This window comes from Pseudomonas sp. GW821-FHT10C09, from assembly GCF_059415465.1.
Genome location: NZ_JBWKNG010000010.1, coordinates 171,609 through 229,279 on the forward strand (window position 1 = coordinate 171,609; position 57,671 = coordinate 229,279).

Here is a 57,671-nt window from a genome sequence, read left to right on the forward strand (position 1 = left end):
TCACTTTATCGCCAGCGTCTGCGACCATTTTGCGAGTCGAGTGAACCAGCGCATCGCCCTGGTTGCGAGCGGCTGCCAGCTCTTCGAACTGGCGGTCTGCGTCGACGTTGGCTTCAGCATCGCGAATCATCTGCTGAATTTCTTCCTCGGACAGACCGGAGTTGGCCTTGATCACGATCGACTGAGTCTTGCCGGTGGCCTTGTCTTTGGCGCCTACGTGCAGGATGCCGTTGGCGTCGATGTCGAAGGTCACTTCAATTTGTGGCACGCCACGTGGTGCTGGTGGAATCTCGGCCAGGTCGAACTTGCCCAGGGACTTGTTCTGGGCCGCTTGCTTACGCTCACCTTGCAGCACGTGAATGGTCACAGCGCCCTGGTTGTCGTCGGCAGTCGAGAACACTTGCGATTTCTTGGTAGGAATCGTGGTGTTTTTCTCGATCAGCGCGGTCATCACGCCGCCCATGGTTTCGATACCCAGGGTCAGCGGGCTAACGTCCAGCAGCAGAACGTCTTTAACGTCGCCAGCCAATACCGCGCCCTGGATAGCTGCACCCATGGCAACAGCTTCGTCCGGGTTCACGTCTTTACGAGCTTCTTTGCCGAAGAACTCGGTTACCAGCTTCTGAACCAGTGGCATACGGGTCTGACCACCGACCAGGATCACGTCGTTGATCGCGCCAACGTCGATACCGGAGTCTTTCAGAGCGATGCGGCAAGGTTCGATGGTGCGCTGAACCAGGTCTTCAACCAGTGCTTCCAACTTGGCGCGAGAAATCTTCACGTTCAAGTGCTTAGGACCGGTGGCGTCTGCAGTGATGTACGGCAGGTTCACGTCGGTCGACAGCGCGGAGGACAGCTCGATCTTGGCTTTCTCAGCGGCTTCTTTCAGGCGCTGCATCGCCAGCGGGTCACCTTTGAGGTTCATGCCGCTTTCTTTCTTGAATTCGTCGACGAGGTAGTCGATCAGACGAATGTCAAAGTCTTCACCGCCCAGGAACGTGTCGCCGTTGGTGGCCAATACTTCGAACTGGTGCTCGCCATCGACTTCAGCGATTTCGATCACGGAAACGTCGAAAGTACCGCCGCCCAAGTCGTAAACGATCACGGTGTGATCGCCCTTCGCCTTGTCCATACCGTAAGCCAGAGCAGCTGCGGTTGGTTCGTTGATGATGCGTTTTACGTCCAGACCCGCGATGCGGCCGGCGTCTTTGGTGGCTTGACGCTGGCTGTCGTTGAAGTAGGCCGGAACGGTGATCACCGCTTCAGTCACTGGCTCGCCGAGGTAGTCTTCGGCTGTCTTCTTCATTTTCTTCAGAATTTCAGCCGAGATTTGTGGCGGCGACATTTTCTGGCCGTTCACTTCTACCCACGCGTCGCCGTTGTCAGCCTTGGCGATTTTGTAAGGGACCATCTTGATGTCTTTCTGTACGACTTCTTCGTCGAACTTACGACCGATCAGACGCTTCACCGCATACAGGGTGTTATGCGGATTGGTCACAGCCTGACGCTTGGCCGATTGGCCAACCAGAATTTCGCCATCGTTGGCGTAAGCGATGATCGACGGCGTGGTACGCGCGCCTTCAGCGTTTTCAATAACTTTGGCTACGCCGTTTTCCAGCACGGAGACGCAGGAGTTGGTAGTCCCCAGGTCGATACCGATAATTTTGCCCATGTTCACTCTCCCGAAACTTTGGATTTGGTTGCCGCAGCAGTGGTGGCTAACTGCGGTAGCACTTAAACGCTTGACTTATAAATGGGGGCCTTGCGGCCAATTTCAAGCCTGCTCGTCAATCGAAGGCGAAACTGGCGCCGGGGCCTTGCTGACCACGACCATGGCCGGGCGCAGCAGGCGACCATTGAGCTGATAGCCCTTCTGGAACACCTTGAGCACGCTGTTCGGCTCCAGATCAGCGCTTTCCTGCATGGCCATTGCCTGATGCTGAACAGCGTTGAACGGTTCGCCATGCGGATCGATCGCTTCCAGCTGATAGCGCTTCAGGGTGTCCTGGAACATTTTCAGGGTCAGCTCGATGCCTTCGCGCATTGGGCGGATGCTTTCGTCGTCCGGGTTGGACAACTCCAGGCCACGCTCCAGGCTGTCGATGATTGGCAGCAAGTCGCCTGCGAATTTTTCGAGGGCGAATTTGTGCGCTTTTTCTACATCCTGCTCGGCGCGACGGCGGACGTTCTGCAGATCGGCGGCAACACGCAAAGCCTGATCCTGCGCGCCTGCCAGCTGCTCTTCGAGCACTTGTACACGAGCCGCCAGGTCTTCACCCGAAGCCGCGGAGCCCTGGTTGGCGTCTTGATTTTGCGTATCCACTGTCTGTTCGTCAGCCATAGATTTCTCCTTTCAATATCGTCCGTGAGCTCAACTCACGCTTCTGTCCCGGTATATGGGGCCGCAAAAATCAGCTTCAAGGGGTTGGTTACGATTAACCCTACAAAAAGCGCTGCATTGCGATTACCCGATGCGCAAGGCATTTCGTCAGACCGAGCAAATCGAGCCAAGCGAGGGCATTGTCAGGCACAAATAAAACACTGTATAAATAACCAGACCTAAAGCCTGGGAGCGGCCTTTATGCTGGTGCACCTGTCCGTACATAACTACGCCATCGTTGAACACCTCGATCTCGAACTCGATCGCGGGATGAGCGTGATCACCGGGGAAACCGGTGCCGGCAAGTCGATCATGCTCGACGCCCTGGGCCTGACCCTGGGTGATCGCGCCGACAGCGGCGTGGTTCGTCCCGGCGCAGACAAGGCCGACATTCTTGCGACCTTCGACCTGATCGACATCCCGGAAGCCAGCGCCTGGCTCGCCGAGCGCGACCTTGAAAGCGATGGCCCGTGCATCCTGCGCCGGGTGATCACCGCTGAAGGCCGTTCCCGTGGCTACATCAACGGCACGCCCTGCCCGCTCGGCGACCTCAAGGCCTTGGGCGAGCTGCTGATCGATATCCACAGCCAGCACGAGCACCAATCGCTGCTCAAGACCGACACCCACCGCCGGCTGCTCGATGAATATGCCGGGGCCACGGACCTTGCCCGCCAGGTACAGCTGGCCGCCCAACGCTGGCGCCAGACCCGCCAGGAACTGGAGCGCCTGTCCAATTCCGGCGACGAGCAACGCGCCCGCCATCAATTGCTCAGCTATCAACTAGAAGAGCTCGAAAACCTCGGCCTCGGCGAAAACGAGCTGGAGCAGCTGGAACAGGAACACAAGAACCTCACCAACGCCGAAACCCTGCTGGGCATCTGCCGGCAAGTGGTCGAGCAGTGCAGCGAAAGTGATTCCGGCAACGTCCTGAATGCCCTGACCGCCAGCCTCAATCGCCTATCAAGCGTTAACAATTCGATCGGTGCCTTGGGCGAGGCCAGCAGCCTGCTGACCAGCGCACAGATTCAGGTAGAAGAAGCAGTGGGCGAACTGAACCGCTTCCTCGACAACTTCGATGCCGACCCGGCGCGCTTGCAATACCTGGAAGAACGTCTCGATGCGATCTACACCATGGCGCGCAAACACCGCATCCAGCCGACCGAGGTCGCGGAGATGCAACAGCGACTACTGGATGAAATCGAAACCCTGAATGCCAACGATGAATCCATCGAACGGCTGAGCGATGAACTGGCCTCGTATGCCCGTCATTATCAGGAGAAGGCGCGCGAACTGAGCGATTTACGCCATCAAGCATCGAGCAGCCTGGCCAGCGCGGTTGAGCAGGAAATCCAGCGACTGGGCATGCCAGGTGGTCGTTTCACCATCGAATTGCGCCCCAACAGCAGTGATGAACTGCTGCCCAATGGCCTCGAACAGGTCGAATTGCTGGTGAGCGCCAACCCCGGCCAGCCATTAAAGGCCCTGGCCAAAGTGGCCTCGGGTGGCGAGCTGTCGCGGATCAGCCTGGCGATTCAGGTGATCACCGCACAGACCTCTCGTGTCCCGACGCTGGTGTTCGACGAAGTGGACGTGGGCATTGGCGGCCCGACCGCCGAGATCGTAGGTCAGTTGTTACGCCGGCTCGGAGAGCGCGGACAAGTGCTGACCGTCACTCACTTGCCGCAAGTGGCCGCTCAGGGTCACCAACATTTATTTGTGCACAAGGTGCGTGGCGAAGAGGCGACCCACACCGCCGTCTCCAAGCTGAGTAAAAATGAGCGCGTTGAAGAAGTGGCACGGATGCTGGGGGGCATCGACCTGACCAAGGAATCCCTGGCCCACGCGAAAAAGATGGTCGTTACCGCAAAGATTTAAGAACAGCAGACAGCACGAAGGCGACCCTGGGGTCGCCTTCGTTCGTTTCGCGAATATGAAATTCGCGCGACATGCTTACTTTTTCTTACGTACGTACAGCACCAGATTGTGATCAACCATCTCGAAGCCATACTTGTCGACGATGGCTTTCTGCAGGCGCTCGATTTCTTCGTCGAAGAATTCGATCACTTCGCTGGTTTCGACGTTGACCATATGGTCGTGATGCTTGCCGTCATCCAGTTCGAAGACCGCATGGCCTCCGTCGAAGTTGTGCCGCACCACAAGGCCAGCTGCCTCGAACTGAGTCAGTACACGGTAAACCGTGGCCAGACCGACGTCCTCACCAGCCTCCATCAGTGCCTTGTAAACATCTTCAGCACTCATGTGGCGCTGCTCGGCGGAATCGAGCATTTGCAGAATTTTGACCCGTGGAAGGGTCACTTTGAGGCCGGCTTTGCGTAGTTCGCTATTTTCAACCATGGTCAGCTTTCTCGCGATGCTGCTTCGCAGCTTCTCTTAATGCGGGTATGATCGGCGTTTACGTTGTCCCAGCCAAGATAGTGGAAGTCGCCCACCGATGCAAAACACCAAGCTCTTGCTAACCAGTTTCACCTTTGTGGGACTGCTCGCACTCGCCGGTTGTTCATTCCCCGGGGTTTACAAAATCGACATCCAGCAGGGCAATGTCGTCACGCAGGACATGATAGACCAGTTACGCCCGGGAATGACCCGCAAGCAAGTACGGTTTATCATGGGTAACCCTCTGCTGACCGACACGTTCCATGCCGATCGCTGGGATTATCTGTACAGCCTGCAACCGGGTGGCGGTGAACGCCAACAGGAACGCATTAGCGTTATCTTCAACCCAAATGACCAGCTTGTCAGCCTCTCTGGTGATTTCATGCCAGGCGTGAGCCGCGACGAAGCCATACTCGGCAAGGACAGCGGCACGCAAGTCGCTGCCCCAGCAGAAAACGTCGAGAAGCCAAAACCGGAAAAACCGGTCAAGCCAGGTTCGTTGCTGGACCAGATCCAGAAGGACGTCGACGGTGTAGAAACCGTTCCAGTCCCGACGCCAACACCGCTGGACACTTCGCCGCAATAATTTGCGACGCAATAAAAAACCCGGAATTTCCGGGTTTTTTATTGTCTGGCGTTTAGTAAGTCACTGATTCCGCGCTTTGGCCTCGGCCGCCTTGGCGGCACGCAAGCGACGAACCTCCTTGGGATCCGCCAGCAACGGCCGGTAAATCTCGATGCGATCACCCGCATGAACCGGACGCACCTCTGGGTCGGCAACAATCTTGCCGAATATGCCCACCGGGCAATTGCCCAGATCCAGCTCCGGAAACTGCGCATCCACCGCTGATTGGCGCAACGCCTCGCGCACCGATGTGCCCTCAGGCACAGCGACCGCCAGCAATACCTGACGATCAACCGCGGCGTACACCACTTCGACCTCAATCACCGACTCAACCATGTATCTGCTTGGCGCGCTGACAGAACGCGTCCATCAGCGTATTCGCTGCCTGATTAAACAAAGGCCCTAACGTTGCACGCACCAGCGGTCCTGAGTAGTCGAACGACAAGTCCAAACTGATCTTGCAGGCCTTCTCACCCAACGGTTTAAACACCCAGACGCCGTGCAACTGACTGAACGGACCTTCCTCAAGGTTCATTTCGATCGAATGGCCGGGCACCAATGTATTTCGAGTGACGAAATGCTGACTCAAACCACCCTTGGCCACACCCACACTGGCACGCATGTGCTCAGGTGAACTTTCCAGTACCTCGGCAGCCGAGCACCATGGCAGAAACTCGGGATAACGCGCCACATCGTTGACCAGGTCATACAGCGCCTGCGCCGGGTACGGCAGCAGGGCCGAGCGTTGAATATGCGTCGTCATGTCAGCGTCACTTCCACAGCTGGGCGGCAAACACTACGAGAATGCCGATGGGCGCCACATAGCGCATCAAGAACAGGGACAGGCCAAACAGTATCGGGCTGCGGATCGACAACTCGTCGCGCACCGCTTCACGCCCCATGATCCAGCCTGCAAACACCACGAAACACAAACCTCCGAGTGGCAACATGATCCGCGAGGTGAAGAAGTCGATCACACCAAAGAAGTCCAGACCGCCGGCCGCGCCCCATTGGTAGAGGTGGAACATCCCGCCTTCGTTCACGAAAAACTTGGCTTCCTTCCAGATATTGAAGGAAAACACGGTGCCCAGACCCACGAACCAGCAAGTAAACGCCAACCAGAACGTCACCCAGGCGCGGCTGACTTTAGTGCGTTCAACCAGGTACGCGACCATCGGTTCGAGCAACGAAATCGCCGAACTCCAGGCTGCAACCGCAACCAGCACGAAGAACACTACCCCCATCAACTGGCCAAACGCTACGTTACCAAAGGCAAAGGGCAGGCTGACGAACATCAGGCCAGGGCCTTCGCTCGGGTTCAGCCCCGCTGCGAACACAATCGGAAACAATGCCAGACCGGCCACCAGCGAAACAAACGTATCGAGCAGTGCGACGCCAACGACGGTGCCGGAAATCGACGAGTTCTTTGGCATATAAGCGCCGTAGATCATGATCGAACCAACGCCCACGCTCAGCGAGAAGAACGCATGACCCATGGCCGGCAGCAAGCCGTCGAGGACTTTCTCCGGATGGAAGTCGAACATGAAATGCACGCCCTCCATGAAATGCCCGGTGGTCATGCTGTAACCCAACAGCACGATAACCATCACAAACAGCAGCGGCATCATGATCCGCAAGCTGCGCTCAAGCCCGGCGACCACGCCTTTGGCGATCACCACGGCGGACAGCAGCATGAAAATCGTGTGCCAAAGTGTCAGGCGCCACGGGTCGGCGATCACGTTGCCGAAGTACGCACCGACCTGATCAGCCGTCACACCCTGGAAGTCACCACGGCCCATGTCGATGATGTAATCCAGCGACCAGCCGCCGACCACACTATAGAAAGACAGGATCAGCAACGCCGTGATCATCCCGGCGAAAGCGCCCCAGGACCACTTGCCCGAATGCCCCGCCTCCAGCGCCAGCACCTTCAAGGCGTTGGCCGGACTTTGCCGGGCACGACGGCCGATCAGGGTTTCGGCCAGCATGACCGGTACGCCGATCAGCGCGATACAGGCGAGGAACATCAGCACGAAAGCGCCGCCGCCGTAGACGCCAACCATGTACGGGAATTTCCAGATACTACCCAGGCCCACGGCCGAACCGGTCGCGGCGAGTATGAAGACCCAGCGGCTAGCCCAACTGCCGTGGACAGAAACCTTGTCTGTCGACATCGTTATCACGCCCAAGCGTTCAAAAAAGAGGCCGCATTGTCCGGGATTCAATCAACCTGCTCAAGCACGTAGCGATACCGTAGCCGACTCGCTTGCAACTCCCTATAATGCCGCCCCTATGGCTAAACAGAAGAAACACCCAACAGGGACCATCGCGCAAAACAAAAAGGCGCGACACGATTACTTCATCGAGCATAAGTTCGAGGCTGGTCTGGTCCTGGCCGGCTGGGAAGTAAAAAGTCTGCGGGCAAGCAAGCTGCAACTGGTCGACAGTTACGTGCTGCTCAAGGATGGCGAAGCCTGGCTGCTTGGTAGCCACATCTCGCCGCTGATGACTGCCAGCACGCACGTCATCGCTGATCCGACCCGTACCCGCAAATTGCTGCTCAACCGCCGCGAGCTGGAAAAGCTGGCGACTGCCGTGCAGCAAAAAGGCTATGCCTGCGTGTGCCTGTCCTGGTACTGGAGCAAGCACATGGTCAAGTGCGAGATCGCACTGGGCAAGGGCAAGAAGGAATACGACAAGCGTGATACCGAACGCGAACGCGACGCCGGTCGCGAACTGGCGCGCGCGGTGCGCAACAAGGGCAAGGAAGATTAATTCTCCTGCTGCTTGATACCGCCATCGCGAGCAAGCTCGCTCCCACACTGGATTTGTGAACGACACAAAACTAATGTGGGAGCGAGCCTGCTCGCGAAGACGATCGTACAAACACCGCAAAACTCACTGACTACATCCCCTTGCGCCGCTCCGCCCGAGCCATGCGCTGCACTTCCTGACGCACCTCTTCCAGCACTTCCTGCACATACAAAATATGTCGGCTGGAGACTTCCCGCGCCTGCTCCGCCCGCCCTTCGATAATCGCCATGTACAACTCCCGATGCTGTGTTATCAGCATGTCGCGGGTTTCCGTGCGTTGTTTGTACATGCCGCCAATGTTGGTCACCACGTTGCGCTTGAGCAGGTCGAACAGCCCGCGAATCGTGTGCAGCAACACCGCGTTATGACTGGCCTCAGCAATGGCCAGGTGGAAACTGGCGTCCGCCGCGCCCTCTTCGGCCCGGCTTACGTCGTCATGACGCGAATAACAGTCCTGCAACACTTCAAACGCCGCCGTCAGCCGCTCACGATCCACATCGGTGGCGCGCAAAGCTGCGTAATAAGCGCAAGAGGCTTCGAGGGTGTGACGAAACTCCAGCAGATCGCGCTGCGCCTCGGGGTTGTTTTCCAGCAGATGCAGCAATGGATCGCTGAAGGTCGACCCCAGCGAATCGACGACATAGTTGCCACCGCCCTGACGACTGACCAGCAAACCCTTGGCTGCCAGTTTCTGAATCGCCTCGCGCAACGAAGGGCGTGACACGCCGAACTGCTCGGCCAGTGCACGTTCGGCCGGCAAGCGTTCACCGGACTTCAGCGTGCCTTCAAGGATCATCCCCTCGAGCCGCTCGACAATATCGTCAGACAAACGGCGCTGACGTATCTGATCAAACCCCATAACTCACTTCTCCACGATCCCGACCGCTCGCCGGGCTCTCTATTCTGGCCTATTGGCGCGGCGCCAGCACCTGCCAGGAAGACGCTCGATCAAACCGGTCAATGGCTTCGCATACGGCGTATTCGACAAAAGTTTTAGGGCGGCAAATTGACACACCGCACAGAAGGCTTTTACCCTAGCCAACAGCGATTGTAAATTGGTATTACCAATTAACCAAGAACGCTGCCCAGTGCCTGACCAACAACAATTAGGGGCCACCCCATATGCAAACCTGGCAACAGCTCTATACCCCGCTCGGCAGTCTCGGCGTATCCGCCCTCGCGGCCGTCATCCCTATCGTATTTTTCTTCCTGGCGTTGGCGGTGTTCCGCCTCAAGGGCCATGTGGCCGGCAGCATCACCTTGGCGCTGTCCATTGCCGTGGCGATCTTTGCGTTCCAGATGCCGGTCGACATGGCGTTCGCCGCCGCCGGTTATGGCTTCGCCTACGGTCTGTGGCCCATCGCCTGGATCATCGTGGCGGCTGTGTTCCTCTACAAACTGACGGTCAAGAGTGGCCAGTTCGAAGTGATCCGCAGCTCGGTACTGTCGATCACCGACGACCAGCGCTTGCAGGTGCTGCTGATCGGGTTCTGCTTCGGTGCGTTCCTCGAAGGCGCTGCCGGTTTCGGTGCGCCGGTGGCGATTACCGCCGCCCTGCTCGTCGGCCTGGGCTTCAATCCGCTGTACGCGGCCGGCCTGTGCCTGATCGCCAACACCGCGCCCGTCGCATTCGGCGCCTTGGGGATTCCGATCATCGTAGCCGGGCAAGTGACCGGCATCGACGCGTTCAAGATCGGCGCCATGACCGGTCGCCAGCTGCCGCTGCTGTCGCTGTTCGTGCCGTTCTGGCTGGTGTACATGATGGACGGCATGCGCGGCGTGAAAGAAACCTGGCCTGCTGCGCTAGTGGCCGGTTTGAGCTTCGCCATCACCCAATATTTCACGTCCAACTTCATTGGCCCGGAACTGCCGGACATCACCTCGGCCCTGGTCAGCCTGATTTCCCTGACCCTGTTCCTGAAAATCTGGCAGCCGAAACGCGCCGCCGGCCAACACATTGCCGGCGCCGTCTCGGCGTCCGTGGTGACCGCCAGCGTCGGTGGTTTCGGTCAGAAACGCACCACCGTCGCATCGCCTTACAGCCTCCTGGAAATCTTCAAAGCCTGGTCGCCGTTCCTGATCCTCACCGTACTCGTCACCATCTGGACCCTGAAACCGTTCAAGGCGATGTTCGCGGCTGGCGGATCGATGTACAGCTGGGTGTTCAACTTCGCCATTCCGCACCTGGATCAAATGGTGATCAAGGTGGCACCGATCGTGGCGGCCCCGACGGCCATCCCGGCAGTGTTCAAGCTCGACCCGATTTCCGCGACCGGCACGGCGATTTTCTTCTCTGCGCTGATCTCGATGCTGGTGCTGAAGATCAACTTCAAAACTGGTCTGACCACTTTTAAAGAAACCTTCTACGAACTGCGCTGGCCGATCCTGTCCATCGGCATGGTGCTGGCGTTCGCTTTCGTCACCAACTACTCCGGCATGTCGTCGACCATGGCGCTGGTGTTGGCGGCAACGGGCGCCGCATTCCCGTTCTTCTCGCCGTTCCTCGGCTGGCTGGGCGTGTTCCTGACCGGTTCCGACACCTCGTCCAACGCCCTGTTCAGCTCGTTGCAAGCGACCACCGCGCACCAGATCGGTGTCAGCGATGTATTGCTGGTGGCGGCAAATACCAGCGGCGGCGTGACCGGCAAGATGATCTCGCCACAATCGATCGCCGTGGCCTGCGCCGCGACCGGTCTGGTGGGCAAGGAATCGGATCTGTTCCGCTTCACCCTCAAGCACAGCCTATTCTTTGCAACGATAGTCGGCTTGATCACCTTGGCTCAGGCCTATTGGTTCACCGGCATGCTGGTGCACTAAGTACTACAGGTTAAAACGCAAAAACCGACGCCGGACCACGATTCCGGCGTCAGCAATTCACAACCCGGTCTGCAAGGCTGCTGAAAGCTTCCCGCTCTATATTCAGCAGCCTCAGCGGACGGATAACCGGGACCACCCGGAGACACGCCTGATGAGCGAGCTTTTTTACAACGCTGTGCCGAACGCGACCCGCGTCGCCCCGCCACTGCCCGAGCCTCGGCAATACCCCAGCGAGAAACCGTCACGGGTGTACCTGTTCGGAACGTGCGTGGTGGATTTGTTCTACCCGGAAGCCGGGATGGACGCGATCCACTTGCTGGAGCGCGAAGGCATTCGTGTCGAGTACCCGCAAGGGCAAAGCTGCTGCGGACAACCGGCCTACACCTCGGGTTACACCGAGCAGGCAAGGACCGTGGCGCGCTCGCAACTGGCGCTGTTCGCCGGGGATTATCCGGTGGTGGTGCCATCGGGATCGTGTGCCGGGATGTTGCGCGAACACTACGCCGACTTGTTCAAGGACGAGCCGGACACGTTGAAGCAAGTCCAGGCGCTCGCCGCCCGGACGTATGAACTGGCCGAGTTCCTGCTGTTTGTCTGCAAGGTGCAGCTCAAGGACAGCGGCGAGCCGGTCAAAGTGGCGTTGCACACGTCGTGCTCGGCACGCCGTGAAATGAACACCCACCTGCACGGTCGCGAGTTGTTGGCGCAATTGAGCAACGTGGAACGGGTCAATCACGACCACGAAAGTGAATGTTGTGGCTTTGGCGGGACGTTCAGCGTCCGTATGCCAGACATTTCCGGTGCAATGGTGGCGGACAAGACCCGGTCGTTGAAGGAATCCGGCGCGCACAAGGTACTGAGTGCCGACTGCGGTTGCCTGATGAACATCAACGGCTCGCTGGAGAAACAGCAGCAAGCGTTGCGCGGCCAACACCTGGCCAGTTTCCTCTGGCAACGAACCGGAGGTGCCCGATGAGCACTTCCACGATTATTCCGACGGTCAGCGTCGAAGAAGATTTTCGCGCCCGGGCTCACAAGGCTTTGGACGACAAGCAATTGCGAAACAACTTTCGCACTGCGATGGATTCACTGATGACAAAACGGGCAGCGTCCTTCAGCGATGCCCACGAAAGAGAACATCTGCGATCGCTGGGCAATGCTGTCCGCGCCCGCGCGTTATCCAAGTTGCCCGACCTGCTCGAGCAACTTGAACAGAACCTGACCCGCAACGGTGTGACAGTGCACTGGGCGGAAACGGTGGACGAGGCCAATGGCATCGTCCTCTCGATCATCCGCGCTCACGAGGGGCGGCAAGTGATCAAGGGCAAATCGATGGTCAGCGAAGAGATGGAGATGAATCATTTCCTCGCTGATCAGGGCATTGAATGCCTGGAATCGGACATGGGCGAGTACATCGTCCAGCTCGACCATGAGAAGCCTTCACACATTATTATGCCGGCGATCCACAAGAATGCCGGTCAGGTCGCGTCCTTGTTCCACGACAAACTTGGCGTGGAATACACCAAGGACGTTGACCAACTCATTCAGATCGGTCGCAGAGTCTTGCGGCAGAAATTCTTCGAAGCGGACATCGGCGTCTCCGGTGTCAACTTCGCCGTGGCCGAAACCGGCACCCTGCTGCTGGTGGAAAACGAAGGCAACGGGCGCATGACCACGTCGGTGCCACCGGTGCATATCGCCGTGACCGGCATCGAAAAAGTCGTGGAAAACCTGCGCGACGTGGTGCCGCTGCTGTCACTGCTGACCCGCTCGGCGCTGGGCATTCCGATCACCACTTACGTCAACATGATCTCCGGGCCGCGCAAGGAGCATGAGCTCGACGGTCCTCAGGAAGTGCACCTGGTCTTGCTCGACAACGGTCGCAGCCAGGCGTTTGCCGACAGCGAACTGCGCCAGACCCTGAACTGCATCCGCTGCGGCGCCTGTATGAATCATTGCCCCGTCTACACAAGAATCGGCGGCCACGCCTATGGGGAGGTTTACCCTGGGCCTATCGGAAAAATCATCACGCCGCACATGGTCGGCCTGGCGAAAGTCCCGGACCACCCCAGCGCTTCATCGCTTTGCGGTGCGTGCGGCGAAGTCTGCCCGGTAAAAATTCCCATCCCTGCATTGCTGCGTCGCCTACGGGAAGAGAACGTCAAAGCCCCGGACAGCCCGAATCAAGTCATGCGCGGCCAAGGCAGCAAGTATTCGCGCAAGGAACGGTTCATCTGGAACGCCTGGGCCAGGCTCAACAGTTCGCCGACGTTGTATCGGCTGTTCGGTTTCTTCGCCACTCGCCTGCGCGCGCTCACGCCGAACAACATCGGCCCGTGGACGCAGAACCACAGCGCACCCAAACCCGCCGCCCGCTCACTGCACGACATGGCCCGCGAGCATTTGGCCAAACAGGGAGACCGTTGATGAGCGCCAAGCAAAACATCCTCGCCAAGTTACGGAAAAGTCTGACCGGCACTACGCCTGTGCCTGACGAGTTCGACGTCGAACTGGTGACAGCGCCTTACACCTACACCGCCGAACAACGCATCCCGCAGCTGCGCAAATTGATGGAAGCAGTGCACACCGAAATCCACCTGACATCGGGTGAAGGTTGGCCTTCATTACTGGCGCAGTTGTTACAGGATCGTCAGTTGCCCAGCCTGTTGATCGCGCCGACTACGCCTCACGGTCAACACATCACTCAGCACTGGGCGAAAAATCCGGGGCTGCCGACACTCAAGGCCTACGAGCGCCCGATTGAAGAATGGAAAGCCGAGTTGTTTAATGAGACTCCGGCCAGCCTCACCGGCACCCTTGGCGCAATCGCCGCCACCGGCAGCCTGATTCTCTGGCCGACGCGCGAAGAGCCGCGCCTGATGAGCCTGGTGCCACCGGTGCATTTCGCCCTGCTCAAGGCCAGTGAAATCCGCGACAACTTCTATCAGGTCCAGCAGGAATTCAACTGGGCCCAAGGCATGCCGACCAACGCCTTGCTGGTGTCCGGTCCGTCGAAAACCGCCGACATTGAACAGATCCTGGCCTACGGCGCGCACGGTCCGAAAGACCTGGTGGTGTTGATCCTGGAGGACCAATGAGTCTACCGGCGGCTTTCCTGAGAGATGCACAGCAACTGATCCCCCCAGAGCGACGTTTCGACGACCCGCTGTCGACATTGGCCTTCGGCACCGACGCCAGTTTCTATCGGCTGATTCCGCAACTGGTGATTCGCGTCGAGTCGGAAGATGAAGTGGTGGCGCTGCTCAAACTGGCGCAACGGGATCAGGTCCCGGTGACCTTCCGCGCCGCCGGCACCAGCCTGTCTGGCCAGGCCATCAGCGATTCGGTGCTGATCGTGTTGGGGGATAACTGGAACGGTCGCGAGATCCGCGGCCAAGGTACGCAAATCCGCCTGCAACCGGGCGTGATCGGCGCACAGGCCAACGCTTGGCTGGCACCGTTCGGACGCAAGATCGGCCCGGACCCGGCGTCAATCAACGCCTGCAAAATCGGCGGGATCGTCGCCAACAACGCCAGCGGCATGTGTTGCGGCACGGCGCAAAACACCTACCACACGCTGGCCGGCATTCGGCTGGTGCTGGCCGATGGCAGCCGCCTCGATACCGAAGACGCGGCCAGCGTGGCAGCGTTTCGACAAAGCCACGCCCCGCTGCTTGAACGTCTGGCCACGCTGGGCCGCGAAACGCGCACCAATGCCGAACTGGCTGCGCGAATTCGCCACAAATACCGTCTGAAAAATACCACCGGCCTGTCACTCAATGCGCTGGTGGATTTCGACGAGCCTGTGGATATCTTGAGCCACTTGCTGGTGGGCTCCGAAGGCACCCTCGGCTTTATCAGCGCGGTGACCTACGACACGGTGATTGATCACCCGAACAAAGCCTCGGCGCTGATCGTGTTTCCGGACGTGGAAACCTGCTGCAACGCCGTGACCGTGCTGAAAAGCCAACCGGTATCGGCCGTGGAACTGCTGGACCGGCGCAGCCTGCGTTCGGTGCAGGACAAACCCGGCATGCCCGCTTTCGTACAACAGCTGTCGAACAATGCCTGCGCGCTGCTGATCGAATCCCGCGCCGCATCGTCCACTTTGCTGCAAGAACAACTGGCGCAGATCATGGCCTCGTTGGCCTCGTTCCCGGTGGAAAAACAGATCGACTTCACCGAAGACCCGGTGGAAAACGCCCGTCTCTGGGCGATCCGCAAGGACACCTTCCCCGCCGTCGGCGCCGTGCGTAAAACCGGCACCACGGTGATCATCGAAGACGTGACCTTCCCGGTGGAACAACTGGCCATCGGCGTAAACCGCCTGATCGAGTTGTTCGACAAACATCACTACGACGAAGCGATCCTTTTCGGACACGCGCTGGAAGGCAATCTGCACTTCGTCTTCACCCAAGGCTTCAACAACCCGGAAGAAGTCGCACGCTATCAAGCGTTCATGGACGACGTGGCGCAGTTGGTGGCGGTGGAATTCGGCGGCTCGCTGAAGGCCGAACACGGCACCGGGCGCAACATGGCGCCCTTCGTCGAGCTGGAATGGGGCAGCGATGCCTACCAGTTGATGTGGCAGCTCAAACGCCTGCTCGACCCCAGCGGCATTCTCAACCCTGACGTGGTGCTCAGCGAAGATCCGCAGATCCATCTCAAGCATTTGAAACCATTGCCGGCCGCTGACGAGATTGTGGACAAGTGCATCGAGTGCGGTTTCTGCGAACCGGTGTGTCCCTCGAAAGGCCTGACCCTGAGCCCGCGCCAGCGCATTGTGATCTGGCGGGATATTCAGGCGAAAAAACGCGCAGGCGTCGATACCACCGAACTCGAAGCCGCTTACGAATATCAAGGCATCGACACCTGCGCCGCCACCGGCCTTTGCGCGCAACGCTGCCCTGTCGGCATCAATACCGGCGAACTGGTGAAAAAGCTCCGCAGCCGCCATGCAACCCGTACGAAAACTGCCAACTGGCTCGAAGGCAATTTCGCCACGGCGCTGCAAGGTGCACGTTTCACCCTGCACGTCGCCAATGGCGCACGGATGCTGCTGGGAGCGCCACGCCTGGCGAAGCTGTCCGCGACGTTGACCAAGTTGTCCAAAGGGCAAGTCCCGCAATGGACCAGCGCCATGCCGCAACCGGAAAAAGCCATTCGCTTCAGCCCGACTGTGTCGGACGAACGCCCTCGGGTGGTGTACCTCGCGGCGTGTGTGTCGCGGGTGATGGGCCCGGCGGCGGGTGATAAAGAGCAGATGTCGCTGTACGACAAAACCCGTGGCTTGTTGGAAAAGGCCGGTTATCAAGTGGTCTTCCCGGACAATCTGGACAACCTCTGCTGCGGCCAGCCATTCGCCTCAAAAGGCTACGCCGAACAGGCCGAACACAAACGCCAGGAACTGATCGGCGCGTTGCTGCACGCCAGTCGCGGCGGGCTCGACCCGATTTACTGCGACACCAGTCCCTGCACATTACGGCTGGTTCAGGATCTGGGCGACGTTCGACTGGACCTGTACGACCCGGTGCGTTTCATCCGTACGCATTTGATGGATCGCCTGGATTTCACACCGCAGGAAGCGCCGATTGCAGTACACGTCACCTGCAGTACCCAGCACCTTGGCGAGAGCCAGGCGTTGATTGATCTGGCGCGCAAGTGCAGCAAAACCGTGGTCATTCCTGAAGGGATTCACTGCTGCGGGTTTGCCGGCGACAAGGGTTTCACCACACCGGAACTGAACGCTCATTCGTTAAGAACGCTCAAGGACGCAGTGCAGCAGTGCAGCGAGGGGATTTCCACCAGCCGCACCTGTGAGATCGGACTGTCGCAACATGGCGGCATTGATTACCACGGGCTAGTCTATCTGGTGGACCGCGTTACCCAGGCTAGGGCGAGCTGAGCAGGACCTCAAGGAAGGCGCATTCAGGCGTCTTTTCTAGTGTTTCTTGCCAGAACCGACAGCAGTACCGCAAAAAATTTAGAACCCTGACGTGCCGCCGCAGTCCACTGATCAAGTCCCGCAAACGTGGGACCTTCCCAACACTCGGCAGCCCGTCCTGATGGTCAGAATGACTGACATCAGTTCAAGGAGATACACATGAAACGTTCTGTACTGTTTGGTCTGTTCGTTACTGCCTCACTGCTGGCTTCCCCCTCGTTTGCCGCCGTAAAAGATGAATGCGCGGAAAACCTGAAAACCATCGAAAATGCCCAGACACAGGTTCCTCAGGAAATGGCAGACCAGGTAGAGGACTCCGTCAAGCTAGCCAAAGCCGAGCACGCAAAAGGTACCAAAGAGGGTACTGACGCTTGCGTCGCCGAGACCAATGACACCATCAAGATGATCAAGGATGCGAACAAAGGCGGGAAGTAACCTGGCCGGTTCCATTCAATACGAAGCAAACCAAAACCCGCCAGTTGCGGGTTTTGGTGCATTTGGGGGTTGGTCATTCCTTTTTATTGCCATTGCTTCCATCAGTCCGTTTTTTCATTACTTTTTTTGCGCAAACCGAATTCCTGTGCCGCGCCGTAGTCTTTTAGATAAGCCCATCAATCGTGGCTGACTATCAGTTCGAGGAGATACCCATGAAACGTACCGCACTCGCTGGTCTGTTCATTTGCGCTGCAATGTTGGCCTCTCCTGTCTTTGCGGCGGACAACAACCTGTGTACGAGCAAGCTGCAGGAGCTCGAGGCCAAGGTGAATTCGCTGCCAGCGACCGCCACCAATGCGCCGGAAATCAAAAGACTGCTGGCCAGCGCAAAAGCTTCACAGGCCGCCAAAGATGACAAAAAATGCGCCACCGAGGCCAGCCAGGCATTGGCGATGGCAAATTGATCAACGAATGAGTCCATGATCAATCGAGGCCAACCTTGCGGGTGGCCTTCTGAGACGTGTTGGCGTACACTGCGCAGGCCTGTTGCTCACTTTGATTCACCGAGCATCAGGCTCGGGGCCGTTTAGGATTCGACGCCGGTTGCGAAACTTTAGGTGCATGCCGAGTTGGTAACAGAACTCGTAAATCCACTGTTGCAACTACTTATAGTTGCCAATGACGAAACCTACGGCCAGGAATTCTCTCTCGCTGCGTAAGCAGCTTTAGATCCTGAGCTTCTGGTACCTTCGGGTCCAGCAATCACCAGGGGATGTCTGTAAACCCAAAGTGATTGTCATATAGAACAGAATCGCCGTGCAGTACGTTGTGGACGAAGCGGCTAAAACTTACACAACTCGCCCAAAGCACCCTGCCCTTCGGGTCGCTGAGGGTTAACTTAATAGAAACGGCTACGCATGTAGTACCGACAGCGGAGTACTGGCGGACGGGGGTTCAAATCCCCCCGGCTCCACCAAATAGCAATTTAGACCTGTCTCAGACAGTCTACGAAACACCCAAGAAGCCCGCCATGTGCGGGCTTTCTTGTTTCTGATGGTATCTCCTGCCCCTATAAACATTGCCCGTGCGTCCTTTTGTGTGAATGTTGCTTGCGTCTGACTTGAGCGACCATTCCAGTGGCGACGGGCGACTCACCAAAATACGCTGAAGCTAGCCGGTTTCTGGCTATACGGATAAATACGTCTGTATCAAGGAGACGCTGACTCGCGAGATAGTTCCTACTTCCTGATATGCGCGTTGATGCTGCTAGCGTAGCTACTTGAGACTCCCCGCCAGGAACTGCTGCAATCTTTCGCTTCGAGGATGCACCAGAACACTGTCTGGTGCGCCCTGCTCCTCTACCCGACCTTGATGCAAAAAGATGATGTGATTTGACACCTGTCGAGCAAACGCCATTTCATGAGTGACCACCACCATTGTTCGACCCTCTTCTGCAAGCTGCTGCATGACTTTGAGCACCTCGCCAACCAGCTCGGGGTCGAGGGCCGACGTGGGCTCATCGAACAGCATCACTTCCGGTTCCATGGCCAACGCCCGCGCGATGGCTACCCGCTGCTGCTGGCCGCCGGATAAATGGACCGGGTACTGCACCTCGACCTTTTGTGACAAGCCCACTTTGGCCAGATAATGACGCGCCCGCTCCAGGGCCTCCTTCCTGCCGATACCCAGCACGCTCATCGGGCACTCGATAAGGTTTTCCAGCACCGTCATATGGCTCCACAGATTGAAGTGCTGAAACACCATCGACAATTTACTGCGCATGACCCGCAATTGCCCGGGGTCGACCACACAAAGCTCGCCCCCTGCATTCCTGCAGGTGCGTAGCTCTTCGGCATTAACGATGATGCGCCCGGACGAGGGTTTTTCCAGCTGGTTAATGCAGCGCAAAAACGTGCTTTTACCTGACCCCGAGGAGCCGATGATGCTGATCACATCGCCGGCCTTGGCCTTAAGTGAGACACCCTTCAGGACTTCATGGCTGCCGTAGCTTTTATGTACATCTTCAACAATCAATTTATACATTCGAGCAAATCCAATAGAGGTCAGTGTGTACGCAATTTGAGGTAGGCCAGCCAATGCAGTTCGCCGCGACGGAACAGCCAGATCAGGAAAAATGCGCAAGCGGCATACAACACCGCGGCGATGCCAAACGCTGTGAAAGATGCATAGGTCGCCGAATTGACATCCCGGGCAATCTTCAGCAAATCAGGCACCGTGGCGGTGAAGGCCACCGAGGTGGAGTGCAGCATCAAGATCACTTCATTGCTGAAAAGCGGCAGCGCTCGACGCAACGCCGACGGCAGAATGATCCGGCGATAGAGCGTGAATCGGCTCATCCCGTATGCGCTGGCGGCCTCGATTTCGCCGTGAGCTGTCGCTCTGATGGAGCCGGCAAAAATCTCGGTCATGTAGGCGCAGGTATTGAGCCCGAACGCCAGCACCGTGCAATTGAAGCCATCACGGAAAAACGCGTTGAGAAAATCCTGGGACCGAACCACATGCAAGCTGTACACCCCGGTGTAGAAGAACAGCAACTGGATGTACAACGGTGTGCCACGAAACACGTAGGTGTAGCACCACACCGGCAGGCGGATAAGCGGGTTGCGACTGACGCGGGCAATCGACAATGGCACCGCGAGCACAAAACCTATCACCACCGAAAGTATGAGCAGCCACAAGGTCACCGCTAACCCGGAAAAGTGTGGCCCGTCACTCCACAGGTAAGCCTGCCAGTAGTCCTGAAGAATGCCGTTCATAACGCAACCCTCCTGACACCGACCGAGTAGCGGTGCTCCAGCCACATCAACACACCATTGGAAACCGTGGTAATGGCGAGGTAGATCAGGCCGCCGACCAGCGTGAAGTAAAAGAATTGCATCGAGCCCTTGCCCGCATCCTGGGTAGCCTTGACCACATCTGTCAGGCCGATGATCGACACCAGCGCAGTCGATTTGATCAACACCTGCCAGTTGTTGCCAATGCCGGGGAGCGCATGGCGCAACATTTGCAGGAAGAGGATTTTGCGAAAGGTCTGTCCACGGGTCATGCCGTAGGCCATCGCCGCTTCGATCTGCCCCGCCGGGACTGCCTGGAAGGCGCCGCGAAAAGTCTCGGTAAAGTAGGCCCCGTAAATAAATGCCAGTGTCACGACACCGGCCAGAAACGGGTCGATATCAATCTGAGCGATGCCCAACCAATCGGTCATCCGGTTGAGCAGCATCTGCAGGCTGAAAAACATCAGCAACATGATCACCAAGTCCGGCATGCTACGGATAACGGTCGTGTAAGCCGTGGCCAGCGTGCGCAACAAACGATTGGACGATAACTTGGAACTAGCGCCCATCAGTCCGGCCACGACGGCGATCAGCAATGACCAGAGCGCCAGTTTGATGGTCGCCAGAGTGCCCAGCAAAATCTGCGGGCCGAAGCCTTCCAGAAGCATTTCACTCTCCTTGTTCTTATTAGGGTGAGGTGAAGGGGGATCCTGTAACAGAGCACTCGGACGGGCGCCCTGCTCGAAATATCGACCGTGGGTTACTTGGTGCCGTAGACGTCAAAATCGAAGTACTTGTTGTTGATCCGCGCGTAAGTGCCGTTGGCGAGAATGGTGACCAGGGCTTTGTTCAAATCTTCGCGCAACGCAACATCTTCCTTACGTAGACCGAGACCGTCGCCAACACCGAAGAAGTCCGGGTCATCCAGGGTGTCGCCGGCGAACTCATAGTCCTTGCCCGGCGCCGTCTTCAAAAACCCGTAACTGGCCTGGATGGAACCCTGCAGCGAGGCATCAAGTCGCCCGACGACCAGATCGGCATACACTTGATCCTGGTTCTGATAGGACAGCACCTCCACCCCTTTCGAACCCCACACGCGTTTGGCATAGGCTTCCTGGGTAGAGCCCTGCTCCACACCAATACGTTTGCCCTTGAGCGACTCGAAGGTCGGCAGCAAACCCGATCCACGCTTGACCACCAAGCGCGCAGGCGCATTGGACACCTTGTCGGTAAACGCAATCTGCTCCAGGCGCTTGGGCGTGATGGTCATCGAAGACGCCACCGCATCAAACTTGCGCGCCAGCAGTGCCGGGATCATCCCGTCCCAACTGCTTTCCACCCAGACGCAGCGGGCTTTCAGTTCGGTGCAAAGCGCTTCGGCAATGTCGACCCCAAAACCGGTCAGCGTGCCATCCTGATTCTTGTACTCCAGTGGTGGGTACGTCGGGTCCACACCCAGTTTCAACACTTTGCCAGACCAGTCGGCCGCGTCCGCCAGACCCGACGCAGTCAGGAACACCAAGGAAACCGCTGCAATCATCTTGTTCATTTTTTATTCCTCTTCAGGTCGCAGACTATTTTTTTTACAAACTGACGTTCGCCAAGACGGCGTCTCAACACAAAAAACGTTCGACCAGCTTGACCCAATAGCTCGCGCCAATTGGCAGGCAAACATCATTGAAGTCGTAGCCGGGGTTGTGCAGCAGGCACCCGCTGTCCCCCTCGCCATTGCCGATCACCAGATAGCTGCCGGGGCATTTTTCCAGAATGAAGGCAAAATCTTCACTCGCTGTGAAGGGGCGCAAACCGTCGATCAGATGGTCGTCGCCTAACCAGTCCCGCGCGACCTCTCGGGCAAACGCAGTGGACTCGGTGTCGTTGATCAACACGGGGTGACAATGTTGGTATTCGATGTACGCCTGGGCCCCAAAGCTGCTCGCCTGCCCCTGGACCACCTCGATGATTCTTGCTTCGAGCAACTGGCGAACCTCAGGGGTCAGTGCGCGCACGCTCAAACTCATGTCGGCACTGGCCGGGATCACATTCGAAACAGTGCCCGCATGAATGGAGCCCACTGTGATAATCGCCGTGTCTTGCGGATTGACGTTGCGCGACACGATGCTTTGCAGGGCGATCACAATCGAGGCGCACACCACCACTGGGTCGACGGCTTTGTGCGGCACTGCGCCATGCCCACCGGTGCCAATGATTTTGATGTTCACGGTGTCGGCAGACGCCATGAATGGCCCAGTGTAGAAACCCAGATGTCCGACGGGGTATCCCGGTACGTTATGCATCGCAAATATCGCGTCACAGGGGAAACGTTCGAGCAAACCGTCCTCAAGCATTTTTCGAGCACCGCCCAGCCCTTCCTCCGCGGGTTGGAAGATCAGTTGCACCGTGCCGTTGAATGCCCGGGTTTGCGCCAAATATTTAGCGGCTGCCAACAGGGTTGCGGTATGACCATCGTGGCCGCAGGCATGCATGACACCGTCAATTCGGCTGGCATAGGGCAAACCGGTGGCTTCCTGAATCGGCAATGCATCCATGTCGGCGCGCAAGCCGATGGATCGACCCTCGCCATTTTTCAAGGTGCCGACCACCCCTGTCTTGCCCACGCCCGTGTTGACTTCAAAGCCCCAACTCAGCAAACACTGGGCAACCCGTTCACTGGTAGCAAATTCCTCAAAGCCCAACTCGGGGTGCGCGTGAATACTATGGCGCAACGCGATCATTTCATCTTGTATCGCCGCAATGCCTGGCAGCACCTGGTTGGCATTCATTATTGTTTTCCTTCGATAGAGGCTGCGCGCCTGAAGAAGCGCTGCTGGAATCCATCTTAGGGAGTGGACTATGAGCTGGGGAGGCCCAGTTTGGTTATGATGACAACTTTTGGTTGTCTGACTGGTGAGCGGATGAAACTGCATCAACTACAAGCATTGATTGCCAGCGCAGAGACGGGCAGCATCCGCGCCGCCGCCCGTTCGCTGGAGATTTCCCAGGCGGCCGTGACCAAAGCGCTGCGAGAGTTGGAAACCAGTCAGCAACTGCCGCTGTTCACGCGCACCCCCAGCGGCCTGAATTTCACCGAATACGGCAAAGTACTGCTGACTCATGCCCGACTCGTGATCAAGCAACTGGAGCATGCGCAGACCGAACTCGATCACATGCGCGGCAAGGCCCAGGGACGACTCTGTATCGGGATCACGCCGTGGATCGCCCTGACCTTTCTGCCGGAAGTGGTGCTGGCTTTTCGTGAGCGAATGCCGCATATCAGACTGGAGCTATACGAAAGCCTGATGGCCGTGGCCCAACCACTGCTGCGCGACGGCAGCATGGATTTTGCCATCGGTCAGTTGCACCCGGCGCAATCAACCCAGGAATTTGCCTGTGAAACGTTGCTGGAGTACCAGACATCGGTGCTGGTCTGCGAGGGCCATGCACGACAGAATGCCCGCTCGATCCATGAACTGCTGGAGCAGAATTGGACCTTGAACTATGCACCGGATGGACACGATGGGTTAATGCAGGAGTTGTTCTGGAAACACGGCGCGCAAATCGATGAGAACCGAATCGTTCGCGCTCACTCATTAGCCATTTTGCAGATGATGGTTGAGCGGGCCGACATGTGCACCTGGGGGCCGTCCATTGTCAGTATTGCCCCTCCCTTCCTCGGTCGCGTTTTATCACTGGACTTGAACGAACAATTTGAACCCCGACAGCTGAGTATCGTGACACGCCGCAATGGTGCGCTGAGCAATCCTGCACTCTGCTTCACCGATTGCCTGTTGCAAGTCATTCGGCGCCATGCCCGATCGGCAAAAAAAGAAGACCGTGCGCTTTTTGAAACCTTACGATTACTGCAGTGATTTTTGCTCTCGCCTGAAAGCACCTTCAAGAGCTGGAGTCGAGCCGAGCGGGTCGAAAGTTACCAACCCGTTCGACCCAATCAGATTACCAGTAGCGCTGTTGTGCGAACTGGTAGCTTGGTTGCTTCCAGGCGGCCGTTGACTGATAGACCACCGGCTGATATCCGGACCAGTTAAATACCGGGTAAGTCACGACCGGTGCTTGCCACTGAACGGGAGCGAACCCGAAAGAGGGATAGGTCATCGGCGGACTTATACTGGGCACTTGATTCTGCGCAATCGTGCTGCCACTCGGCTTATCGTTTGCGATGTTCTGCTGCGGGGCTGGCACCGCACCGGAGGAGGCACTGCCGGCTACCGCCTCTGGAGTGACGTTCGGCGTAACGGACACCGGTGCACTCGGTTTGGTTGGCGGCTGCTGGAAACCACCACCCATGACACCTTGATTCATCCGACTCCCGACAACGCTGGTGAACCGACCCGCACTGGTGATCGAACCCGCCTGATCATTGCGCAGACTACCGCCCGTGAGACTCATGGTGTTATCGCTGTGTATCACCTTGTCATTGACTACTTGGCCAGCGGCGATGCTCATCGAACCGCCACTGCGAACAGTGCCATGGTTCTCCAGGTTGCCGGCGTAACTCATCGAGCCGCCACTGCGAACCTCACCGCTATTGTTGAACTCACCCGCTACAGAGAGCGAACCGCTTGCCAGCAGTGACGCCTTTTCACTTTGAACAGAGCTACCGGCAACGGACACATTCGCGCCCTTGACCATCCCCTTGTTATGCATGCCACCGGCGACGGAAAGCGCTTGTTTCGCCTCCAGTTCCCCCGTGGAGGCAATCATGACTTTGCCGTCTGACGAGACAGACAAGCTACCGGTGAGGGCCTTGACCTTTCCGTCCACATTCACACCCACACCGGCGGATTTACCGACCAGACGGATCGAGTCGGCGTGCATGCTGCCCAGTTGAGCCACATCAATGGCGATCTCGGACGGGCTATCGGCAATCCCGGTCTCGGTGACACTCGTAGGGTCGCCAGCATCCACCTCGCCTTTCAAAGCCGCGGCGTTGAGTTTTTTGGCCTGCAACTGAGCGTTGACCTGCAAGGTACGTGCTACCAGGTCGACCTCATTAGCACCGGATGCATCGAGACCAGCGCCCTCAATGCGAATCTGGCCGTTCTCCGTCCGCAAACGAGACAAATTACCGCTCTCGTCAAACACAACCTTACCGGCGACCAGTGACACACGGTTCGCATTAATGAAGCCCGCACCATTGGCCGTAATGCCGTTGGGGTTGGCGACTATCACCCGCGCACTCGGTCCCGCGACCTCAATCTTTCCATTGAGACTGGAGGCTGCCCTGCCCGTGACTTCGTTCAGAATGACACCCGCAGAATTCCCGTTCAGAAGATGGTTACCAGTGATCGCCCCCCCGAGCGTTGTCTGTGTCCCTGCACTGCTGTTGTTAAGAATCAGCCCGGCCTGCCCCACGTTGAAATCGGTGAACGTGTTGTGCGAAATGCCTGAGCCGTTCGGTGCAACGATGTTTACGACCGGAGTGCCATTGACGATAGACAACGTGGGTTGTTGTGCCGCGTTCGGATCAACCACCAGCCCCGGTTGCGCATACGCGGCCTGTTGCAGCATTGGCAATGTCGCCATGAGCGCCAGGGTCAGCGCGGTAAGCCTTGAAGGTGCTCGGCTACGTTGAATTGTGTGTTGAATATTTATTGTCATATTGACCTCAAAGTCTGGATTAGCAGAAGCGACCGGCGGGGTTGGCACGGACGCTGTTTCACGCAAGTAGGTTGGTGTGTGTCACAGCCCTCCATGGTTGGGTTGATAGGAAAATCGTCGCGCGATGACGCCGGCCTAGAAGCGGCTGGTGACCGAAAAGTCGAGCGATGGCGTGCGGCTGCGCATGAAACCGGGCGCCTTGAGTGGTACTCCGAGCGCGAGGTCGTAGCCGAAGACGTTTTGATTGCCACGCAAGCCGATCGCGCTACCGACCAGTGTTCGCCCGCCAGGCTGCTGGCTGCCGATGGGCGATACCTGACCGGCATCGATAGCCGTATAGACTTGGCTACCCCAAAAGACAGGCGTGGCGATTTCATTGCGCCAGGTCCAGCCACCAGGGCCGGCGACAGTGGTGTTGCCGTCAAAACCACGCACCGTGTAGCGGCCACCGATCTGCAGGTATTCGGTAGAAGGGGCCGGAACAGGCGCGTACTGGAAAAAAGCCGCACTCTGATAACCAAGGCGTTTGCCACCAGCGAGAAATGCCATCTCGACCGATGCCCTGGCAGTGAAGATCCGAAATCGCCCGTTCCAGTCCTGCTCTTCATAGACAGCACCTGGTGCTTTGCTCATGCCCGGCAAGCTGCCACGCAATCCGAGTTCGACACTCACCGTACTGCCTGTGAGTTGCTCACGATGAGCGAAGCTGAGTTCGTAGCTGGTGATGTCGCGATGCAGTTGGAGTAACTCGGTTGTGCTGACCCATGAGCGATCCTCTCGGCGCACCAGTCGCGAATTGAACGTGCCCTTGCTGTGGCTGGAGCGATAGGCCACGTAGCCGAACCCCGCATCAAGGCGACGGGTTCTTGCGGTGAGCGGCACACTGTTGCCGTCGACATCCTTGAGCAGCTCCTGTTTGCTGCCCCACTCGCTGGCCCCCAGAGAAAACGACGCGTACCCCATCGGAATATTCCAGGCTGCACTTTTTGAGTAGGACCCGAGCGTGTGATTGCTGAACTCGGCATCCGAGTTATAGGTGAGTAAAAGCTGATCGTAGAGGCCTGCCGGAGAGTCAATCGCGACAATCGCCCCTAGCTGATTGCGGCCAGTGGTGTCGATGCCGGCGTTATCGGCAGTCAACACACCAAACACGCGGCGTGCGATTTGTGGATGCCGTATGACGATGTCGCTCTCACCCAGGGCCGAGCCCGGTATCAGGTCGAAAGCTGTGACGGCCTGCCCCGGCAGGCGACGTACGTTTTCAAGCGCCTGATCAAGATCGCGAACATTCAACAACCCGCCTTTTGCACCCGGGAACACCGGACGTGTCCAGCCAAGACTATCGGGCTGCTCGCGCACCTCACCGATGCGACCGGGAATAATCTCGACGATCAGGCGACCACTGGACAGATCCTGCGCCGCAATGACGGCCTGGGTCGTCACATACCCCCGAGCCATGAATTGCTTCGCCACCCAACGTCTGAAAATGCCCAGCCCTTCCCCTCCCACACAACGTCCCAGGATGGACGGGGTATGAGGCAGCCATGGAAACTCCGCTGCGCCTCGCCACTCAACCGAGTGAATAACGAAGCAGGGTGTTTCCCCCGGTAACTCCAGGGTTTCGCCCGGTTCTTGAGGCGAGCTGGAAAGCACGTCCGGTCGTGTCAAGGCTTGCGATTGCAGACTTTCCAGTTGCTGATCCTGCAAGCGTCGTACGCCGGAAAGAGCGCTGACTGACTCAGCGCTTTTCACCTCTTTAGTTATCGTGAACACAAACATGCCCATCAGGCATAACTTAGTCAGTTGGGCGGTGTTTTTTTGTCGGCACACGCGAGCGTTCGGAGTGCCCGCAGGCGAGGTGAGAATTGGGCTGATCGGGAGCAGGCAAGTCGTCGATTTCATCCTCACACATTAGGCAGGCCGAAACCGCCGGAACATGAGGCGATTCTTAATTACTAATTACTAATTACTACGAGAGGAGGGATCCAAATAAAAGTTACGTTAAATATTGCCGCCAACGGTCCTATATCGAAAACATCAAATCGCCGTCAATAGCCAGGAAGTCCTCTCCAATGAAGCGTTGTCAAACGCTGGATCAACCACATCCATGCAGCGTTTGAGGGAGTCGAAATCTGGTGTTTGGGACAGGCAAACTTGTATAGCCTGACTCACTGATACCGACACTACCGAGCATTGCGTGCATTGCCCCTCATAAATAAGCGCATGACGAATTCGAGGATTCTCATGGCAGTACCTCAACAAGTTGAATTCCGTTGAGAGCACCAGAACAGCGTTAATAATCAACAGATCAAAAGGTTGACCTTGAGTACGGGTCACCGATTGAACCTCTTGAAATGAACTCAAGGGAGCAATTCGGTAATAACCCAGCTGATTGAGCATTTTTTCTATTTTGATTCGCTGAATAGGCTGACCATCCGCGATCAATATACGTAGTGCTTTGTTTGACATGCGATAAACCCGACAGGTAGCCCCGTGAGCGCTCATCAATAACTTCGACTCACTGAAGAGCGACCAAGGCTATCGTTCACCACTGAAAATGACTCTAAGACAATTCTGAAACACTGCAGCCGCTGGCCGATCGGGCGATTCGAGATTCCCTATTTGTACGTCATATCTACGACAACAGCCGCCTCGAAGGGCCCCATGACCGGGGCGGCGCGCCAGATCAGATCGGCATTGAAATCAATGGGTTCAGGCTGCCGGTGATCCAGGTCAGCGAGTTTGAACCATTTACTGAAAGGAAGCGTCTTACCGCTGTCAACTCGAGACAACCTTATCCCAACTGAATTGTTATTGGCCGGAACCAGCAGCCCACCGATGACACTTCCGGAGGCCGGGGTGAATTTGGCTTCGATTGTTAACGGCGTATCGCAGCTCTTATTCAGCCCCAGCGTGAATTTTGACGTACTGGCAACCGTGCCATTCACGGCAGTGCCTGCGTACGCTCGTGGAAAATTCACCACGCTTGGTGTGATCGTCAGATCGGGCGAGCAAGGGACGAAACGAATATTCGAAAGCCCTGTGACAACATAATTCAAGTTTCCAGCAGCAAGCCCTTGTTCGCCATCCACTTGAATTACTCGATATTGAGAAAGTGTACTGGCTTGTCCGCTTTCAGGAACACTTCCAAATTTTTCGACAAAAATTGAAAACTTTAAGTTGAAATCTCTCATTGAGCTACCCCAACAGATAGAAGGGTAGCAACTGTATTCTTCAGAATAAATTGTTGCCGCAGTTCGATATAGAGCACCTTTAAAGCGAATACCAATACGAATCCCCTTACCAATACTTGAAAGCTTGGCAGGGTCAGTCCAGAGATAGATTTTCTCTGAATAAGGTGTATTACGGTCATTGTTGCACGCAACTTTGGTTGTAATTTCATCCGACTCCCAGATGATGGTTCCATCCGGAAGGTCCGCCGGAACGGCAATGGTGGTTCCTATGGAGCTTATAATCGTACTCTCAAACTTGTCGGTGGTGCATTTCAGTGCGTAACTCGTGGCAGGACCATAAGCGACCAGCAACACCATGGCGCCAAGCGCTTTCTTGAGGAATAACATTGCGGGACGTCCCTAGAATCAACGGCGACAATTATGCGTTTTGATTTGATGAACTGAGCATCAGACGATTCTGAAATAGCCCACACACAAAGACGCCGCCGAAACGCTCCTCTCCCCTTCCGGATTTGCCCCGGAAGGGGCATGAAGTGATAAGACCTTGCCCGAAACCAAATCAGCCCGGATGCGCCACGCTCTCTACGGTGAGGTCAGCGTAATCAGATAAGCCCCCGAGCTCACGGGCTCGCCCGAAGCGTCCACTAACGCGTACCGCTGATTGTAATAACGGCCTTCTTTACCGCTGTCAGCGACAAGCCTCACCTCCACACTGGAATGATCGAGCGCGCTGACCGATCGAGCCGGATCAACACTGCGCACACCGATAGTGTTGCCTCGCGCCAGCGCCGGACATTCATCCAGCGCCAGGCCGCCCACCTGGGCAGAAGACGTGCACGACGACTCGACAATGCTGCCGTGAAAAGCAATGACACCCTGGGCAACCGACGTCGCCGCGAAACACGTTCCGGTCAGGCTGAGAAACAACCCTGCGCCGACAGAGAAAAACTTCTCGTTCATGCTGACACTCCCGAAGTGAAGGCTAAGCCTTGAGTATCGACCAGAATCCGGTTTTTTTAAGAATCGCCTGATGGTTTTTGATCTGTTTTGCCAAAGAGACTCCGAGTCAGAGTTAATGCCGCCCGACATCGAACCTGAACACGCGGTGCTTTTAAGAAACGCCTGAGAGCAGTCCCGCTCACGTAGCCTCTACCATGGGGATCTGTATCCGATCTCAAACTCTCACCGGGACACACCCATCATTAATGTTCAAAACCTATCGATTACCGACAGCTCGGACGTCCGCGACAACTCGCCTGGGCGGAGCGTTAATGCTGCTCCTGCTCTGCTTCGTCACACAGGCGCAAGCTGCACTGCAGATTGAAGGCACACGCCTGATTTACTTCGGGCAGGACAAGGGGGCCAGCATCAGCGTGACTAACCAGGCCTCCCAGGAAGCCTTGCTACAAAGCTGGCTCAGCCATGAGGACGACAGCGACACCAACACCCTGCCCTTCGCTATCGTCCAACCACTGGTGCGACTGCAAAGCCAGGAGCGCCACCTGCTGCGCATCCTCTATCTCGGCGAAGGCGTGCCCGACGATCGCGAGTCACTGGTCTGGCTCAACATCATGGAAATCCCCCTCAAGGCGAAGGACCCGGACAGCATGCAGTTTGCGATCCGCCAGCGCTTGAAAGTCTTTTATCGCCCACCCGGTCTTCAAGGCTCTGCATCCGAATCCGTGCAAAAACTGACTTGGACATACCTGGACGAGCAACACATTGAAGTCAGTAATACCAGTGCCTTCCACCTCTCCCTGATTGATATCGGGATCGACCTGGACAGCCCCACGGAGAAACTGTCCGACTACGTATTTCTGAGACCCGGAGAAACCCGGCTCATCGAAACACCCAAGGCCGCCATCAGTGCTGACACAACAATAAGCTTTACCGAAATCAATGACATTGGATTGCAGACACGCCACAGCACCAACCTTCAGTAGTGCATCTTTGCCTCAGCCAGGCGTTTAAGAATCGTCTGATGCCCCTCCGACCGGCCTCTCTTTAGAGTCCGGGGATGAGATTAAAAAGTTACCTGCTCCAGATCAGCCCGGTGTTCTCCAGCCCCGAAGCAGCCAGAAGGCTGCTTCGTCTTTTTGCCCTTGTTTTACTGATCGGCATCCTGAGCGGTGTTTACAACTTTCTGTTGTTCACCTTCAACAATGATATTTCCCGGCGGCGCGGCGACATGAGCAGCGCCATTGCCGAAGCTCACACGTTTTTCACCAATCGCGAAGCCTTGCTCGAAAGCCTGAGTCTGTCGGCCGTGCGCAATTCCAAGATGGCCAAACCGCTGGTTTACCTGCCCTCCACCGAAGAGGTCCATATCCAGTTGGGCAACACCCCCGGCAACCTGTGGAGTATCTGGCTGACCCAGCGCATGTGTGACTACATGAAAAGCAAGCAGGTCAACCTGCTCTACGTGAATACCGGCCCGAGCGCACAAGTAACTCGGCTCTATGATTCGACACCGGTGGTGCCGGTCTTTTCGTCGACCATGCTGAGCCAGTTGGAAACGCTGACCGATGACGACACATCAAGCATCGACGAACTGTGGCTGACCGACCGGACCGAGCAACGCTCTCATCTGTATATTTTCATGCGCCTGGATAGCCATGACAAAAATTCGGGTTGGCTGGGCCTGGAGATGGACAGCCGGGAAGTCTCCACGACCCTGAACGACCAAAGCGCGGGTGAGTTCATGATGCTCAACTCCCAGGGCATGCTGGTATTTACCAACAGCAGCACTACGCAACTGAGCCAAATACTGCTTAAACCCCAGGGCCACAATTTTTTTGGCTTTGTCGGCAACGGCCTGGTACCCGACCACCTGGTGATCCGCAAACAGCTGAAGTCTTCGGACTGGCAACTGGTGTATTCGATAGACCTGTTGGCCGTGATGTCCGGATTGTGGCGACAGCTGTTGGGCTCGCTGGTCTTCTGCCTGTTCAGCGCGAGCCTGATCCTGCTGCTGATGCGGCGTGTTGAATGCCGCTTCATTACGCCTGCAATGAACCGGATTCAGGCACTGATCGAGAGCGAGTCCTTCAGCCGCGACGTGATTCAGACCGCCCCCGTGGCCCTTTGCGTACTGCGCCGCACCGACGGGCAAGTGGTGCTGGAAAACACCCTGGCGCAGCAATGGCTGGGTAACGGTCTGGAACGCGAGGTGTTGTGCGCCGGCTGGATTATCCAGGCCTTCGACACCGAACAGCCCAACCGCTGCGACTATTTTGAAACCGTCGAAGGGCGGCACCTGTACCTCAGTAGCGCGCCGACCCGCTACAAGGGCGAAGACGTGCTTTTTTGTGCCTTCAGCGACATCAGCGCACACAAGCAAGTGGAAGCGGCACTGGAGGACGCCCGGCAGTCAGCAGATGCGGCAAACGAGGCAAAAACCCTGTTTCTGGCCACCATGAGCCATGAAATTCGTACGCCGCTCTATGGCGTGCTCGGCACTCTGGAGCTCTTGGCACGGACCCGGCTCGATACTCAGCAAAGAGACTATCTGCACGCCATAGAAGGTTCGTCTGCGACTCTCCTGCAACTGATTAGCGATGTGCTTGATGTATCGAAAATCGAAGCCGGACAACTGGCACTGGAACTAAGCGAGTTTTCCCCGCTGGAGCTGGCTCATGAAGTCATCCAGGGCTACGCCGCAGCGGCCTTGGGTAAAGGCTTGCAGCTTTACGCCTGCTTCGATCCGCAGCTCCCCGAGCGACTGATCGGCGACGTCACCCGGATCCGGCAGATCCTTGGCAACTTGCTCAGCAACGCGGTGAAGTTCACGGACTGCGGACGGGTGGTATTACGCGTGAAGTTGTTGAACCGCGATGGCGAACGCTCAAGCCTGACGTGGCAAGTGTCCGACACCGGGAAAGGCATCGCCCAGGAAGACCAGAGATTCATTTTCGAGCCGTTTTTTCAAACAGAAGGCAATACCAATGTGGTCGCCGGCACCGGACTGGGATTACCCATTTGCCAACGTCTGACTCAATTGATGAACGGCCATCTTCGCATGGTCAGCGACCTCGGACTGGGCAGCAGCTTCACCCTGACGCTGCCGCTCGAAGAGGCCTCGATCAGTACCGAGCCAAACACCCTGGGCAGCCTATTGCCAGAGACTGTTTATGTGATCTCCCCGATTCGCGAACTGGCGGAGTCCATCAGCGACTGGTTGCGTCGATGGGGTGCCCGCGCACAAATCGGCCGCCCGTCCCCGGCCGATGCCGCCAGCGGCCACCTGTTGCTTGAGCTTCACCCTGGCACTGTCGAGCAACCGCTCGTACCCGACTGGTCGGGACCGTTGATTATTGTCAGCGGTAACAGTTGCAGTGAACCGCAAATCGAAGCCGGCCGTTGGCAAGTCAACCTCAACCATTTGACCGCCATTCACCAGGCGGTCAGCCAGGCACAGGGACTTTGGGTCGCCAGAACCGATGAATATGCGCAAAAGCGCGAGCTGAAGCAGCTCGATCTGCACATCCTGGTGGCCGAAGACAACATCATCAATCAGTTGATTCTCAGGGATCAGCTTGAAGAACTCGGCTGCACCGTGGCAATGGCTTGCGATGGGAACGAAGCGCTGCGGCTCTGGAAAACCGAAGACTTCGACGTGGTCCTGACCGATGTGAACATGCCCAATGTCAACGGCTACGAGTTAGCCAAAGAACTGCGCCGCCAAGGCTGTTTGCTCCCGATCATTGGAGCAACAGCCAATGCCATGCGCGGAGAATCGGAACTGTGTCTTGCCGCCGGAATGACCCATTGCCTGGTCAAGCCGTTTGCGTTGCGAGCCCTGTTCAATTGCCTGGCGCCTTATGAAGGGACCGCCCATGAAGCCCTATAACATTTTGATCGTTGAGGACCATCCTTTCCAACACATGTACCTGCAGCATTTGTTCAGTGAACTGGGGGAGTTCAATCTAGAAGCCGCAGGGGATGGTAAAGAGGCACTGGAACGCTTGCAGCAGCGCGATTTCGACCTGGTACTGACGGACCTCTTGATGCCGGGTATGGATGGCGTTCAGTTTATTCAGAGCCTGGCCGATCTACGCCACAAACCAGCCCTGGCGATCATGAGTGCTGCGTCCAGGCGCATGTTGATGGCCGCCAGTCTCGTGGCGAAAAACCTCGACGTGGAAGTGATCGGACTGATTTCCAAGCCGGTCGCCTCAGCCGCACTGCGCAACCTGACAGAACAACTCGACGGCAAGAATCGCAGCACTACCAAGGTCATTCCTGCCCCATTGGAATTTGACCGGCATTCAATTATCCGGGCAATGAGCGACGGACAGTTTCAGGCTTGGTTTCAGCCCAAAAAGTCTCTGGCCAACGGACGCATCGCCGCAGCCGAAGCCTTGGTGCGCTGGATGCACCCGGAACAAGGCGTCATGCTGCCTGGTTCGTTCCTGACAACGCTCAAGTCGTTCGGACTGGAGGAGCGTTTGCTATGGCTGGTATTGAAGCAGGCCATTTATGCCCAGGCGCGATGGCGCCAGCATGGCTATGACATTCCCGTGTCGATCAACTTGCCGACGCACCTGCTCAACAGCCATGACCTGGCGGACCGTCTGCTGGAGTTTGTCCTGCATCACCAGGGCATACCGGGAAAGATCTGTTTCGAACTCATGGAGTGCTCCCTCCCGAAGGACATCAGCAACTTCTACGCGGGTGCCTGCCGCTTGCGCATCAAAGGTTTCGGCCTTTCGCAAGACGATTTCGGCAAGGGTTACAGCTCTTACATGAACCTGGTTTCCACCCCTTTCACCGAACTCAAGATCGATCGGGCGCTCGTCCAGGGTTGCCACGAAAACGAAGGAATGACCTCGGCCTTGACCAGCATTGTCGCGCTGGGACGCAAGCTGGGTCTGACAGTCGTGGCCGAAGGCGTGGAAACGCCGCAGGAGCTTGCACTACTGCGCAAAATCGACTGCACGCAAGTTCAGGGGTTCCTGATTTCCCATGCGGTCTCATCGGACCAGTTCCAACAGTTGCTGACCAATGATGGGCCGGCGACATTTTATTAATTTGCCGGTCTGGCCGACGTTCATCAAACTTCAGAGGTACTATCCATCCGGCGCCGATTCTTTACTGTCCTGCGGATATTCTTGATGAAACACGACAACGCCCTCCTGGAGAAACTTACCCGCAGCTCATTGCGGCTGAACAAAGGGTTGATGGTGTTGCTCGGGGTGGCGTTATTGTTCGTCGGAACCAGCTATTGGTTGTACAAGCGGGTGATCAAGGAGCAGTACCATGACGTGCGCTTTCACTTTTCGCGTTTGATGGAGAACATTCGTGAGCAAGAGTCCTTTTTGAGGACTTTGTCGCAACTCAGTCATCAGGACAAACTGCTCAATGACGAAAATGTCCAGATGCACCTGCAAAAAATGCAGCCGCAAGAGGGCGTTTATATAGGGCAGGAGTTTGCGTTTTCGATGCCTTTCAGCATCAAATTCAATCAACAGAAAATCGCCAGCAGCGAGCACCCAAAAGTTTTCACCCTGGGCGCGCACCTGAGCACCTTCTACAGTGCTTTCTGGTCCGTCTCGCATTACCAGTCGCCGCAGGTCTTCCTGTTCAATCATCAGGACAATTTCGATATTGCCGTTCCGGCCGCCGGACAATTGCGTGGCAACGCGACGAATTTCAACGACACCTTCACCGAGGTGATAAAGACGGTTCAGGGGCATTTGAAACAACGCAGTCAGTCCTTGGCAGATGGCGAGGTCTACTGGGAACATTACGGCCAGACCACCAGCGGTTCGGCGCCAGCCCGCTTGCTGGCTTACGTCAATATCCAGCTCACACCTGAACAACTGCACATCAATGGTGCCGATTCCCGAGTGGTGGTCGCAACGCTACTGGACATGTCCCAGGTAAACGATGTCGAGCGCACCATGGAATGGTCGATCTATGACCACTTCACCCTGGTCGCTCCGTCAGGCGAGGTGCTGACGGGCTCTATCAAGTCACAGCCGCCTCTGAGGGAAGGACTGAATCTCAAACCTGATGGCGTGGTATTCAAGATCACCAATAGCGTCGGCCCCCAGTGGACCGCCATCTATGCGATCAGTTTCAAGAGCGTTTTCCGCTATGCGCTATGGCCGCTGACCACCCTGGCAATACTGCTGACGAGCGTCATCATCATGGGTTGGGCCGCCAGCCGCTGGCACAAGAAGAACGTCATTCTCCCCGCCCGTCGTGCCCATGAAAGCATCGCGGAAAGCGAGGCATTCAGCCGGGTGGTGATCGATACCGCACCAACGGGGCTGTGCGTGGTGCGCCGCTCGGATGACAAAGTTCTGGTGGAAAACCAGCGCGCCCAGCAGTGGCAGGGAACCACCAAACTGATGACGGCGCTTGAGCAGCGCCATACCCGCACCGACGCGGGTGAATCCTACCTGGAAATTGAAGGCCGCCACCTGCAAGTCGGCTTCGTTTCGACCCGCTATCAAGGCCAGGATGTACGACTTTACGCCTTCAATGACGTCACCCGGCATATCGAAGATGCGGCCGCTCTGGAAGAAGCCCGGCGCATTGCCGACGCCGCCAATGAAGCCAAGACGCTGTTCCTGGCCACCATGAGTCATGAAATTCGCACGCCGCTGTACGGGGTTCTGGGCACCCTTGAATTACTCGGCATGACTCGCCTCGATCCGCGCCAGCAAGAGTACCTGCAGACCATCCAGCGCTCGTCGGCCACGCTGTTCCAACTGATCAGCGATGTACTGGATGTCTCGAAGATCGAATCCGGGCAAATGGCGATTGAATCCATCGAGTTCTGCCCCCTGGACATGCTCGAAGATACGTTACGCACCTATGCCGCGTTCGCCCAGATAAAGGGTTTACAACTCTATGCATGTATCGATCCTGCATTGCCGAACCGCCTGCTGGGAGACCCGATGCGGATCCGCCAGATCCTCAATAATCTGTTGAGTAACGCCATCAAGTTCACCGACACCGGGCGTGTTGTACTGCGGGCCCGAGTACTGGAGCGCGATGACGATCAGGTCAACCTGGAATGGCAGGTCACCGACTCCGGCATGGGGCTCTCTGAACCGCAACAGGCCAAGCTGTTCGAACTGTTTTATCAGGTCCGGGATGCGTCCCGCGAAGGAGGCGCAGGTTTAGGGCTGCCGATTTGCGGGTGGTTGAGCGAGATGATGGGCGGCCAGATAAAAGTGGTCAGTGAACCGGGGCTGGGTAGCAGCTTCACCCTGCAAATGAGTTTGACAGTGCTGGCCGGTGAGCTCCCGGATTGCCCGCCCATCGAACCCACCCCGTTGCCGGTGTATGTCCTGGCCCCCGTCCGCGAGTTGGCACAGACGCTGTGTGACTGGTTGAGTCGTCTGGGCGTTCATGCCACACCGACAGCGTTACCGCTGGAGCAGAAACACCCGCAAACGGTGCTGGTAGACGTTCTACCCGCTGATCCGGAGCAGCCCTGGGCTGGCCCACGCGTTCGTTGTAGGTCAGGTGGACGCAATCCACCCGAGTACACCCCGCAAGGATGGGAAGTCGATTTGCATGATGTGCGTGCGATTGCCTTGGCGGTCTCTCTGGCACAGCACGGAAAACACGAACCGCCTCGACACGCTGAACCGCAGAAATCCGGAAACCTGCATTTACACATTCTGGTGGCCGAAGACAATCCGATCAATCAGGCGATCATCAAGGAACAGCTCGAGGCGCTGGGTTGTTCCGTCGTCGTGGCCGCCAACGGCGAACAAGCCATGCACGTGTGGCGACCTGATGTCTTCGACCTGGTGCTGACTGACGTCAACATGCCACTCATGAACGGATATGAGTTGGCCCGTACACTTCGAGAGCATGATCCCCTATTGCCGATCATTGGCGTAACTGCCAACGCCATGCGCGAAGAAGGCATGCGTTGCATCGCCGTCGGGATGAATGCCTGGATCGTCAAACCCCTGAGTCTGCAAACCCTGCGAGCTCACTTGGTGAAACTCTGCAAGCCTGCCCTGCAAACGATGCAGGCTTGCGTTGCGTCTGAAAGCATCCTCCCCCTGGAACCGGCCACCGATACCGTTCAACTATCCCCGAAAATGCGACCGTTATTCATCAGCACGATGCAGCAAGACATACAACGAATCAGTGCGGCACTCGAAAAACGCGACAGCCTGATCGTCGGCGAACGGCTACACAGCATTGCTGGCGCCCTGGGTGCGGTGCAGGCCATTGACCTGGCTCAAAAGTGTGCTGAACTGGAGAGTTCGCTCGAGCACGCATCCCTCGACACTTCCCTTGCACTGAAGGTGCAGCAGATACTGGGCAGGCTTTCGGATGTTCTGGACGCTCTTGAGCAATAACCGCGACCCATTGCATGCAATCGTATGGAAACAACTCAATCACCTACACCGGCATCACGGGCAGCCCTTATGGAAAAACTCAAAGTCATCATCGCGGACGATCACCCGATTGTATTGCTCGGAGTACGAGAACTCGTGGAGCGCGACGAACGCTTTTGCATTGTTGGTGAAGCCGTTTGCTCACAGGGCTTGATCGAACTCATCGAGCAACAACCCGTGGATCTTGTCATCACCGACTACAATATGCCCGGGGATTCGCCCTACGGTGACGGGCTCAGGTTGATCGACTACCTGCAGCAACACTTTGCGCACGTGCAGATCCTGATTCTGACGATGATTTCCAACCCTCTGATTCTCACCCGCCTTCTCGAACTGGGGGTAGCCGGGGTCATTCAGAAAAGTCAGTTGCACACTGAAATCCAGCTCGCCCTTAAGGCCATTGCCCAGCAAAGCACCTATCGCAGCCTGGAACCGGAAAAAACTTCCGTCGTCGAATCCTCCACAGCCATTGATGATCGATTCACCGCCTTGTCGCCCAAGGAGTTTGAAATACTTCGTCTGTTCATCTCGGGCAAGAGTGTCAGTGATATCGCGCGCAGCCAGAACAGAAGTGCGAAAACCATCAGCGCACAAAAAATTTCGGCAATGCGAAAACTTGAAGTCAACAGCGATCAGGACTTGCTGGCCTATTGCCTGGAGCGCAGCGTCTTCAACTAAAAAAATTGTAAAACCGATCTCAAAGCCATTAGTGGATAATGGCTTTCACACACTAGCATCCCACCCGCCGCGCCCCTCTACTTACACAGCCGACCCCATTAGTAGTTATAAGAATCGTCTGATGTCCTCAATAAGCCGCGTTCACTATCGTGTGCTGGCGTTTAGACGTACTCCTTTCTAATCGATACTAATGGACATCATCATGAAGAATTTTTCCCTGGCGTTTATCGCTATGGCAGTTATCGCAGCCTCTGGCGGTGCTTTTGCCGAAGAGCCAGTCAAGCCTGCTCCTGTTAAAGGTGGTAGCGGCAAGATTTCTTTCACCGGCGTCATCAACAACGACGCCTGCTCTGTTGACGGCTCCAACGCTGATCGTGTGATCTCCGTGGACATGGGCAATGTGTCCATCAAGGACATGGGGACTTCCGAAAGCCCGACGTCGGGTCGTGTGACCGGGAAAGATATCAACCTGAACGTCAACTGCAACCTGGGCACCAAAGTGGCCATGATCTTTGACGCCGCCGGCGGTGGTTCGGGTCTGGTCACCGGCAAGAAAGTCCTGGCGCTGACCAAAGGCACCGGCACTGCGGCCAACGTTGGCATCGCCCTGATCGACAGCAATGGTGAATTAATCGACTTGAGTTCCAAGACCACCGCCAGGATCCAGAGCGACATGCACGGTACGGGCACCGCCGGTGGCGACACTACGCTGAGCTTCTCCGCCGCTTATGTCACCACCGCCGGAGCCGGCAAGTCCACCGCCGGTCGCGGTGATGCAACGCTGCCGTTCATCCTGGAATACGAATAAGTCGTAGAGCCAGATCGACCATGCGCGAGGCTTCCCGGCCTCGCCATTCATACAGAGACAACCGGTAATCACTATGTTGCGTCGCTCTATATCTGCTTGCCTGGGTCTACTGGGCTTGCTCATGGCGTGCCAAGCCATGGGCAGTATTTCACTGAGTACCACCCGTATTGTCTTTGACGGCCAATACAGGGAAGCCAATGTCACCGTACGTAATGGCAATCAAGATGTATTGATTCAATCCTGGGTCGACGGTGGCGACGCCAAGACAGGTGCCGCACCTTTTGCTGTCTCACCTCCCCTGGCCCGGATATTCGCCAAGGAGCAGCAGTTGCTGCGAGTTCTGTATGAGGGTGCAGGCATGCCAACTGACAAAGAGTCCGTGGTCTGGCTCAACGTTCAGGAAATACCGCAGACCGCCGTCGCCGTAAATACCTTGCAGTTGGCCGTGCGTCAGCGCATCAAAATATTCTTCCGCCCCGCCGGCCTGCCCGGAGATGCCCTGCTGGCGCCCTCCGAACTTCAATGGCAACTCGTCCAGCGCTCTGGAAAAACCGTTTTAAAAGTCAAAAACCCAAGCCTGTATCACGTTTCCATGGCTGACATAAAACTTCACGGTTCACAGCATGTTGAACTGGCAGCCGACTCGACAATGATTGCACCCGGCGGAGAGAAAGAGTTTGTCGTTACTAAGTTCTCAACGGACAGCAGCACACGCCTGACATTCTCCAGCATTAATGACTATGGCGCTCAAAACCAATACGCAGCAAAACTCGCCAATGGCAATTCAATCAATGCCAACAGCACTGAGGCAGCGTCTACGCCATAACTGTCTATTTAAACTCCCTGGCATGCCTTGGGTATGTTTTTACTCGCCCCGCACCGTAGCTACTCGCGGATGATATAGGTTCTTTGCATGTCTTTTTTTTTCGGCAACAGGCCCAATCATTGCGCAAAAAAATGCACGCGGACGTCACGCCATACAACAACTTTTAGTTCGCTGAAGTTAAATGCGTTATCACTGGCAGTTTTTACGGGCCTGCCTTCTTTGGCACTTGCAACACAAACACCGGAAGACGCTGCCGAACAGCAGCAGATGGAAGCATTCAACACCACGTTCCTGCAAGGTTCACCATCGTCGGTGGACCTGCAACTGTTGCTGTCTGCCAACAGCGTGCTGCCGGGCAACTACCGCGTCGATCTGTATAGCAACGAAGTCTTAGTGGGACGACGCGACATCGATTTCAATCGCAACCTGCAAACGGGTCGTGTCGAGCCATGCCTGACCTTTGACCTGCTCAAACAACTGGGTGTCGACATCGCCCGGCTGCAAACCGATGGCAAACTCGATCCGGACAACCCGCAAAGTTGCTACGACCTGCCGTCGCTGATCGATCAGGCCACCGTGCGTTATGACTCAAGCCGCCTGCGACTGGCTGCCAGCGTGCCGCAAGTGGCGATGCAACGCGGTATGCGCGGCTATGTCGATCCGACGCTGTGGGACGAGGGCGTGCCGGCTGCCTTTATCAACTATCAGTTCAACAGCAGTCGCAACGCCGACAACTACGATACGCGCATCGCCAATAACCTGGGCCTGCGCAACGGCATCAACCTGGGCGGCTGGCGCCTGCGTAACGAGTCGAATTTGAGCACTGGCACCGGCCAGCCGAACACATTTGAGAGCAACCGTAGCTATCTGCAACATGACGTGACTGCACTCAAGGGGCAATTCAGTGCCGGTGAAATTTACTCCGATAGCGATTTGTTCGACAGCGTGCGCTACCGCGGTGTGAAACTGGCTTCCGATGAGGGCATGCGCGCCGATAGCGAGCGCGGCTATGCGCCGATCATCCGTGGTGTGGCGCAAACCAGCGCCACCGTGGAGATTCGTCAGAACAACTACATCCTGTACACCACCACCGTACCGCCAGGACCGTTTGAAATCAGCGACATTTACCCCAGCGGCTCCAACGGTGATCTGGAGATCACTATCATTGAGGCCGACGGACGCCGTCGGGTTACCCAGCAGGCGTTCTCCAGCCTGCCGATCATGGTGCGTGAGGGCCAAGTGAAATACAGCGTCTCTGCCGGTCAGTACAACAGCAACAGCGACGGCATGGCGACACCGCAATTTATCAGCAGCACCCTGGCCTATGGCATTGGCAGCGACCTGACCGGCATCGTCGGCGTACAAGCCAGTGACAACTACAAGGCCCTGTCACTGGGTGCCGGCAAGAACACCTCGCTAGGTGCCTTTTCTGTCGATCTTACTCACTCATCCAGCAGCGCACGCGGGGAAACCACCCAAGGTAACAGTGTGCGAGCGTTGTATGCGAAGACCTTTACCGGCACCGACACCAACTTCACCCTGGCCGCCTATCGCTACTCGACCGAAGGCTACAGAACCCTGACCGACCATGTGGAGGAGCTGAGTGAAGGGGCACAAAAGAGCACCGGTAAATCGAAAACCCGCACCGACCTGACCATCAACCAGAGTATGGGACGCAATCGGGAGCTCGGCAGCCTCTACATCAATGCCAGCGACCAGCGCTACTGGAACCGTGGCGGCTCTCAGAGTTTCACGGCGGGCTACAGCAATAACTGGGGCGATGTCACCTACAACCTCGGAGCGACGCGCACCAAAGATCTTGGCACATGGGGGCCGGCAAACAGCGACACCCAGTTCAACTTGTCGATCTCTTTCCCGCTGGGTAGTCGACCTCGCGCGCCGCGGGCGTTCGTCACCACCAGCACGCAGAAAGGTGGCAACAATACCCAGGCCGGTATCAATGGCTATCTGTCCGACACCAGCGATACCTTCTATTCGGTACAGGGTGGCAACGACAGCACTAGCGGCAACTCTGGGTCGGCCAATATCAATAGCCGTACTTCGGTGGCGGACATCAGTCTGGGCTACAGCCAAGGGCGTGGTTATGACGCGCAGAGCCTTAACGTGGCCGGCTCCGTGGTCGCGCACGCCGGCGGAGTGAACCTGGGACAAACCGTCAGCGAAACCTTCGCATTGGCCGAGGTTCCGGGAGTCCCAGGAGCAAAAATCAGCAGCTACAGTGGCGTTGAAACCGGACGCAACGGCTATGCAGTCATCCCCAACGCCCAACCTTACCGGGTGAACTGGATCAGCCTGGATACCCGTGACTTGAGTGGCGATATCGAGATCGACAACGCAACTCAACAACTGGTACCGCGTCGAGGCGCGGTGGTGGTAGCGCGGTATACCGGTAAAACCGGGCGTCGTGTGCAATTCGAGTTGTTTGATGCACAGAACACGATGATTCCGTTCGGGGCAGTTGTGGAAGACGCCGCCGGCAAACAATTGGCGATCTCCGACCCGAGCGGCAAGGCACTCGCGCTGGTTGAAGAAGACCAGGCCACGCTCACAATCAAGTGGGATGGCAAACAGTGTAAGGCCTCCTACTCACTTCCCGAGCGTAACCAGGCGCTGAACTACGAGCGTCAGCGCCTGGTGTGCACTCCATAAACCTCGTTCCTGAAAGAGCGAGTCAGTTCGTGGAAAAGCCCATCGCAGAGCAAGACAGGAGCAAGATGCCTGACAAGACCAAAAGCGCCGAAGACATCGCCATGTAAGGCTTGGAGTCGAAAACAGAAATTAATCTTATAAGAGGATTTACAGCAACGAAGCGTGTGAGACCGATCAGACCAGGGCCTCAACGGGGGGGCAATTCATCGGCAAACTTAACCTCTGTTGGGCGCGACCAAAACTACATTATGACCGTCAGCAATCGGCCAAAAGCGGAAGTTCAGCCTTCTCACCAAAGACCGCGAACAGAGCTAACGATGAAAGTTATACGCGGCGGTTCGAATGTGGTCTTTAATGTCCATGCTTATATCCAGCCACATTAGCTTCGACTCCCTACGAAGGTGGATGCGCCTAACGGCGGGTTCAGGTTGCCATGCACTTGTCTAATCAAGGAAGAAACGACATTGAAAATAGCTTTGGGCGCCCTGTTGTTGACTTGGCTGACTACTATCGCACTCGCTGACGAGAACCCTGTCGGCTTCCACTCTTCCACACTGGCGGACTCGCACAATTACCGCGCACTGGAGATGGTTGTTTGGTACCCGAGTGCAACCACCGCGGCCACGCAAATGATTGGCGATGATGCGGTGTTTGTCGGGGCTTCTGCCGTTCGTGACGCGCCGCCCGCTGCCGGCGAACATCCATTGCTGGTGCTATCCCATGGATACAGGGGGAACTGGAGCAACCAGATTTGGCTTGCCAGTTCTTTGGCCCAAAAGGGTTACATCGTCGCCGCAATCAATCACCCTGGTACCACGACCCATGACCGCAACCCTCAAGCAGCTGCGCAGTTATGGCAGCGGCCCGTTGATCTGCGCCGAGCCATTGATAGGGTCACGACTCAACCTGAAAAATTTGGGCTGGTCGCCAATGGCCGAATTGCAGTAGCGGGCCATTCACTCGGCGGCTTGACCGCCCTGGAGATCGCCGGTGCTCGTTTCGATTCAGACCTCTTCGCCCATGACTGCAAAGCCCACCCGCAGTTAGCCGGTTGCACCGTTTACGGACAGATAAACCCCGCAAGCACCTCAGATTCAAAGGCCGCGCTGGCCGCCGATTGGCGCGATAAACGCGTCACTGCTGTGATTACATTGGACTTGGGCCTTTCCCGGGGTCTGACCGATGAAAGCCTGGCCGCACTGCCGGTACCAGCGCTGGTGATCGCTGCCGGCGTACCGTCGCGTGAGCTTCCCGCTGAGTTGGAGTCTGCCAACCTGGCCAAACGCCTGCCTCCGGCGTCAAGCCACTACGTCGAAATCAGCGACGCAAGCCATTTCAGCTTCTTGTCGGTGTGCAAACCTGGCGCGCAGGTAATGCTCGAAGAAGAAGTACCAGGCGATGGCATCATTTGCCGGGATGGCGACAGCGCTCGCACGCGTGGGGTGATCCAACAGCAGATTACATCGCTGATAGCAGAGTTTCTTCAGTCATCTATCTACAAAGAAGACAGTTTGTAAAATCGTGATACGAGATCAATCGCCGCGCATTGCTTATCGATGCCGTCCAGGTCGGTATTGACGTGACTTTTGTGCATCGACTGAGGCTCGAGATTAGCCAATAGGCTAATGGTGTCTCATTAAAACGCTGAACCCTGCGCGAGTCGCAAAGCCTTAAATGTTGAGGATGAGATAGCACAAAGATGCCACCTTTACTTCGCCAAGCCTGGCGACTTCTACGCGGTGCCAAAGTAACTACCTACATCTTTCTGATGCTCGGTCCCATGTTTGTCCGCCCGTTCGCCTTTGTCAGGCAACCACACCAATCCCAGCCGGCATACGCGAAACTGCCGGGGCTTAAAAGCGCGCCGTTACTGGTCGCAGGTATATCCGCGGCTACGGTGCAATCGGTTTACCAATGGGTGTTTTGGCTGGAAATGAGCAAACCCGCTCCTGCAAACAAACCTGCCGATTTGCTGCTGCAGCTACACAACACTGAAAGCCTGTACTTCTGGGGGGCCTTTGCTATGACAGCATTGCTGATCTATGCACTGGCTTACCTACGTTGGGGTTATCACTGCGGTGCCATCCATCTGATACGCAAATGGCGACCCGAGCTGGACAAGCCACCGTCGCTATATTTTGTGGTAACAACGGCGTCCTGGGGGCTATGGCTGAGCCTATACAGCGCGGTTGTCGTGCATGGCCTGTGGCAATGGAAAGCCCAAGGGGATATGGGCGAGCTCCTGAGTGTCTATGTTCATACACATCAGGGAAGCGCACTAGTAGTGTTGTTGATTATCGGCGCGGCCTGGAAGCTCGCTGGGCGCAATAGCGAGAATGGTATGAAAGCGATATACGGTGGCTCAAGTTGGCTATACGTTCTGGCGAATTTATTTGCTATCGCGGTGATGGCGTTGTCAGCGCTTCTGCTGTGGAGTTTATAACTGCCGCTGTGCCTTCTGAACACTTGAAGACTATGTCAAGGAGATCGGATTGAACGACCAAAGATAATTCAGTTCCCGGCACCACCACACAACGCTCTTCCTTCCTGGAAACGCACCGGGGTGCTCTGGCAGTTTGCTGGATAGACGGGTGCGAAGTCTCGCGCAAATTCGTTAGCGACACCCCGCCAAAGTTAGTTAACTGGTTAACTCGGTTGGTTAACTTGGCCTAAAGTCTTATGGATCGGAGCTTGTAGCCCGGCCAACTAAACATCTGAGCAGGCTAACCCGGCTATCCGCCAATTCGCCTGAGAGCCAAGCGAGTCGTGCCTTTCATTATAGTTAACTAATAAGTTAACAAAATAAATTACTCAGTTAACTCTTATGTCGCGTCGATCTGACTGTCTCTGTCCCTCCCAAAAAACGCTGGGGTACAAGCTCCCCCGCTCAAGCCCCGGAAACATTGGTCGTTCCCACCGCCCCCCGTTTGTTTGAAATCCGCCACACATTGGATGGTGAACAATCGCGACAAGTAGGGTGGTTGATTGGCGACTGTAGCGCGGGTCTACATTCCCCATCGCGGACAGACTTTCCGTCCTATCTGAATGACCTGCGTAAATCATCGATGACCTGACTGATTGAAGGTCCTTGAATGGCCGGAGGCTCTGGGCTTTCACCGAATTCGCGCCAGATGAACAGCGTCAGCTCTGCTCCGTCGGTTAGCGACTGTGCGTTTTCGTTTGTTGCGAAGGTCTTCAAGAGCCCATATCTCGCATCCTTCCAGAACAGATCTTCGACCCAGTGGTATACCGGAATGAAGTGAAAGTGAATGGGGTACCCGGGGTCATGGCCGAATCTACTGATGTAGAGCCACTTCGGCTTTAACTGCAATTCAAGAGTTTTTTGAACCGTTGCGAGCAGGCCACCCAGTTCGGCCAATGCGCTGTCGGATAGTTCAGACAGCGAGTCGACGTGAGTTCGCGACCCGAGCATCAGATAGCCAGGAAGCGCGGAGGCCAAGTGATGATTGAGTATCCAGTAGTCGGTTTCATGGATGATGAATCGTGGTGCTACTTCCATGTGCAGGTGTCCGTAATTGCGCGGTCAAACAGAACATCAAGGCTTCACAACTTCGTCAGCTTTGGTTGTAGATTCAACCGATCGATGTAACAAATGAGCTAAACCTTTCAGCGGGTGTTTCGTAGTTCAGTGTTGCCGAGGACGGCTATTTAGCTGCCTTGCCACTTAATTCAGCGTAGCAGTGAAAATTCGCAAGTGGGCGGGAGTGTTCCAGAGATATTTTTGTGTGCGGAGTCCTATTTCAGAACTGTCTGATGTCGGAGCGCCAAATAAAAGCTAAGACTTATCGTTTATCAGGGGGATTTAGTCATGTTACCTCTTAAGAATGCTCTCGGGACTCTGCTGTTTCTGGTCTCTATTGGACCTGCCACGAGCTACGCACTGAAGTGCACGACCGTAGACAATAGTTACACGATTACCAGCCCCATAGGGACCGCCATTGCCGTACCTGCGGACGTTCCAGATGGAACAATTATCTGGGAATCGGATGAAATTTTAGCCAAAGTCAAGTGCTTGGATGACCACGAAACGGGTCGAGAGCCAATTTATCTCTGGACAGACCCTGCCAAGCTTTCAAGTATTGGTAAGGGCATTCGTATTGGTATTCGCTACAAAGATATTTTATATCGAAGTGCGAGCAAAATTTATACTGAAGTGGATTCAACTCGTAACGGCGTCGTATTCGATTTAAAATTCTCTGTCATTATCGAAAAGTATGGGAGCGTTCCTGAGAACGGGCAGGCGAGCACGCTGGCGCAATATAGAGTATTTCAAGTTGATGGAAAAGGAGGGCTTTACACTACAAACTTAAATTACATTGTCACTGGGCTTACGAATATCCGTTTCATTCCCTGTTCGCCCGATCTGACAATCACGCCAAGCGTGGTGAATTTTCCGAGAGCGTACGCAGGAGCTGCCGAGAATGGCAAAGTCGCCAGTACGGCAAAGTTCACGCTGGGGCTGAACAAGAACTGCGATACGCCTTTTACAGTCGATGCGAAATTCACCCCGGCCTCCGGAAACGTCATCAGTGGACTGCTGGTCCCGCTCAACAACAGCTCAGTCGGAATAAGGTTGTCACGTGCCGACAACAACATGGCACTTCCCTTCAGTAAATGGTTCAAGCTCGCTGATCTGGATCGCCGGCAACCCGAATCCATTGACTTCAATGCTGATCTGATCTGGCGCGCCGCCCCTGTCATGGGGCCCTTCGAGGCGGCTGTTGTCGTGGATATGATGTACAAGTAGGGACTATCGAATTGCAGAAGGCAGTAGTCTTAGTTCGGCATTGTAAATTTCATAGGTGGTTTCAGCGTAGCAACGTTGGGCTGAGCGTTTTTTTTGGGGGGGGGCGTCGGCAGAACGCCGGATGCAGGAGCTTCAAGTCGAAGGCCTGTAGGGACTTTTTTCTTGGAATAGTGGAAATTCAGATAGCGAGCGACCGCTTTTGGCTGTGGATTCAACCGGTCACTGCCTGCCATTTCTTCTGTGCGCACTGGTTAAATCAGATGTAAACGGTGTGGGCGGTGATGCATGCCAAAATAAGTCCAGTATCGAGCAGCCTGTATCCCTATGTGTATCCCAGGAAAAACTTTATGACACCAGGCCTAATATTCAAGGGGTAAATTCATGCCAGTTCAAACGGCCCCGGCTCCACCAAATACGAAGCAAGACAAAACCCGCCAAGTGCGGGTTTTGTTGCATCTGGGGTTTGGTATCTGGTGGTCCGCCCATCCCCGGCAAACATCGAACCCGGAGCCCTCCATGCGTCAAGCCCTGCTGATCATCGACGTCCAGCCCAGCTTCGCCCCGCCGCAATGGCTTGTCGACGGCATCCAGACGCTCATCGGCACCCTACCCAGCGTCGCTACCGTCGAGCGTCACGACGAAACCAAAACCCATTCCAAAAACAACTCGGCTGTCACCCGGCGCCGGATGATGCCAGCCTGATCGCGGCCGACCGCATCTTCATCAAGCACGGCTACGCGCCAACGCCCGAAACCATCGAATACCTGAAAAACCTGCAAGTGGATCGAATATTGGTCTGCGGACTGCAAACCGAGACCTGCTGCCTGGCCGCCGGGTTTGCGTTGTTTGACGCTGGGTTGCAGCCAACGTTGATTACGGATTTGACGGAGGGGTCATCGCTGGATCGAACCGGCGAGCTGGGCATCAGGCTTTGGGAACACCATTTCAAGCACACGGTGAAATCGACCGAGTTGTAATGCGCACAGGTATTGGGCGGTTCTACACAATCAGGCCTATGCTGGCGTTCTATTCGCAAGGAAGCCGCCATGAAATTCAACATGCTGATTGTCGCGTTAACCCTTTCCCTGTCGTCCGGGTGTGCGTACTACAACGACCGCACTACCGACACCAACAAGACCGGGCGAATTACCTGTGATGCCGAACCGGCCAATCAGCCGGGCTGTTATACGAAACAATCGAAGGATTGGAATTGGGGCGGGTTGAAGTTTGGGGTTGGGGCTTCGAATTAGTTTCAGGTCCTACATCGCGATGGCGGTATGTCAGTCGGCATCCATGTTGAATGAACAACCGCCATCGCGATCAGGCTCACTCCCACAAAGGCGAATCCAGTGTGAGTCAGGGTCTAGACCACTTTCAGATCCACCTCAACATGCCCACGGGTCATCCGTGAATACGGGCAGATCTGATGCGCCGCCTCAGCCAGTTCACGCTTCACCCCGTCCTCCAGCCCGGGAAAGTTGATGTTCAACCTGACCGCCAGCTGAAAATCCCCACCACTGGTTTTACCCAGATCCACCTCGGCATCCACCGACGTGTCTTCCGGCAATTTGATTTTCATCTTGCCCGCCGCCACCTGGATCGCGCCGATGAAACACGCCGAATAACCCAGCGCAAACAGTTGCTCCGGGTTGGTGCCGGGTTTGCCCGAGCCGGGTGAACTGAAGGCGATGTAGAGTTCGCCGTCGCTGGTTTTGCCGGTGCCGGTGCGGCCGCCGACGGTGTGGGTTTTTGCGGTGTACAGAACGGTTTCCAGTGCGGTACTCATGGCCGTGACTCCTGAAGGGAAGCGACAGAGTAGGCAAGCCTAGCAGCGCAGCGGCCGCACACCGGTGACGTTGGTCGGATGAAAAAAAAGGCACTGAGCGATGATCGCCAGTGCCTTTTTTGTGCCCGGACAAACCGTCAGCGCGACAACATGAACGTGTCGTACTCCAGATCTTCCAGCGCCGTGGTCAGCCGGTGTAAACCCAGCAATACGCAGATCAGCAGCGACAGCGTAAACCCGTATCCGAAGAAACTCGGGCCGAGGTACATGCTGAACAGCGTCAGCATCGCGTTCAACACCGCGAACAGCACGCACAGTTCCAGCACCACGGTGCGTTTGTCCAGATAGAAGAACACGTTGAGCAAGGCCATGAACACCACTTGAATGCTCACGCCGATCAGGTCGATGTAGAACAGCGGCAGGTAGTAACTGGAGATACCCAACCAGTCGAGCAAACGCGGGGCGAACAGGAACAACAGCACCGCCGTCAGCCCCTGGACCTTGCAGATTTCCAGCAAGCCCTGGCGGATCGACAAGGTCATTTCGGTTTTCAACTGACCGATGTGCTGCAAGGTTTCGCCTTCGCGGATCGCCCGGAACAGACGGTCGTACCACTCGGCAAAATCGGTTTCGATGCGCACCAGAAACACCGCCATGCCGGGGATGATCGCCAGGTACGCGAGGAAGATCGGCAAGTCGTACAGGATCGACGCACGCAGCGGGCCGACGATTGCGTTGGAGGTCCCGGGGTTGAACCAGAACATGAACTTGTCGATCCAGATGCCCAGGTTGTAGAAGAAACCGGTGGCCAGCAGGCTGAGGAAAACGTTGCGTCGTGCGAGGAAATCGAAGGCGATGAGTTTCTCGGCCCGGTACTCGCGCAGGATGTCGTAGAGGAACAGGAACAGCAGCGTGCTGTGCCCGATCAACAGCGCCAGCAACAAGCCCGGCATCTGCAGAAAGCTCAGCAGGTAAGCACTCGCGACCATCAGCGCGTACCCCACCAGCATCACCAACAAGATGCGGTTATAGGCCTTCATCCCCGAGAGGAAGATGATCACCAGCCACAGGTTGCACAGCACCACAAAGTTGGCCAACACCAATACGCGGTAGATCAGCGGTTGGTCGAACAACAGGCCCAGTACGACGATGCCGAGCAGCCCGGCGCCCAGAGTGACCAGCAACAACACGCCCAACAGGTTGGGCAGGATCTGATCGTACTTGTGTTCAAACAAGCGGTCGGACACGAAGCGGGTGAAGAACAGCTGCAGGCCGCCCGTGAGGATCAGCGAGGTGGCCATCAGGTACGTCACCGTCACCAGAAACTGCCCGACCAACGCGTTCGGCAGCAACAAGCCGATACTGATGATCCCCACCAGCATCACACTGATGATCGACAACACCCACGGCCCGGAGCTGATCAGCCCCGCGTAGACATAGGCGTGCAACGTCGCGGTGTAGGAATCCCGCGAAAGGATTTTTCGCAGTTCGAAGCCAATCCCGGCCATTTAACTGTTCTCCATGGCAGCTTGATACAAGTCGCGATAACGCTGCAGCATCAAGGCTTCGGTGTAGTAACGAGTGACCCGCAACAAGCCGCTGGCCTGCGCGGCCTGCCAGCGTTGCGGGCTGCGCAGCAGTTCGAGGATCGCCGCGCTGGTGGCTTGCGGGTCGGCAATCGCCACCACTTTGCCGGCGTGCCCGAGGTCACGGTCTTCGGCGCTGCCGCCTTCGATCAGTTCGCGGCACGAGCCGACGTCACTGCTGACCACCGGCGTACCGGCGGCCCAGGCTTCGAGGATCACCAGCGGTTGCGCCTCGCTGATCGAGGTCAGCACCATCAGGCCGAGTTTCGGCAGGATGTCCTGAATGCGCTGGAAGCCGAGGAAATGCACCTTGCCCTCCAGGCCCAGGCTGGCCATCAGGCTGCGGCATTCGCTGACGTATTCCGGGTCTTCCTCTTCCGGGCCGACGATCCAGCCTTCGGCGTGGGGCATGGCGCTGATCACGCCGCGCATGGCCCGCAGAAAGGTTTTGACGTCCTTGATCGGCACCACACGGCCGATCAGGCCGACTATCGGCGCAATGCCGTGGGCACGGGATTCCAGCGCGGAGGTCCATACCGGCAGGTCGATACCGTTGGGAATCACCTGGGTGCGGGACGCCATGGCGCCGTCCTTGATCTGCCGCTGACGGTTGCCGTCGTAGAGCGCGATGATGTTGTCGGCGCTGTTGTACGTCAGTTGGCCGATGCGCTCGAAGAAGCGTACCCACAAGGTGCGGATGTAACCGGAGCCGGCATCGAGACTGCGGTTCAGCGCCTGGCCCGAACTCTCGGCAATCCAGCTGGCCTGCGCCAGGTCGATCTTGCGTTCCTTGGTGTAGATGCCGTGCTCGCTGAGCAAATAAGTGCAGTTCCAGCGCTGCTTGAGAATGCACCCGAGAAAACCCGCGTAGCCGGTGGAAATCGAATGCAGCACCCGCGCTTGCGGCATACGCCGCGCGGCTTCGGCGAGCATCAGCAACGGCGACTGCATCGAGCGCAGGGTCCAGAAATAATTGACGAAGGACGGGTCGGCGCAATGCTGACGGTAGCCTTCGCTCAGGGTTTCCCAACTGGCGCGGCTGCGCAGCACGTCATCGAGGGTCATGCGGCCTTGGGCGATGCAGTCGAGCAAGCGTTCGCCCATGTCGAGGTCAGGCGCATCCGGGTGATGCAGGAAGCGATACAAATCCTGCAACTGCTGTTCGTCCGCCTCGCGCGGATCGCCCAGCGTCTTGGTCGGATGCGTGGCGTCTTCGAGGAACACTTCTTCGATGTGCAGCACGTTGGCCGGCACTTCATAGCGGCGCGCCGAATAAGCCTGACGCTGACCACCAATGAACATCACCGAGAAGGTCAGTTCCGGCAGTCCAAGAATCATCTGGTGAATCCAGCTGGAAACACCGCCGCGCACGTACGGCCAGGTGCCTTCGAGCAGCAGGCAAATGTCGGCAACGGGTGCCTGTTCCTTGTGACTCATGTCCAGCTCCTGACCAATGCAGCGAACGGTGGTCGCTGACGGGTTTCTTCGGGGAGGCGTGCGAGCAGTCCGGGAATTTCGTGATAGCGACCGGCCTCGAAGGCCAGTTCGGCGTGGAACGGCAGCACCTGCGCTGCGCCCATACCGTTCTCCTGGGCCTGACGGAGCAGCACTTCAGCGCGCTCGATGTCGCCACGCTCCAGCGCGATGCGCCCGGCCAGCAGAAACAGCTCACCGCCCTCGCCGGCTTCCAGGCCGAGCTCGGCATGTTCGCTGGCTTGATTGAGCACGTGGTCGAGCACGCTGCCTTGCGCCAGCCCCAGATACGCCAGTTCCCAATACCAGCGCGCCAGCCGGCCATGCAGCGCACCCGCCGCTTTGACGTTGGCGTCGGGCAGTTCACTCAGCGCGATCTGGATGTGCAGGTTGATGTCGCTTTCCTGCTTGTCGAGCATCGAATACGCCAGCAGCCGCACATCGTCGCTCGGGTCGGCCAGCGCCAGTTTGAGGATCGGCACGGCTTCTTTGCCGGGCATGCGCCGGGTGGCCAGCAACGCAGCCAGACGCTGGTCCGGATCGGGCGCATGACGTAGTACGTCCTGCAAACCGCCATCGGCAAACACCGGTTTGTGCAATTGCAGCTGCGCCCGATACGGAAGTTTCGGAATGCCCACCGCTTGCCACGCCTGCTTGTCGCGTTTGCGCGGCAGGTACAGCGCCGGGAAAATCGCCGCGACCACACCGACCGCCCCCAACACCGGCACAAAGAACGCCAGGCTGAAGATGAACAGCGGGCTCCACGGCAGCGGCGAACGGTAACGCGCCGGCAGCAGCAACCACACCGCCGCGCACAACATCACGCAGGCCAGGCCATGGCTCAAGGTGAACACCAGCAGTTGTTGTAATTCAGGCGCCGCGACCCACAAGCTGGCCCAACTGCCTGCCTCTAACAACAAGGCTCCGCTAAACAGCCACTTGCTGATCATTCAGGCCACACTCGTTGAACAGGAAATTACGCAGCCCGTTGCGTTCACAGCCAGGCTCCAGGTTGAACGGCAGCACACGCACGCCAAGGCTTTCCAGGCTGCTTTCGATACCAAAGTGCTCGTGCAGCAACAGGTTGATCCGCGCCAGATACCCTTCGGTGCCTTGCGGGCTGGTCAACGGCAACAGCACCAGCAACAACGAATGATCGCGGTCGTTACGCAGCGACAATTGCAAATCGAGACCGCGCTGACTGCGCTCAAACAGTCGCGCCAGCTCATCGTTTGGACGGGTCATTTCGAAGGCAAACAGACCGGCCGCCAATTTGTGCTGCTCAACGTCCACCAGCGAGCGCTTGAGTTGCAGCGTGAAGTGCTGCGCATCCGCATCAGCCAGTTGCAGCACTTGCGGGTCGCGGCGCAGCAGGTCGGCAATGTGCCCGGCGAGCAAGGCCAACAGGCTCAACGTGCGATCCTGAAAGGCAAAGAAAGGCATCTGCCGCACTGCCAGAATCGCCAGCAAGCGACCTTCGGCATCGATCAGCGGAATGCACGCCTGCAGCGACGAAAACTGCGCCGAGCTGCCGGCGTCGATCAGTTCCTGACGCACGCTGACCAGTTCACCGCGCTCCAGGCACAGCTTGACCAGACCGTCTTCGGTGCCCAACGGCCCCATGATGCCGATGGTCGCCAAGGCTTCCGGCAAGACGTTTTCTTCACGCTCATCGACGCGGTACAAACCGGCCACGCGTAACGCGCCGTATTGACCGAGCATGGTCACGATCGGGTCGGCCAGCGCGGCCAATGCATCGCCTTCGTCCGGCATGACTCGCAGCTTGTCGCGCAAGCCGAGCAAGGAGCTGCGCAAACTCTGATCGCTGCCCGCCACGCGCTGCTCAAGCAGGTCATGGGAGACCCGCAAAATCTGGTGCGCGCGGGTGAATTCGTCGAGACGGTATTGGCGGTAATCGTTGGCCATCTGCAGACGCTGCAAGCGCCGCTCCCACAGATCGCGAACCTCGCCCACCAGCATGCCGCTGACCAGCACGCCGACGATGAACGACGGATCGAGCTGCTCGTAGCCTTCATGCCCGACGTAGCGCAGGGCGAACATCGCCATCACCAGCAGACTGGCGCTGACCAGGCCGCGCACAAAACCGTAGCGCACACCCAGCAGCAATGGCGCGAGCACCGGCCAGGGAAAACCGGCGTGCATTTGCAGCGGGTCCTGCGGGGTCAGCCACAGGCCGAGGCCGATGGCCCCGCCCGTCACCAACAGCGTTTCCAGCCAGGACACCGGGCCGCTGGCACGCGGCGCGAGGCTGTAATCCATGTGAGGAGAATTCATTGCATTCACTCGAACCGAAGGGCGCCAACAAGTGTGTCGAGCACCGTTTGCGCGGTGCCGGCGAGGCTTTCACGGGACCAGCCGGCGCGTGCGCCGCTTTTGCTCCAGAGCACACGACCGCTGCTGGCTTCGAGCACGCGCAGGCTGATGCCCACCGCTGGTTCGCCGTCCAGACCGTTTTTGTACTGCCACTCTTCAACGCTGCCGGAGACCACGTAATCGAGCTTCTGATCGCGGGCCCAATCGAGGGCGCCGGCCAGGCGTTCGTTGTCGTCCATCAGCGCTTGTTCGCCCTGGGTGCTGGCCGGGTAAACCCGTGGTTTCAGACCATGGCTGCTGAGGACGCTGAGCAGGATTTGCTCACTGCGCTCGCCCGCCTGCGGCGTCTGCGAATAGTTGACCATCGGCACCACACCCCATTTCGCATTACGCGGCAGATTGGGGCTGGTGTCGCCAGTGAAGCTGGCGCAACCGGCGACGAACAGAACGGCCAGAGCCAGGCTCAGATTACGAATTGCTTGCATCAGTTTTTCTCCCGTAAACATTTCATGATCAGCGTCCGAATCGCACGCCGTAGCTCACACCCAGTGTTCCGCCCGCCTGACCATCCCCGCCTTGTGGCGCGGACTGGTAGCCGAAGGTCAGGGCCAATTCGTCATCGCCCAGCACTTCGACGCCGATCCCGGTGTTGATGCCGTAGTTGAAGGTTTGATCCAGCCATTGCCAGCCCGCCGTGACGTCCACCAGCCAGGTGTATTGCGGGCGAGTGCGCACCAGCGCGCCCGGCAAACCGCGACGCCAGGAGCTGCCGACATAGAGTTGGCCGTAACGGCTTTGCAGCAGATCTTCGGCCGTGACGACCGCAGGATCATCCGAGTCATCAACGCTTTTCACCGGGCCGCCGTTGGCGCTGGACAGGTAGTCCAGGGTGCGGTCCTTGACGTTGTTGTGCTGATAATCGACACCGCTGCGCACGGTCCAGTTAGGTCCGGCAAATTCCAGCGTGTGGTTGTATTCCATCTTCAGCGCCTGGCCGTTGCCCAGGGAATCGCCGGCGCGGGTGGAGAAGGATTTCTGCGCCACTTCCCAACTGATCTGATCCCGCGCCGACAAGCCGTGACGACCGCCGAGCCACACGCTGTCGTGCTGGCCGAAAGCGCGCATCAAGCCGCTGTCTTCGCTCTTGCGATTCCAGTCCAGGCCCGCCTCGAGCTGATCGCTGACGTCCAGCTGCCAGATCCGCGACAGGCCCAGGCCATTGCGGTCGTCGTCCTTGCGCTGGCTGGTGTCGGCGAACAGTTTGTAGCTGCCGTCGTCGACGAAACGTTGCAGCGTCAGGCCGGCGTTATTCTCGTCGCCCATGCGCGATTCAATCAGTTGATCGCTGTTGTAAGTGCCCTGCTCCAGCTCAAGGTTTGCGTACCACTGATCGCCCAGGTTGTGCGCCACTTCAAGGCGCGGGCCATTGAATTCCAGGCCGCCGAAATCCTGTTGATGCCAGGACACCTGCGCACCTTGCGGCGTCAATTCCTGAAGCTCCACGGCTTGACGACGCAGTTGCTCACGCACCGCCGCCGGTTGATCGTCGCCCAGCGCAGACTCGCTGAGATCGAGGGCTTCGGCGTATCGGCCAAGACGACTCAGCGCCTGTGCACGTTGCGCCGGGTTCAGGTCGTTGCTGGCCAACAGGGTTTCGACCTGCTGTTTGTTGCGGCTGCGCAAGGCTTGTTGAATCTCTTCATAACGCTCGACCTTCAAGCCCTGGCTGCGCGCCCAATCCAGCCACTGGTCTTTCTGCGATTCCTGGTTCGTCACGTCGAGGCGCGCCAGCAACCGCTCGAACCACAATTGCAGCATGGCCGGCGAGCCGTCCTTCCACTGCGCGACTTCATTCGCCGCTTTGCCCGGCGAATAGCTGCTGGCCATGAGGCGCAACCAGATCGCGTAACGCTGGGACGACGGCTTGATCTCTTCACCCTCAGGACTGCGCAGCAACTTCAGGCGCAGGCGTTGGGCCGCATCGCGATAACCGGCGCTTTCAAGGGCATCGGCATACGCCGCGCGCACCAGCCAATCCTGCGGGCTGGTCTTGAGGTACAGGCGATACCAGGCCAGGGCTTCGCTTTCACGACCGAGCAACTGGCTGGCACTGGCGAACGGCAGCCACAGAATCCGGTCTTGCCGCGCCTGCGGACGCCATTCGGTCAGCAACGGTTTCAGCGCAGTAGTGTTGCCCTGATCGATGTAGAGCCACATCAGGCGTTCGCGGAACTGGTTGTCATCCGGGAAGCGCGACAAGCCCAACAGGTACAAGCGCTGCGCTTCTTCGGTTTGCCCTTGCTGAACCGCCAAAGCACCGCGAATCGCCAGCACCTGCGCTTGCTCGCTGG

At 57.2% G+C, this 57,671-nt stretch carries 48 protein-coding genes, 1 other RNA gene and 1 pseudogene (2 of these 50 cut by a window edge); 25 read left to right on the plus strand and 25 right to left on the minus strand.

From position 1 onward, the window contains the following. Nucleotides 1-1,672: the 5' portion of a molecular chaperone DnaK gene (dnaK, locus tag AC07N8_RS12665; protein ID WP_493143818.1), read on the minus strand. Its footprint begins 245 nt before the window's first position; the window shows 1,672 of its 1,917 coding nt (coding positions 1-1,672); its start codon is at nucleotides 1,670-1,672; its stop codon lies off the left edge, out of view. 102 nt (nucleotides 1,673-1,774) lie between these two features. After that, the gene (gene grpE / locus AC07N8_RS12670) at nucleotides 1,775-2,341 is read right to left on the minus strand and encodes a nucleotide exchange factor GrpE (protein ID WP_483842488.1); all 567 of its coding nucleotides are present in this window, start codon (nucleotides 2,339-2,341) and stop codon (nucleotides 1,775-1,777) included. Between the two features lie 240 nt (nucleotides 2,342-2,581). Here grpE and recN point away from each other — a divergent pair, with 240 nt between their 5' ends. Beyond that, the gene (gene recN, locus AC07N8_RS12675) at nucleotides 2,582-4,255 is read left to right on the plus strand and encodes a DNA repair protein RecN (protein ID WP_483842487.1); all 1,674 of its coding nucleotides are present in this window, start codon (nucleotides 2,582-2,584) and stop codon (nucleotides 4,253-4,255) included. Nucleotides 4,256-4,330: 75 nt separating this feature from the next. Here the strand turns inward: recN and fur are convergent, their stop codons facing one another. Next, the gene (fur, locus tag AC07N8_RS12680; RefSeq protein ID WP_003197684.1) at nucleotides 4,331-4,735 is read right to left on the minus strand and encodes a ferric iron uptake transcriptional regulator; all 405 of its coding nucleotides are present in this window, start codon (nucleotides 4,733-4,735) and stop codon (nucleotides 4,331-4,333) included. 97 nt (nucleotides 4,736-4,832) lie between these two features. On the opposite strand from fur, the gene AC07N8_RS12685 reads away from it, so the two are divergent. After that, complete coding sequence (locus tag AC07N8_RS12685; RefSeq protein ID WP_483842486.1) at nucleotides 4,833-5,360, plus strand: outer membrane protein assembly factor BamE; 528 nt, start codon at nucleotides 4,833-4,835, stop codon at nucleotides 5,358-5,360. A gap of 60 nt (nucleotides 5,361-5,420) precedes the next feature. Here the strand turns inward: AC07N8_RS12685 and AC07N8_RS12690 are convergent, their stop codons facing one another. Genes AC07N8_RS12690 through AC07N8_RS12700 form a run of 3 tightly spaced genes read right to left on the minus strand, consistent with a single transcriptional unit; the run spans nucleotide 5,421 to nucleotide 7,573 of the window. Beyond that, nucleotides 5,421-5,735: an RnfH family protein gene (locus AC07N8_RS12690; protein WP_493143821.1), complete on the minus strand. Its 315-nt coding sequence runs from the start codon at nucleotides 5,733-5,735 to the stop codon at nucleotides 5,421-5,423. After that, the gene (locus AC07N8_RS12695) at nucleotides 5,728-6,162 is read right to left on the minus strand and encodes a type II toxin-antitoxin system RatA family toxin (protein ID WP_493143823.1); all 435 of its coding nucleotides are present in this window, start codon (nucleotides 6,160-6,162) and stop codon (nucleotides 5,728-5,730) included. Before AC07N8_RS12695 ends, AC07N8_RS12690 begins: the two co-directional genes overlap by 8 nt. A gap of 7 nt (nucleotides 6,163-6,169) precedes the next feature. After that, nucleotides 6,170-7,573, minus strand: a complete 1,404-nt coding sequence (locus AC07N8_RS12700) for a sodium-dependent transporter (RefSeq protein WP_493143825.1) — start codon at nucleotides 7,571-7,573, stop codon at nucleotides 6,170-6,172. A gap of 118 nt (nucleotides 7,574-7,691) precedes the next feature. Here AC07N8_RS12700 and smpB point away from each other — a divergent pair, with 118 nt between their 5' ends. Beyond that, nucleotides 7,692-8,174 (plus strand): SsrA-binding protein SmpB, encoded by a 483-nt coding sequence (gene smpB / locus AC07N8_RS12705; protein ID WP_483842604.1) that lies wholly within the window; start codon nucleotides 7,692-7,694, stop codon nucleotides 8,172-8,174. 130 nt (nucleotides 8,175-8,304) lie between these two features. Here the strand turns inward: smpB and AC07N8_RS12710 are convergent, their stop codons facing one another. Next, nucleotides 8,305-9,072, minus strand: coding sequence for a GntR family transcriptional regulator (locus AC07N8_RS12710; RefSeq protein WP_027924443.1), 768 nt, complete (start codon nucleotides 9,070-9,072; stop codon nucleotides 8,305-8,307). Between the two features lie 263 nt (nucleotides 9,073-9,335). Here AC07N8_RS12710 and AC07N8_RS12715 point away from each other — a divergent pair, with 263 nt between their 5' ends. The 8 genes from AC07N8_RS12715 (at nucleotide 9,336) to ssrA (ending at nucleotide 18,385) form a co-directional block, all read left to right on the plus strand. Next, on the plus strand, nucleotides 9,336-11,030 hold the full coding sequence (locus AC07N8_RS12715) for a lactate permease LctP family transporter (RefSeq protein WP_483842483.1): 1,695 nt from the start codon (nucleotides 9,336-9,338) through the stop codon (nucleotides 11,028-11,030). A 151-nt stretch (nucleotides 11,031-11,181) separates the two neighbouring features. Then, nucleotides 11,182-12,006 (plus strand): (Fe-S)-binding protein, encoded by an 825-nt coding sequence (locus tag AC07N8_RS12720; RefSeq protein WP_483842482.1) that lies wholly within the window; start codon nucleotides 11,182-11,184, stop codon nucleotides 12,004-12,006. Beyond that, nucleotides 12,003-13,457, plus strand: coding sequence for a LutB/LldF family L-lactate oxidation iron-sulfur protein (locus AC07N8_RS12725; RefSeq protein ID WP_483842481.1), 1,455 nt, complete (start codon nucleotides 12,003-12,005; stop codon nucleotides 13,455-13,457). The genes AC07N8_RS12720 and AC07N8_RS12725 overlap by 4 nt, the downstream gene beginning before the upstream one ends. Further along, nucleotides 13,457-14,128, plus strand: coding sequence for a LutC/YkgG family protein (locus AC07N8_RS12730; RefSeq protein ID WP_493143829.1), 672 nt, complete (start codon nucleotides 13,457-13,459; stop codon nucleotides 14,126-14,128). Before AC07N8_RS12725 ends, AC07N8_RS12730 begins: the two co-directional genes overlap by 1 nt. Next, the gene (locus tag AC07N8_RS12735; RefSeq protein WP_493143830.1) at nucleotides 14,125-16,935 is read left to right on the plus strand and encodes an FAD-binding and (Fe-S)-binding domain-containing protein; all 2,811 of its coding nucleotides are present in this window, start codon (nucleotides 14,125-14,127) and stop codon (nucleotides 16,933-16,935) included. Before AC07N8_RS12730 ends, AC07N8_RS12735 begins: the two co-directional genes overlap by 4 nt. Before the next feature lie 198 nt (nucleotides 16,936-17,133). Further along, nucleotides 17,134-17,409: a PA2433 domain-containing protein gene (locus tag AC07N8_RS12740; RefSeq protein WP_493143832.1), complete on the plus strand. Its 276-nt coding sequence runs from the start codon at nucleotides 17,134-17,136 to the stop codon at nucleotides 17,407-17,409. A 212-nt stretch (nucleotides 17,410-17,621) separates the two neighbouring features. After that, on the plus strand, nucleotides 17,622-17,873 hold the full coding sequence (locus AC07N8_RS12745; RefSeq protein WP_027924436.1) for a PA2433 domain-containing protein: 252 nt from the start codon (nucleotides 17,622-17,624) through the stop codon (nucleotides 17,871-17,873). Between the two features lie 114 nt (nucleotides 17,874-17,987). Then, nucleotides 17,988-18,385: a transfer-messenger RNA gene (gene ssrA / locus AC07N8_RS12750) on the plus strand. A 299-nt stretch (nucleotides 18,386-18,684) separates the two neighbouring features. Here the strand turns inward: ssrA and AC07N8_RS12755 are convergent. The 5 genes from AC07N8_RS12755 to AC07N8_RS12775 all read right to left on the minus strand — a co-directional run bounded on the left by AC07N8_RS12755 (nucleotide 18,685) and on the right by AC07N8_RS12775 (nucleotide 22,987). Further along, nucleotides 18,685-19,452, minus strand: coding sequence for an ABC transporter ATP-binding protein (locus AC07N8_RS12755; protein ID WP_493143834.1), 768 nt, complete (start codon nucleotides 19,450-19,452; stop codon nucleotides 18,685-18,687). Nucleotides 19,453-19,472: 20 nt separating this feature from the next. Further along, a complete protein-coding gene (locus AC07N8_RS12760) occupies nucleotides 19,473-20,186 on the minus strand; it encodes an ABC transporter permease (protein WP_493143836.1) in 714 nt (237 codons plus the stop codon). Beyond that, the gene (locus AC07N8_RS12765; RefSeq protein ID WP_493143838.1) at nucleotides 20,183-20,872 is read right to left on the minus strand and encodes an ABC transporter permease; all 690 of its coding nucleotides are present in this window, start codon (nucleotides 20,870-20,872) and stop codon (nucleotides 20,183-20,185) included. Before AC07N8_RS12765 ends, AC07N8_RS12760 begins: the two co-directional genes overlap by 4 nt. A 92-nt stretch (nucleotides 20,873-20,964) precedes the next feature. Further along, nucleotides 20,965-21,744 carry an ABC transporter substrate-binding protein gene (locus AC07N8_RS12770; protein WP_493143897.1) on the minus strand — a complete coding sequence of 260 codons (780 nt, stop codon included), beginning with the start codon at nucleotides 21,742-21,744 and terminating at the stop codon, nucleotides 20,965-20,967. Between the two features lie 73 nt (nucleotides 21,745-21,817). Continuing rightward, nucleotides 21,818-22,987 (minus strand): M20 aminoacylase family protein, encoded by a 1,170-nt coding sequence (locus AC07N8_RS12775; RefSeq protein ID WP_493143840.1) that lies wholly within the window; start codon nucleotides 22,985-22,987, stop codon nucleotides 21,818-21,820. 96 nt (nucleotides 22,988-23,083) lie between these two features. Here AC07N8_RS12775 and AC07N8_RS12780 point away from each other — a divergent pair, with 96 nt between their 5' ends. Then, nucleotides 23,084-24,073 carry a LysR family transcriptional regulator gene (locus AC07N8_RS12780; RefSeq protein ID WP_493143899.1) on the plus strand — a complete coding sequence of 330 codons (990 nt, stop codon included), beginning with the start codon at nucleotides 23,084-23,086 and terminating at the stop codon, nucleotides 24,071-24,073. An 85-nt stretch (nucleotides 24,074-24,158) separates the two neighbouring features. On the opposite strand, the gene AC07N8_RS12785 is transcribed toward AC07N8_RS12780, so the two are convergent. The 5 genes from AC07N8_RS12785 to AC07N8_RS12805 form a co-directional block, all read right to left on the minus strand. Further along, nucleotides 24,159-25,733 carry a filamentous hemagglutinin N-terminal domain-containing protein gene (locus tag AC07N8_RS12785; RefSeq protein WP_493143841.1) on the minus strand — a complete coding sequence of 525 codons (1,575 nt, stop codon included), beginning with the start codon at nucleotides 25,731-25,733 and terminating at the stop codon, nucleotides 24,159-24,161. Between the two features lie 225 nt (nucleotides 25,734-25,958). Continuing rightward, on the minus strand, nucleotides 25,959-27,725 hold the full coding sequence (locus AC07N8_RS12790) for a ShlB/FhaC/HecB family hemolysin secretion/activation protein (RefSeq protein WP_493143843.1): 1,767 nt from the start codon (nucleotides 27,723-27,725) through the stop codon (nucleotides 25,959-25,961). Between the two features lie 135 nt (nucleotides 27,726-27,860). Beyond that, nucleotides 27,861-28,292: a PleD family two-component system response regulator gene (locus tag AC07N8_RS12795; RefSeq protein ID WP_493143844.1), complete on the minus strand. Its 432-nt coding sequence runs from the start codon at nucleotides 28,290-28,292 to the stop codon at nucleotides 27,861-27,863. Nucleotides 28,293-28,441: 149 nt separating this feature from the next. Further along, on the minus strand, nucleotides 28,442-29,404 hold the full coding sequence (locus AC07N8_RS12800) for a fimbrial protein (RefSeq protein WP_493143846.1): 963 nt from the start codon (nucleotides 29,402-29,404) through the stop codon (nucleotides 28,442-28,444). Between the two features lie 195 nt (nucleotides 29,405-29,599). Continuing rightward, nucleotides 29,600-29,977, minus strand: a complete 378-nt coding sequence (locus AC07N8_RS12805; protein ID WP_493143848.1) for a type 1 fimbrial protein — start codon at nucleotides 29,975-29,977, stop codon at nucleotides 29,600-29,602. Between the two features lie 311 nt (nucleotides 29,978-30,288). Here AC07N8_RS12805 and AC07N8_RS12810 point away from each other — a divergent pair, with 311 nt between their 5' ends. From AC07N8_RS12810 to AC07N8_RS12855, 10 genes are all read left to right on the plus strand, one after another. Continuing rightward, nucleotides 30,289-30,960 (plus strand): fimbrial biogenesis chaperone, encoded by a 672-nt coding sequence (locus AC07N8_RS12810; protein ID WP_493143850.1) that lies wholly within the window; start codon nucleotides 30,289-30,291, stop codon nucleotides 30,958-30,960. Between the two features lie 74 nt (nucleotides 30,961-31,034). Then, the gene (locus tag AC07N8_RS12815) at nucleotides 31,035-33,866 is read left to right on the plus strand and encodes an ATP-binding protein (protein ID WP_493143852.1); all 2,832 of its coding nucleotides are present in this window, start codon (nucleotides 31,035-31,037) and stop codon (nucleotides 33,864-33,866) included. Continuing rightward, nucleotides 33,853-35,046, plus strand: a complete 1,194-nt coding sequence (pvrR, locus tag AC07N8_RS12820) for a response regulator cyclic di-GMP phosphodiesterase PvrR (RefSeq protein ID WP_493143901.1) — start codon at nucleotides 33,853-33,855, stop codon at nucleotides 35,044-35,046. Before AC07N8_RS12815 ends, pvrR begins: the two co-directional genes overlap by 14 nt. Before the next feature lie 84 nt (nucleotides 35,047-35,130). Continuing rightward, nucleotides 35,131-38,352: a hybrid sensor histidine kinase/response regulator gene (locus tag AC07N8_RS12825; protein ID WP_493143853.1), complete on the plus strand. Its 3,222-nt coding sequence runs from the start codon at nucleotides 35,131-35,133 to the stop codon at nucleotides 38,350-38,352. A 69-nt stretch (nucleotides 38,353-38,421) separates the two neighbouring features. Next, nucleotides 38,422-39,069 carry a response regulator gene (locus AC07N8_RS12830; RefSeq protein ID WP_493143855.1) on the plus strand — a complete coding sequence of 216 codons (648 nt, stop codon included), beginning with the start codon at nucleotides 38,422-38,424 and terminating at the stop codon, nucleotides 39,067-39,069. Nucleotides 39,070-39,271: 202 nt separating this feature from the next. After that, entirely contained in the window at nucleotides 39,272-39,877 is a 606-nt protein-coding gene (locus tag AC07N8_RS12835) for a fimbrial protein (protein ID WP_493143857.1), read from the plus strand. Nucleotides 39,878-39,950: 73 nt separating this feature from the next. Next, nucleotides 39,951-40,703: a fimbrial biogenesis chaperone gene (locus AC07N8_RS12840; protein ID WP_493143859.1), complete on the plus strand. Its 753-nt coding sequence runs from the start codon at nucleotides 39,951-39,953 to the stop codon at nucleotides 40,701-40,703. Between the two features lie 87 nt (nucleotides 40,704-40,790). Continuing rightward, nucleotides 40,791-43,373: a fimbria/pilus outer membrane usher protein gene (locus AC07N8_RS12845; protein ID WP_493143861.1), complete on the plus strand. Its 2,583-nt coding sequence runs from the start codon at nucleotides 40,791-40,793 to the stop codon at nucleotides 43,371-43,373. A gap of 464 nt (nucleotides 43,374-43,837) precedes the next feature. Next, a complete protein-coding gene (locus tag AC07N8_RS12850) occupies nucleotides 43,838-44,890 on the plus strand; it encodes an alpha/beta hydrolase family protein (RefSeq protein WP_493143863.1) in 1,053 nt (350 codons plus the stop codon). A 182-nt stretch (nucleotides 44,891-45,072) separates the two neighbouring features. Next, nucleotides 45,073-45,816, plus strand: a complete 744-nt coding sequence (locus tag AC07N8_RS12855; protein ID WP_493143865.1) for a hypothetical protein — start codon at nucleotides 45,073-45,075, stop codon at nucleotides 45,814-45,816. Nucleotides 45,817-46,410: 594 nt separating this feature from the next. Here AC07N8_RS12855 and AC07N8_RS12860 read toward each other — a convergent pair. Next, on the minus strand, nucleotides 46,411-46,893 hold the full coding sequence (locus AC07N8_RS12860; RefSeq protein WP_493143867.1) for an HIT family protein: 483 nt from the start codon (nucleotides 46,891-46,893) through the stop codon (nucleotides 46,411-46,413). 309 nt (nucleotides 46,894-47,202) lie between these two features. Here AC07N8_RS12860 and AC07N8_RS12865 point away from each other — a divergent pair, with 309 nt between their 5' ends. From AC07N8_RS12865 to AC07N8_RS12875, 3 genes and pseudogenes are all read left to right on the plus strand, one after another. Next, nucleotides 47,203-48,141: a fimbrial protein gene (locus tag AC07N8_RS12865; protein ID WP_493143869.1), complete on the plus strand. Its 939-nt coding sequence runs from the start codon at nucleotides 47,203-47,205 to the stop codon at nucleotides 48,139-48,141. Between the two features lie 516 nt (nucleotides 48,142-48,657). Then, nucleotides 48,658-49,118: pseudogene (locus AC07N8_RS12870) on the plus strand (isochorismatase family protein). Between the two features lie 69 nt (nucleotides 49,119-49,187). Continuing rightward, the gene (locus AC07N8_RS12875; RefSeq protein WP_483842463.1) at nucleotides 49,188-49,391 is read left to right on the plus strand and encodes a hypothetical protein; all 204 of its coding nucleotides are present in this window, start codon (nucleotides 49,188-49,190) and stop codon (nucleotides 49,389-49,391) included. A gap of 113 nt (nucleotides 49,392-49,504) precedes the next feature. On the opposite strand, the gene AC07N8_RS12880 is transcribed toward AC07N8_RS12875, so the two are convergent. From AC07N8_RS12880 to AC07N8_RS12910, 7 genes are all read right to left on the minus strand, one after another. Further along, on the minus strand, nucleotides 49,505-49,927 hold the full coding sequence (locus AC07N8_RS12880; RefSeq protein ID WP_493143871.1) for an organic hydroperoxide resistance protein: 423 nt from the start codon (nucleotides 49,925-49,927) through the stop codon (nucleotides 49,505-49,507). Nucleotides 49,928-50,064: 137 nt separating this feature from the next. Next, on the minus strand, nucleotides 50,065-51,435 hold the full coding sequence (gene pelG / locus AC07N8_RS12885; protein ID WP_483842461.1) for an exopolysaccharide Pel transporter PelG: 1,371 nt from the start codon (nucleotides 51,433-51,435) through the stop codon (nucleotides 50,065-50,067). After that, entirely contained in the window at nucleotides 51,436-52,950 is a 1,515-nt protein-coding gene (gene pelF / locus AC07N8_RS12890) for a GT4 family glycosyltransferase PelF (protein WP_493143873.1), read from the minus strand. It abuts the gene before it with no gap. Beyond that, nucleotides 52,947-53,936, minus strand: coding sequence for a HEAT repeat domain-containing protein (locus AC07N8_RS12895; RefSeq protein WP_483842459.1), 990 nt, complete (start codon nucleotides 53,934-53,936; stop codon nucleotides 52,947-52,949). The genes pelF and AC07N8_RS12895 overlap by 4 nt, the downstream gene beginning before the upstream one ends. After that, complete coding sequence (locus AC07N8_RS12900) at nucleotides 53,914-55,281, minus strand: PelD GGDEF domain-containing protein (protein WP_493143874.1); 1,368 nt, start codon at nucleotides 55,279-55,281, stop codon at nucleotides 53,914-53,916. Before AC07N8_RS12900 ends, AC07N8_RS12895 begins: the two co-directional genes overlap by 23 nt. Before the next feature lie 5 nt (nucleotides 55,282-55,286). Then, on the minus strand, nucleotides 55,287-55,805 hold the full coding sequence (locus tag AC07N8_RS12905; protein ID WP_140663956.1) for a penicillin-binding protein activator LpoB: 519 nt from the start codon (nucleotides 55,803-55,805) through the stop codon (nucleotides 55,287-55,289). 28 nt (nucleotides 55,806-55,833) lie between these two features. Further along, nucleotides 55,834-57,671, minus strand: the 3' portion of a protein-coding gene (locus AC07N8_RS12910; RefSeq protein ID WP_493143876.1) for a tetratricopeptide repeat protein. It continues 1,753 nt past the right edge of the window; 1,838 of the gene's 3,591 nt are visible here — the last part of the coding sequence; its start codon lies off the right edge, out of view — the gene reads right to left on this strand; it ends in the stop codon at nucleotides 55,834-55,836.

Bases quoted from the DNA above. Each gene is read 5' to 3' on its own strand.
- grpE (WP_483842488.1), bottom strand. From the start codon at position 2,341: ATGGCTGACGAACAGACAGTGGATACGCAAAATCAAGACGCCAACCAG.
- recN (WP_483842487.1), top strand. From the start codon at position 2,582: ATGCTGGTGCACCTGTCCGTACATAACTACGCCATCGTTGAACACCTC.
- fur (WP_003197684.1), bottom strand. From the start codon at position 4,735: ATGGTTGAAAATAGCGAACTACGCAAAGCCGGCCTCAAAGTGACCCTT.
- AC07N8_RS12685 (WP_483842486.1), top strand. From the start codon at position 4,833: ATGCAAAACACCAAGCTCTTGCTAACCAGTTTCACCTTTGTGGGACTG.
- AC07N8_RS12690 (WP_493143821.1), bottom strand. From the start codon at position 5,735: ATGGTTGAGTCGGTGATTGAGGTCGAAGTGGTGTACGCCGCGGTTGAT.
- AC07N8_RS12695 (WP_493143823.1), bottom strand. From the start codon at position 6,162: ATGACGACGCATATTCAACGCTCGGCCCTGCTGCCGTACCCGGCGCAG.
- AC07N8_RS12700 (WP_493143825.1), bottom strand. From the start codon at position 7,573: ATGTCGACAGACAAGGTTTCTGTCCACGGCAGTTGGGCTAGCCGCTGG.
- smpB (WP_483842604.1), top strand. From the start codon at position 7,692: ATGGCTAAACAGAAGAAACACCCAACAGGGACCATCGCGCAAAACAAA.
- AC07N8_RS12710 (WP_027924443.1), bottom strand. From the start codon at position 9,072: ATGGGGTTTGATCAGATACGTCAGCGCCGTTTGTCTGACGATATTGTC.
- AC07N8_RS12715 (WP_483842483.1), top strand. From the start codon at position 9,336: ATGCAAACCTGGCAACAGCTCTATACCCCGCTCGGCAGTCTCGGCGTA.
- AC07N8_RS12720 (WP_483842482.1), top strand. From the start codon at position 11,182: ATGAGCGAGCTTTTTTACAACGCTGTGCCGAACGCGACCCGCGTCGCC.
- AC07N8_RS12725 (WP_483842481.1), top strand. From the start codon at position 12,003: ATGAGCACTTCCACGATTATTCCGACGGTCAGCGTCGAAGAAGATTTT.
- AC07N8_RS12730 (WP_493143829.1), top strand. From the start codon at position 13,457: ATGAGCGCCAAGCAAAACATCCTCGCCAAGTTACGGAAAAGTCTGACC.
- AC07N8_RS12735 (WP_493143830.1), top strand. From the start codon at position 14,125: ATGAGTCTACCGGCGGCTTTCCTGAGAGATGCACAGCAACTGATCCCC.
- AC07N8_RS12740 (WP_493143832.1), top strand. From the start codon at position 17,134: ATGAAACGTTCTGTACTGTTTGGTCTGTTCGTTACTGCCTCACTGCTG.
- AC07N8_RS12745 (WP_027924436.1), top strand. From the start codon at position 17,622: ATGAAACGTACCGCACTCGCTGGTCTGTTCATTTGCGCTGCAATGTTG.
- AC07N8_RS12755 (WP_493143834.1), bottom strand. From the start codon at position 19,452: ATGTATAAATTGATTGTTGAAGATGTACATAAAAGCTACGGCAGCCAT.
- AC07N8_RS12760 (WP_493143836.1), bottom strand. From the start codon at position 20,186: ATGAACGGCATTCTTCAGGACTACTGGCAGGCTTACCTGTGGAGTGAC.
- AC07N8_RS12765 (WP_493143838.1), bottom strand. From the start codon at position 20,872: ATGCTTCTGGAAGGCTTCGGCCCGCAGATTTTGCTGGGCACTCTGGCG.
- AC07N8_RS12770 (WP_493143897.1), bottom strand. From the start codon at position 21,744: ATGATTGCAGCGGTTTCCTTGGTGTTCCTGACTGCGTCGGGTCTGGCG.
- AC07N8_RS12775 (WP_493143840.1), bottom strand. From the start codon at position 22,987: ATGAATGCCAACCAGGTGCTGCCAGGCATTGCGGCGATACAAGATGAA.
- AC07N8_RS12780 (WP_493143899.1), top strand. From the start codon at position 23,084: ATGATGACAACTTTTGGTTGTCTGACTGGTGAGCGGATGAAACTGCAT.
- AC07N8_RS12785 (WP_493143841.1), bottom strand. From the start codon at position 25,733: ATGCTGCAACAGGCCGCGTATGCGCAACCGGGGCTGGTGGTTGATCCG.
- AC07N8_RS12790 (WP_493143843.1), bottom strand. From the start codon at position 27,725: ATGAAATCGACGACTTGCCTGCTCCCGATCAGCCCAATTCTCACCTCG.
- AC07N8_RS12795 (WP_493143844.1), bottom strand. From the start codon at position 28,292: ATGTCAAACAAAGCACTACGTATATTGATCGCGGATGGTCAGCCTATT.
- AC07N8_RS12800 (WP_493143846.1), bottom strand. From the start codon at position 29,404: ATGTTATTCCTCAAGAAAGCGCTTGGCGCCATGGTGTTGCTGGTCGCT.
- AC07N8_RS12805 (WP_493143848.1), bottom strand. From the start codon at position 29,977: ATGAACGAGAAGTTTTTCTCTGTCGGCGCAGGGTTGTTTCTCAGCCTG.
- AC07N8_RS12810 (WP_493143850.1), top strand. From the start codon at position 30,289: ATGCTGCTCCTGCTCTGCTTCGTCACACAGGCGCAAGCTGCACTGCAG.
- AC07N8_RS12815 (WP_493143852.1), top strand. From the start codon at position 31,035: ATGAGATTAAAAAGTTACCTGCTCCAGATCAGCCCGGTGTTCTCCAGC.
- pvrR (WP_493143901.1), top strand. From the start codon at position 33,853: ATGAAGCCCTATAACATTTTGATCGTTGAGGACCATCCTTTCCAACAC.
- AC07N8_RS12825 (WP_493143853.1), top strand. From the start codon at position 35,131: ATGAAACACGACAACGCCCTCCTGGAGAAACTTACCCGCAGCTCATTG.
- AC07N8_RS12830 (WP_493143855.1), top strand. From the start codon at position 38,422: ATGGAAAAACTCAAAGTCATCATCGCGGACGATCACCCGATTGTATTG.
- AC07N8_RS12835 (WP_493143857.1), top strand. From the start codon at position 39,272: ATGAAGAATTTTTCCCTGGCGTTTATCGCTATGGCAGTTATCGCAGCC.
- AC07N8_RS12840 (WP_493143859.1), top strand. From the start codon at position 39,951: ATGTTGCGTCGCTCTATATCTGCTTGCCTGGGTCTACTGGGCTTGCTC.
- AC07N8_RS12845 (WP_493143861.1), top strand. From the start codon at position 40,791: ATGTCTTTTTTTTTCGGCAACAGGCCCAATCATTGCGCAAAAAAATGC.
- AC07N8_RS12855 (WP_493143865.1), top strand. From the start codon at position 45,073: ATGCCACCTTTACTTCGCCAAGCCTGGCGACTTCTACGCGGTGCCAAA.
- AC07N8_RS12860 (WP_493143867.1), bottom strand. From the start codon at position 46,893: ATGGAAGTAGCACCACGATTCATCATCCATGAAACCGACTACTGGATA.
- AC07N8_RS12865 (WP_493143869.1), top strand. From the start codon at position 47,203: ATGTTACCTCTTAAGAATGCTCTCGGGACTCTGCTGTTTCTGGTCTCT.
- AC07N8_RS12875 (WP_483842463.1), top strand. From the start codon at position 49,188: ATGAAATTCAACATGCTGATTGTCGCGTTAACCCTTTCCCTGTCGTCC.
- AC07N8_RS12880 (WP_493143871.1), bottom strand. From the start codon at position 49,927: ATGAGTACCGCACTGGAAACCGTTCTGTACACCGCAAAAACCCACACC.
- pelG (WP_483842461.1), bottom strand. From the start codon at position 51,435: ATGGCCGGGATTGGCTTCGAACTGCGAAAAATCCTTTCGCGGGATTCC.
- pelF (WP_493143873.1), bottom strand. From the start codon at position 52,950: ATGAGTCACAAGGAACAGGCACCCGTTGCCGACATTTGCCTGCTGCTC.
- AC07N8_RS12895 (WP_483842459.1), bottom strand. From the start codon at position 53,936: ATGATCAGCAAGTGGCTGTTTAGCGGAGCCTTGTTGTTAGAGGCAGGC.
- AC07N8_RS12900 (WP_493143874.1), bottom strand. From the start codon at position 55,281: ATGAATTCTCCTCACATGGATTACAGCCTCGCGCCGCGTGCCAGCGGC.
- AC07N8_RS12905 (WP_140663956.1), bottom strand. From the start codon at position 55,805: ATGCAAGCAATTCGTAATCTGAGCCTGGCTCTGGCCGTTCTGTTCGTC.